The following is a 51288-nucleotide window of genomic DNA, read 5'->3' as shown; positions in this document are numbered from 1 at the left end:
GCAGGGGGGACCCTGTGGGAGAGTAGGACGCCGCCGAACAATCTTTGTGAAGAACCCCCATCCGGATTCCGGATGGGGGTTCTTCGCGTTTCCCGTAATTCGACCGGACGTCGGCCGGACAGCACCCTCGGAGCCGACCGGATCCCTGCTGAGTGACCCCCGCCGAGTGGCTGGTCCACCGTCAATATGCCGCTAAAACCGCCTGATCGGTGGACTGATCAGCGGAAAATCGCTGCTCACGCCGTAGTCTCGAAGGAAGGGGAACAGGTGTCCGGGGGTGGCTCCCGGGCACGGCCGGATAAAGAATGGTGCTCATGGGACGAGGCAGGCTGCGCATCTACCTCGGGGCGGCCCCCGGGGTCGGCAAGACGTACGCCATGCTCGCCGAGGCGCACCGGCGGCACGAGCGTGGCACGGACGTCGTGGTGGCGTTCGTGGAGGACCACGGCCGCCGGCGGACCGCGGACATGGTCGCCGGGCTGGAGGTCGTGCTGCGGCAGCAGGTGCTGCACCGGGGTGCCAGGTTCTCCGAGATGGACCTGGACGCCGTCCTCGCCCGCCGCCCGCAGGTGGCGCTGGTGGACGAGCTGGCCCACACCAACGTGCCCGGCTGCCGCAACGAGAAGCGCTGGCAGGACGTCGAGGAGCTGCTGGCGGCCGGGATCGACGTGATCTCCACCGTCAACGTGCAGCACCTGGAGTCGCTGGGGGACGCCGTCGCCGGCATCACGGGGGTGCGCCAGCGGGAGACCGTCCCCGACGAGGTGGTCCGGCGGGCGGATCAGATCGAGCTCGTGGACATGTCCCCGCAGGCGCTGCGACGGCGGCTGGCGCACGGCAACGTGTACGCGCCGGAGAAGGTCGACGCGGCGCTCGCCAACTACTTCCGCCCGGGCAACCTGACCGCGCTGCGCGAGCTGGCGCTGCTGTGGACCGCGGACCGGGTCGACGAGTACCTGCAGAAGTACCGGGCCGAGCAGGGCATCGAGCGCACCTGGCAGGCCCGGGAGCGGATCGTGGTCGGTCTGACCGGCGGCCCCGAGGGGGCGACGCTGATCCGCCGGGCGGCCAGGATCGCGGCCCGGGTCTCCGGCGGCGAGCTCCTCGCCGTCCACATCTCCCGGTCGGACGGGCTGGTGGGTTCCGGCTCGCCGCAGGCGCTGATCGAGCAGCGTGCGCTGGTCGAGAACCTCGGCGGCTCGTTCCACGCGGTGCTGGGCGACGATCCGGCGGTCGGTCTGCTGGACTTCGCGCGGGGGGTGAACGCCACGCAGATCGTGCTGGGCACCAGCCGCCGGCCGGGCTGGCAGTACCTGTACGGGCCGGGCGTCGGCACCACGGTCACCCGGGAGGCCGGGGACATCGACATCCACATGGTCACGCACGAGCACGCCGGGCACGGGCACGGCAGGACACCTGTCCGCCGGATCACCGACCTGGGCCGGACCAGGACGATCGCGGGGTGGCTGATCGGGCTGGCCGGTCCGCCGCTGATGGCGGTCGTGCTGACCGCGATCGGCGGGCTGGGGCTCTCCACCGACATGCTGCTGTTCCTGTCGCTGACGGTGTGCGCGGCGCTGGTGGGCGGGCTGCTGCCGGCGATCGGCTCGGCACTGGTGGCCTCCTCGGTGCTGAACTACTACTTCACGCCGCCGCTGCACACCTTCACCATCAGCGAGCCGCAGAACATCATGGCGGTGGCGATATTCACCATCGTCGGGATATCGGTGGCGTCGGTGGTGGACCTGGCGGCCCGGCGGACCCACCAGGCGGCCCGCAGCCAGACCGAGGCGCAGACGCTCAGCGCGCTCGCCGGCACGGTGCTGCGGGGCGCGCCGAACGGGGACGGCGTGCTGACGGCGTTGATGGAACAGGTCCGGGAGACCTTCGGGCAGGAGAGCACGGCGCTGCTGGAGCGTCCGGACCCGCTCGGCCCGTGGGTCCCGGTGGCCACCGCCGGGCCGCGGCCGCCGGAGCGGCCGGAGGAGGCCGACGTGGACGTCCAGGTCGGCGACAGCCTGGCGCTGGTGCTGCGCGGCCGGGTGCTGCCCGGCGCCGACCGGCGCCTGCTCGGCGCCTTCGCCGCGCAGGCCGCCGTGGTGCTGGAGCGTCGCCGGCTGGCCCGGGAGGCCGCCGCGGCCCGGCGGGAGGCCGAGGGCAACCGGATCCGGACCGCCCTGCTGGCCGCCGTCTCGCACGACCTGCGCACCCCGCTGGCGGGCATCAAGGCCTCGGTGAGCTCGTTGCGCTCGGCGGACGTCGACTGGGACCCGGAGGACGAGGCCGAGCTGCTGGCGGGGATCGAGGCCGGGGCCGACCGGCTGGACCACCTGATCAACAACCTGCTCGACATGAGCCGGCTGCAGACCGGGACCGTCACCCCGCTGATCCAGGAGACCGACCTGGACGAGGTGGTGCCCTGTGCGCTCGGCGGCGTGGCGCCGGAGTCCGTCCGCCTGGACGTCCCGGAGACGCTGCCGATGATCCGGGCCGACGGCGGACTGCTGGAGCGCTCGCTGGCCAACCTGGTCGAGAACGCCGTCAAGTACAGCCCGGAGGGCGTCAAGGTCCTGGTCAAGGCCGATGCGCTGGAGCAGCCGGGGATGCCCGGCCGGGTCGAGCTGAGGATCGTCGACCGCGGCCCGGGGGTGCCCGAGGAGGCCAAGGAGAGGATCTTCGCGCCGTTCCAGCGGTACGGGGACGCGCCGCGCGGCGCCGGCGTGGGCCTCGGGCTCGCGGTGGCGCGCGGCTTCGTCGAGGCGATGGACGGTAGCGTCACCGCCGAGGACACCCCCGGCGGCGGTCTCACGATGGTCGTCAGCCTGCCGGCCGTCGAACGGCCGCCCGACCCGGAGGAGCCGGGTGAGCCGACCGGCGACGGGAGCGATCCGGTCTCGGAACCGGTCCCGTGAGAACCGCCGGCGCACCCGTCGGGCCCGTTGCTCCCCGGCGCCGTGCGTCGTACCGCAAGCCAGTCCCACAGTCCTGGAACCAGACAGCCCCGAAAGGCGGAGCCCGCACATGACCCGGGTCCTCGTCGTGGACGACGAACCGCAGATCGTCCGCGCGTTGGTGATCAACCTCAAGGCCCGCAAGTACGAGGTGGACGCGGCCCACGACGGCGCGAGCGCCCTGGAACTGGCCGCGGCCCGCCATCCGGACGTCGTCGTCCTGGACCTGGGCCTGCCCGACATGGACGGGGTCGAGGTGATCCGGGGCCTGCGCGGCTGGACCCGGGTGCCGATCATCGTGCTGTCGGCCCGGCACGCCTCGGACGAGAAGGTCGAGGCCCTGGACGCCGGCGCCGACGACTACGTGACCAAGCCGTTCGGCATGGACGAACTGCTCGCCCGGATGCGGGCCGCCGTGCGGCGGGCCGAGCCGGTGGCGGGGGAGGCCGACTCGTTGGTCGTCACCGAGACCTTCACGGTCGACCTCGCGGCCAAGAAGGTCAACCGGGACGGCGTCGACGTACGCCTCACCCCGACCGAGTGGCACCTGCTGGAGGTGCTGGTCCGCAACGCCGGTCGGCTGGTCAGCCAGACCCAGCTGCTGCAGGAGGTGTGGGGCCCCGCCTACCGCACCGAGACCAACTATCTGCGGGTCTACCTCGCACAGCTGCGCCGCAAGCTGGAGCGGGACCCGTCGCACCCGCGCCACTTCATCACCGAACCGGGAATGGGATACCGGTTCGAGAGCTGACCGTCGTTGCCCCCGGTGGCCGAGCGCCCTGCCGCCGGGGGCCCGGAAACCGGTACCCTTCCGGCATGAGTGGTGACAACAGCAGCGGCCAGCCGCAGGGGCGGTTCCGCCGCATGCTCAGCCGGCTGACGTCCTCGGCCGAGGAGCTGCAGGCCGAGGACCTGCGCCAGGAGAGCGCCGCGGAGTCGGGGTGCACACCGATCGCGGGCTGCGCGGACCGCGCGCTGGTCACCGTCGCGGGCACCCTGCGCACGGTGACGCTCCGCCCGCGGGCCGGGGTGCCCGCCCTGGAGGCCGAACTCTTCGACGGCACCGAGGCGCTGGACGTGGTCTGGCTCGGCCGTCGCTCGATCGCGGGCATAGAGCCCGGCCGCAGGCTGGTCGCCAGCGGTCGGATCAGCCACGCACGCGGGCGCCGCGTGCTGTTCAACCCCCGCTACGAGCTGCGTCCGGTCGGACACGGGAGCGAATGAGCGTGAGCAACCAGCCCGGCGGCGACGCCGCCCAGCTCGACCTGACCCACGACGCGGCGGCCGAGGAGGCCGCCCGCAGGGCCGCCTCCAAGGAGGCCGCCGACACGGTCCTGAAGGCCTTCGGCGGCGTACGCGGCATGATCGACATGACGCTGCCCGGCCTGGTCTTCATCATCACCTACAACATCACCCACCAGGTCAGCACCTCGGCGTGGGCCGCGCTCGGCCTGAGCGCCCTGTTCGTGGTGGCCCGGCTGGCGAAGCGGGAGACCATCCAGCACGCCTTCAGCGGGGTGTTCGGCGTCGCGCTCGGCGCCTGGATCTCGATGAAGAGCGGCAAGGCCGAGGACTTCTACCTGCCCGGTCTGCTCTGGAACGTCGGCTACTGCATCGCGCTGGCGGCCTCCGCCCTGGCGCGCTGGCCGATGATCGGGGTGATGCTCGGCCCGATCACCGGCGAGATGTTCACCTGGCGCAAGGAGAACCCGGGTCGGCTGGCCGCCTACACCAAGGCGACCTGGGCCTGGGTGGCGATCATGGGCCTCAAGCCGGTGATCCTCTTCCCGCTGTACTTCACCCACAACGTCAACCTGCTGGGCTGGCTGAAGGTCGCGCTCGGCATCCCGCCGCTGCTGCTCGCGATGTACGTCACCTGGCAGATCCTGCTGAAGGCGCCGCCGCCGATCAAGGTGCCGCTGGACGATGAGGAGCCGGCGAAGTAGCCGCTCCCGCACGGCGGAGGGCCCGCACCCGAGTTCGGGGTGCGGGCCCTCCGCCGTTGCGGTCGGTCGCTACTGTGCGCCGGAGATGGGGGACAGCAGGTCCTCCAGCTCCTCCTCGCGCTCCTGCGCGGCGACGAAGAGCAGCTCGTCGCCGCCCTCCAGGGTGTCGTCCTTGCCCGGCACCAGGACCCGGCCCTCGCGGATGATGGTCACCAGCGCGGTGTCCTGCGGCCAGGCCACGTCGCCGACCCGGGTGCCGACCAGCTCGGTGTCGGAGGCCAGGGTCAGCTCGACCAGGTTGGCGTTGCCCTGGCTGAAGCGCATCAGGCGGACCAGGTCGCCGACGCTGACCGCCTCCTCGACCAGGGCGGACATCAGGCGCGGCGTGGACACGGCCACGTCCACGCCCCAGGACTCGTTGAAGAGCCACTCGTTCTTCGGGTTGTTCACCCGGGCGACCACTCGCGGCACCGCGTACTCGGTCTTGGCGAGCAGCGAGACGACCAGGTTGACCTTGTCGTCGCCGGTCGCGGCGATCACCACGTGGCAGCGCTGCAGGGCGGCCTCGTCCAGCGAGGTGATCTCGCAGGCGTCGGCCAGCAGCCACTCCGCCATCGGCACCCGCTCCACGGAGATGGAGTTGGGGTTCTTGTCTATCAGCAGGACCTCGTGGCCGTTCTCCAGCAGCTCGCCCGCGATCGAGCGGCCCACGGCACCGGCCCCGGCAATGGCGACCCGCATCAGTGACCCTCCTCCTTCGGCCCCTGCGCGAACGCGGCCTCGACGGCCGTCAGGTCGGCCCGGCGCAGCATCACGTGCACCAGGTCGCCCTCCTGCACCACCATCTGCGGCGTGGGCAGGACGCCCTCGCCGAGTCGGGTGACGAACGCCACCCGCGCGCCGGAGGCCTCCTCCAGCAGGCTGATCCGGTGGCCGACCCAGCGGGGGTCGTACGCGACCTCGGCCATCTGCACGCCGCCGCTGGGGTCCTGCCACAGCGGCTCGGCGCCGCTCGGCAGCAGCCGGCGCAGCATCTGGTCGGCCGTCCAGCGGACCGTCGCGACGGTCGGGATGCCCAGGCGCTGGTACACCTCGGCCCGGCGGGGGTCGTAGATCCGGGCCGCGACGTTCTCGACGCCGAAGTTCTCCCGGGCCACCCGCGCGGCGATGATGTTGGAGTTGTCGCCGCTGGAGACCGCGGCGAACGCGCCGGCCTCCTCGATGCCCGCCTCGCGCAGGGTGTCCTGGTCGAAGCCGACACCGGTCACGCGGCGCCCGTTGAACCCGGCGCCCAGCCGACGGAACGCGGTCGGGTCCTGGTCGACCACGGCCACCGAGTGGCCCTGTTTCTCCAGTGCTCTGGCGAGGGCTGAACCCACGCGGCCGCAGCCCATGATGACGATGTGCACCGGCGCTACCTCACCCGTCCCGTCAGGGTACTGACCTGCGCAAACACCGTTCATCTCCCTTTCCCGCCCGGTCGTCCGGGGCGAGCGTTCTCGTGGGGCGCCGGTCCCGGCAACACCCGACAATCCGAGTGTTGCCCACCGACTCGTATCCGACACGCTAGCCGGTCCGTAGAACGCAGTCGCGACGAAGGGGGGGACAAACGGCGGAGCCTTGTCCGGGGAGCCCCTACGATTCCTTAACGTGCCTATGCCGAAAGACCTTCCGAAACGCATCCTGATCGGGCGTGCCCTTCGCAGCGACAAGCTCGGGGAAACACTTCTCCCGAAGCGGATCGCGCTGCCCGTCTTCGCCTCGGACGCGCTCTCCTCGGTCGCGTACGCCCCCGAGGAGATCCTGCTCACCCTGTCCATCGCGGGCGCCTCGGCGATCCACTTCTCCTGGCAGATCGGCCTCGTCGTCGCGATCGTGATGCTCGCCGTGGTCGCCTCGTACCGGCAGAACGTGCACGCCTATCCCAGTGGTGGCGGCGACTACGAGGTCGCGACGGTCAACCACGGACCCAACGCGGGTCTGGTGGTGGCGAGTGCCCTGATGGTCGACTACGTCCTCACCGTGGCAGTGTCGACCACCTCGGGCGTCGCCAACGTGGTCTCCGCCGTTCCCGCGCTACGTGGCCACGAGCTGACCCTGTCGGTGATCCTGGTCATCCTGCTGATGGGGATGAACCTGCGCGGCGTGCGCGAATCCGGTACCGCCTTCGCCGTTCCCACCTACGCCTTCATGATCGGCGTGATCGGGATGGTCGGTTACGGCGTGTTCCGGCACTACGTGCTGGGCCAGGACATGCCCGCCGAGAGCTCCGGCTTCCACCTCATGCCGACGCCCGGCAACGAGTCGCTCGCCGGCTTCGCGATGGTCTTCCTGCTGCTGAAGTCCTTCTCCTCCGGCTGTGCCGCGCTCACCGGCGTGGAGGCGATCTCCAACGGCGTGCCGGCCTTCCGCAAGCCCAAGAGCAAGAACGCTGCCACCACGCTGCTGCTGATGGCGAGCATCGCCGTCGTGATGTTCATGGGCATCATCTGGCTGGCCCGGCTGACCGGCGTCCAGATGGCCGAGAACCCGGCCGAGCAGCTCGGCGGCGCCTCGGCCGACTACCACCAGAAGACCGCGCTGGCCCAGATCAGCGAGGCCGTGTTCAGCAACTTCACGCCCGGCTTCTACTTCGTCGCCGCCGTGACCGGCCTGATCCTGGTGCTGGCCGCCAACACCGCCTTCAACGGCTTCCCGGTGCTCGGCTCGATCCTGGCCCAGGACCGCTACCTGCCCCGCCAGCTGCACACCCGCGGCGACCGGCTGGCCTTCTCCAACGGCATCATCCTGCTGGCGATCGCCGCGATCCTGTTCGTCATCGCCTTCGACGCCGACCCGAACCGGCTGATCCAGCTCTACATCGTCGGCGTCTTCGTGTCCTTCAACATGAGCCAGTCCGGCATGATCCGGCACTGGACCCGGCTGCTGCGCACCGAGACCGACCCGACCAAGCGCCGCCACATGCAGCGCAGCCGGGCGATCAACACCTTCGGCCTGGTGATGACCATGGCCGTGCTGATCGTCGTCCTGGTCACCAAGATCAGCCACGCCTGGATCGCGATCGCGGCGATGGTCGTGCTGTTCGTGATGATGAAGGGCATCCGGCGCCACTACGACCGGGTCTCCGAGGAGCTCATCGCCGCCGAGGAGGCGGACGACGTCGTGCTGCCCACCCGGGTGCACGCCATCGTGCTGGTCTCCAAGCTGCACAAGCCGGCGCTGCGCGCCCTCGCGTACGCCAAGCTGGCCCGGGCCCACACCCTGGAGGCCGTCTCGGTCAACGTGGACCCGGCCGACACGGCGGCGCTGCGGCAGGAGTGGGACGAGCGCGGCATCGAGGTGCCGCTGAAGGTGCTGGACTCGCCGTTCCGCGAGATCACCGGGCCGGTCCTGGACTACGTGAAGAACCTGCGGCGCAGCAGCCCGCGCGACATCGTCTCGGTCTACATCCCCGAGTACGTGGTCGGCCACTGGTACGAGCACCTGCTGCACAACCAGAGTGCGCTGCGGCTCAAGGGCCGGCTGCTGTTCAAGCCCGGCGTGATGGTCACCTCGGTGCCCTGGCAGCTGGAGTCCTCCGAGCGGCGCAAGCCGCAGAAGGCCTGGTCGGCGCCGGGTGCCGTCCGGCGTGGCGAGCCCCGGGCGCCGAAGGCCGTAAAGTCGAAGGATTCCGTCTCCACCGGTGCGAGCACCGGTGACACCTCCGACCGCAGCAAGGACTCCGCCTCGTGACGCGCAACACTCCGCCCCGCTCCTCGGGCTCCTCCGGCAAGGGCTCCCGCCGGGGCGGCTCCAAGCCCGGGCAGGTCTCCCGGCCGCGCTGGGGCCGGCCGTCCCGTCCGGAGGCCACCGACCGCGACGGCCTGACCGCACGCACCGCGCCGGTCGTCCCGGGGGAGCAGCCGCCGGCCGAGGACCGCAAGCCGGTCCGGGGCGCGGCCGACAAGGGTGCCGGCAAGGGCACGGGCAGCGGGAAGGGCACGGGCGGCAAGGGCGCCGGTGCCGCCGGGAAGGGCACGGGCGGCAAGGGCGCCGGGAAGGGCGCTCCTGCCGACGCGGCCTCCGGTGGTGCCCGGAAGGCCCCGCGCAAGCAGGCGGTGCGTCCGCCGAAGGCGCTTCGCGGTGTCGCCGCGCGGGCGCCGCGGCCCGAGACGCCGTCCGGCGAGCCGCTGGCCGGACAGCGGTACGAGGTCGAGGTCGGCGCCGTCGCGCACGGCGGCGGGCACTGCGTGGCCCGGCACGAGGGGCGGGTGCTGTTCGTGCGGCACGCGCTGCCCGGCGAGAAGGTCGTCGCGCTGGTGACCGAGGGCACCACCACCTCGCGGTTCCTGCGGGCCGACGCGGTGGAGGTGCTGGAGCCGGCCAAGGACCGGATCGAGGCGCCGTGCCCGTTCGCCGGGCCCGGCAAGTGCGGCGGCTGCGACTGGCAGCACGTCACCCCCGGTGGGCAGCGCAAGCTCAAGGCGGCGGTGCTGACCGAGCAGCTGGCCAAGCTCGCCGGGCTCACCCCGGCCGAGGCGGGCTGGGACGGCAGCGTCGAGCCGGTCGGCGGCAAGCTCCCGGCCGGGCAGGTGCCGGCCTGGCGCACCCGGGTCCAGTACGCGGTGGACGCGGAGACCGGGAAGGTCGGCCTGCGCAAGCACCGCTCGCACGACGTGCAGCCGGTGGACCGCTGCCTGATCGCCGCCGAGGGCGTCACCGAGCTGGGCATCGAGTCCCGCGACTGGCCGGGCGTGGCGAGCGTCGAGGTGATCGCCGCGACCGGTTCCTCGGACCGCCAGGTGGTGCTGACCCCGCGGCCCGGCGCGCAGCTGCCGCTGGTCGAGCTGGACAAGCCGGTCTCCATCGCCCGGATCGACGAGCAGGGCGACGCGCACAAGGTGCACGGGCGGAGCTTCGTCCGCGAACGGGCGGCCGGGCGGACCTGGCGGATCAGCAACGGCGGCTTCTGGCAGATCCACCCGGAGGCGCCGGACACCCTGGTCGACGCCGTGCTGGACGGGCTGGACCCGCAGTGGGGCGAGAACGCGCTCGACCTGTACTGCGGTGTCGGCCTGTTCGCGGGCGCGCTGGCCGACCGCGTCGGCGAGGAGGGCGCGGTGCTCGGCATCGAGTCCGCCAAGCAGGCCGTGGTCGACGCCCGGCACAACCTGGCCGCGCTGGACAACGTGCAGATCGAGTGCGACCGGGTCGAGACGCTGCTGCCGCGCACCGGCATCACCGCCACCGACCTGATCGTCCTGGACCCGCCGCGCTCGGGCGCCGGTCGCGAGACCGTCGGGCACCTGGTCGGCCTGGAGGCGCGCCGGATCGCCTACGTGGCCTGCGACCCGGCGGCGCTCGCCCGGGACCTGGGGTTCTTCCGCGAGGGCGGCTACCGGCCGGTGTCGCTGCGGGCGTTCGACCTGTTCCCGATGACGCACCACTTCGAGTGCGTGGCGATCCTGGAGCCGATCGGGGAGTGACCCGGTCCGGCCGGTCGGCCGGTGCGTGCGGCTCGGCTGTCCGGTTTCCCGGCGGCCGGGCCGTTCGGTGTTCGGTGGAGGAGGCGGTACCCGCTCGGCGGGTGCCGCCTCCCTGTCGTTCGGGGCCGGGCCGGTCAGGGCTCGTTGTGTTCCTCCTCGTCGGCGCTGTGCGGAAGGTGGATGCCGTGCTGGGAGGCGAGTCGGAGGAGTGAGGCGATCCGGCCCTCGTACGCCTGGACGCCGTCGGCGTCCCCTTCGGCCCGTGCCGCCGCGAGGTCCTGCCGGGCCAGGGCGAGCTGCTCGCGCAGCTCCTGGTCGAACATGGCTGTCATTGCCGGCCTCCACACCGGTCGGTGCCGCTCAGTGGAACGCTCAGGGGAGTTCAGAGTCCCGGATGGTGAAGGACTCTTCAAGTCTCGCTCGTTCCGGCGGGGGTGGGGCGGCGGTGGACGGGTATGGGAGGTGGGCGGCCCGGGGCGGGGCGGGCGGCGGCCCCGGCGGGCCCCGGCCGGCTCGGACGGTGGGCGCCGCTGACATCCCGGGGACGGTTGCGGGGACGGTTTCGGTGACGGGGAGGTTGCGTGGGGGCGTGCGGCAGGTGTGCGGGCGGGGTGCATGCGCCCTTGTTGTGCTAGCACTTCAGCGCTAGCTTGAAGGACATGGCCAAGAAGCAGCTGAACGTCCGCGTGGACGCCACGACCGCGGAGATAGCCCGGGAACGGGCCGAGCAGCAGGGGATCAGCATGAACCAGTACATCGAGCGCCTGGTCCAGCAGGACATGGGCGAGTCCGGGCGGGCCTTCGTCGACGCGGCCGCGCAGTTCATGAAGGAGTACGAGACGGCGTTCCTCGCCGAGTTCGGGGAGCCGGGCGACCTCCAGGACGTGCGCCGTTGAACCTGGAGGTGGACCTCTCGTGGCTGCTCATGACCGCCGAGCAGTACACGCCCGGTGACCCGCAGGTCACCGACTACGGCTCGCTGCTCGCGGCCGTCACCCGGCACCAGGCCGAGATATTCGACATCTCCGTCTACCCCGAACCGCAGGACCGCGCCGCCGCACTGATGCACCAGCTGATCCGGGTGCCGGCCCTGGAGAAGACCAACGAACTGTTCGCGACCGCCGTCGCGTACGCCTACCTCGTCGCCAGCGGCTGCACCGTCGCCACCACCGCCCGCGAGGTGCGCAGCCTCTCCCGGGCCATCCGCGAGGGGCGGCTCGGGGTGTCCGGCGTCGCCGAGCGGCTGGCGGCGTGGGTGGTGGACGAGGCCGAGGGGGAGGGCGTCAGCGGCGGGGACGACGAGGACGAGGACGACGAGTGACCGTCGGTTCCGTCCTCCCTGTCCTTCCCGTACTCCCTGCCCCTGGCGTCGGAGCGCTCCGGACGCGCTCCGACGCGCTCGACGGGCCCTACGCCTCCGGGGCGGCGGGCTCCGCGATCAGGGCCGTCGCGAACGGGCGGAAGCCCGCCCGGCGGTAGATCCGGGCGACGTCCTCGTCGGCGGCGGACAGGAACACCGTCCGTACGCCGCCCGCCCGGGCGTGCGCGACCAGCGCCGCCGTGACCGCGAGGCCCAGGCCGCGCCGGCGGGCGGAGGGCAGGGTACCCACCCCGACCACCTCGCCGACCGGGCCCACCGGGTTGTACTGGCCCGCGCACAGGGCGTCGCCGCCGTCCAGTGCGGCGGCCAGCACGGTGGTGCCGTCGGTGATCCGCTGCGCGATCCGTGCCACCCCGCCGTCGGCCGTCAAGGTCGCCGCGCTCGCGGCCAGCTCGGTCGCTCCGGCCGGGCCGACAGCGGTGCCGGGTGCGCCGAAGGCCACGTGCGGGACGGCCGCCGCCGCCGCCAGCTCGGACGCGTCCGCGCCCAGCACCCGGACCTCGACGCGCTCCGGCAGCTCGGGCGCGGGCGCGGGCTCGTCCTGCGGGCCGAGCACCAGCAGCGGGTGCTCATGCACGGTCAGGCCCGCTGCCTCGACCGCCGCGCGCAGCTCGGGGTTCTGCTCGGCCACCCACTCGAAGGCCTCCGGCGCACCCAGCTCGCGCTGCCGGTCCAGCACACGGCGGACATCGTCGGCGGTGGCGGCCGGACCGGCGTGGCCGGGCGTCGGGCGCGCGTAGTAGTGCCAGCCGCTCTCGCCCTCGCGGACGAACAGGGTCAGAGGGCCGAAGTCCTCGGCGCGGGCGGCGCTGCGCGGTGCGGCGTCGTAGTAGCGCTCGATCTCGTCGAGCAGCGGGCGGTCAGGTGCATGATCGGCAGGAGTCACGGCGTGCATCCAAGCAGGGGGGCGGTCGGTGTGCCACCGATTTGCGCGCCGGTCCGGCCGGTCGGGCGCCGGTCCGGCCGGTCGGGGGCGGCCGCCGGGGTCGGGAGGCCGCGCTCCGGGCGCGGATTGTTGCCGAACGCTTACCGGTCCGCAGCGATCTTGTGCGGCCACAGAGTGCATGCTGATGCTTTTACAGCTCTGCCGAGGGGGACGGCGGACGTCTGCACTCGGCGAGGCAAGGGGGAAGACAGGCCCATGAGGCTCTGCTTTCTGGTGGAGGAACACTACCGGCACGACGGCATGCCGCTCGACGTGGCGCGGCAGCTCACCGCGTGGGGGCACCGCGTGGACGTGCTGCGCCCCGGGGACTCGCTGCTGGCGATCTCCGAGGAGGTCCGGGCCGGCAGCCACGACGCGTGGGTGCTCAAGACCGTCTCCGGCGGACCCGGGCTGACCCTGCTGGAGGCGGCCGCCGCCGTCGGACTCACCACGGTGAACGACGTGCGCTCGATCCGCGGCGTCCGGGACAAGGCGCTCGCCGCGGTGATCGGCCGCACCCGCGGGCTGCCTGTCCCGGTGACGTACGCGGCCGCGCGGTGGGAGCGGCTGGCGGAGATCCCGGCCGCCGAGTACCCGTTGGTGGTCAAGCCCGCCGACGGCAGCTCCGGGCGTGCCGTCCGGCTGGTGCGCAACCCGGACCACCTGATGGAGGTCGGGCCCGAGCTGGCCGGGGAGGGGCTGCTGATCGCGCAGCCGTACGTGCCGAACTCCGGTACCGACCTCAAGGTGTACTGCGTCGACGGCGAGCTCTTCGCGACGGAACGTTCCTCCCCGCTGCACCCCGGGCAGGGCGTGCGGGAGCGGCAGGTGCCGCTGCCGGGGAGCGTCGCACGGATCGTGGCGCAGGTCGGCGAGGTGTTCGGACTCGACCTGTTCGGGGTCGACGTGCTGCTCGGGCCGGACGGGCCGGTGGTGGTCGACATCAACGACTTCCCGAGCTTCCGGCAAGTGCCGGACGCGGTGGCGCGGGTCGCCCGGGCGGTCCTGCGGCTCGCGCGCAGCGGGACGGCCGTCTCGGTGCCCGGAGAGCCCGCCGCGCTGGTGTCCGCGGGTGGGGCGGCGTACGGACAGCTGGGCTTCGGTGACGGGGAGTTGCTGTGAGGGTAGGGCTGATCGCCGGCGACCCGGGACACCCGGTGCTGGCGGCGACCGCCGCGCTGTTGGTGGAGCGCGGGCACGAGGTGCGGGCCGTTGCGCCCACCGGGCCGGCGGGCGCGCTCGCGGACGTCTACCTGCTCAAGGCCCGTACGCCCGGAGCGCTGGCGCTGGCCCGCGACCTGGAGGGCCGCGGCGTGCCGGTGGTCAACTCGGCGGCGGCGACCGAGCTCTGCCAGGACCGGGTGCGGATGGCCGACCTCGCGCGCTCCGCCGGGCTGCCGTTCGCGGCGACGGTCGACGCCGGGCTGCTGGGCGAACTCACCGCCCCCGGCGATCCGTTCGTCGTCAAGAGCCGGCACAGCAGACGGCACGACCTGGTCGCGCGGGTCGACGGGCCGGCCCGGCTGCGCGAACTCGCCGAACACTGGGCCGAGGAACCCGTCGTCACCCAGCCGTTCGTCCCCGGGACCGGCTGGGACCAGAAGCTGTGGGTGATCGACGGGCAGGTGTTCGCCGCCCGGCGGCGGTCCGAACTCGCCACCGGGTCGGGGGAGCAGGGGCGGTCGGCAGACTGGGAGCCGTCCGCCGAGCGGGCCGGGCTCGCGCTGCGCGTCGGCGAGGTGTTCGGACTCGACGTGTACGGGGTCGACCTGCTGGACGGGCTGGCCGAGCCCGTCATCGTGGACGTCAACGCCTTCCCCGGGGTCCGCGGGCGGCCCGGCGCGCCCGAGGCGCTCGCCGCGCTCGCGCTGCGGGTCGCGGCGGAGCGGGGTGACGCGGAGCAGGGCGCGGCGGGCCGGGTGGCGGTGGGCCCGGTCGCGGTGGAGTAGCGGCGGCGGCCGTCGGGGCGGCGCGTCGGCCCGGCCCCGGGCCCGGGCGGTGGGTCGGGCGGGGTGCGGGTCGGTCGGCGCGGCCGGGCGGGGCGGGTCGTTAGGCTGACAGGCGCCCCGACCGGCCGGGGCGTACGGCGAGAGAAGACGGAACGTTGCTGCAGGACATCGAGCGCTACCTGGCCTGCCCCCTCTGCGCGCAGGCCCTCACCCGGCACGACCGCAGCCTGCGCTGCCCCGCCGGGCACAGCTTCGACCTCGCCAAGCAGGGCTACGTCAGCCTCCTCGCCGGCGACGCCCACACCGGCACCGGAGACACCGCCGAGATGGTCGCGGCCCGCGCGGACTTCCTCGCCGCCGGGCACTACCGGCCCATCGCGGACGCCCTCGCCGAAGCCGCCGCCGAAGCCGCCGCCGAGGCGCCCGCCGACGAGCCCGACGGACTGGTCGCCGACCTCGGCGCCGGCACCGGGCACTACCTGGCCCACGTCCTCGACGCCCTGCCCGACCGGGTCGGCGCCGCCCTGGACATCTCCAAGTACGCGCTGCGGCGCGCCGCCAAGGCGCACCCGCGGATCGGGGCCGTCGTCTGCGACGCCTGGCGTCCGCTGCCGCTGCGCGACGCCTCCGCCGAGCTGATGCTCAACGTCTTCGCCCCGCGCAACGGGCCCGAGATCCGCCGGGTGCTGCGCCCCGGCGGCACCCTGCTGCTGGTCTCCCCCACCGCCCGGCACCTGCGCGAACTGGTGGACGCGCTGGGGCTGCTGTCGGTGGACGAGGAGAAGCAGCGGCGGATCGACGAGAAGCTCGGGCCGTACCTGACGCCGGCCGGGCGGCGGGAGGTCGAGTTCACCCTGCGGCTCGGTGCCCAGGACGTGCGGACCGTCGTCGGCATGGGGCCCAGCGCCTGGCACACCGACCCGGAGCGGCTCGGCGCCGCGCTCGCGAGGCTGCCGGACCCGGTCGAGGTGACCGCCTCGGTGACGTTGGCCGCGTACCGGCGCTGATCGCGCGGGGTGACCCGGGGCACTTCAGGGTGCGCGCGGGTGTTCGGGGGTACTCGGGGGTGCTCCGGGCGCCGGTGGAGGGCCGGTCAGCGGGTCGGGGTGGGGCGCCACGTTGGGATGAATCTGCCGTGCAGGCACGTTTCTGCCGGTCGGTCGGAGGCTAACGTCCGACGGGTGAACCGCGACGCCACCAGGCCCGCAGGGCCGGCCCCCCTCCGACCGGGCGCCCCGGAGCCCGACCGGTCGCCCGTGCCACGCCCCACCGTCGAGGAGCTCCGGCTCACCTCGTTCAAGTCCTACCGGCGCGCGGTCCTGCCGCTCGCGCCCCTCACGGTGCTGCACGGGCCCGCCGGGGTCGGCAAGTCCAACGCCCTCGACGCGCTGGCGGTGCTGTCCCGGCTCGCGCTCGGCGAGGAGATCACCGACTCGCTGGACGGGCTGCCCGACCGCGCCGGTCCGCTCGCCCAGCCCGTCCGGGGCGGCCTCGACGGCTGCGTCCCGCACGGCCGGGACGCGATCATTCTCGGCTGCACCGTCCGCTCTCCGCACGGCCGGATCCGGCTCGACGTGGTGATCCGCACCGACGGCCCGGTCCGGATCGCCCGGGAATCGCTCACCCTTGACGGCCGGACCCTGGTGGACACCGGCGAGCAGGACCTCCGCAGCCGGCGGGTCAACGTCTGCTGGCACAACGACACCCGGCAGGGCGACATCCGGGCGCCCTTCCCCAGCGGCACCATGATCACCGCGCAGCTGCCGCTGCGGGTCGCCGGCTCGTCGGCCGGCGAGTGCCTGGTCCTGGCGGCCGCCGAGGACCTGCTCACCGCCCTGCGCGAGGTCTTCCCGCTGCACCCCGTCCCCGCCCTGATGCGCGGCTGGGCCCCGGCCGACCCGCAGGCCCGGCTGCGCGGCAACGCCGCCAACATCTCCGCCGTCATCGCCCGTCTGGGCAACGAGTGCCCGCGCCGGTACGGGCAGCTCCTGCGGGTCGTCCAGTCCGCGGCGCCGTACCCGCTGCTCGGGCTCGCGGTGGCCGAGCGTGGGAGCGACGCGGGCACGCGGCGCGTCCTGGCCGTCTTCGACGAGGGCGTTCTCGGGCGCACCGGGGCCGACCAGGCCTCCGACGGCATGCTGCGTCACCTCGCCTTCGCCGCGGTGCTGCTGACCGGGGCCGGGGTGCTCGACCTCGACGTGGCCGCCGAGGTGCCGTGGGCGCACCGACAGCTCATCGTGCTGGCCGAGGACCTGGGGGCCGGGCTCTCCACCGAGCAGACCGCCTCGCTGCTGCGGCTGGCCCGGGAGATGGCGGAGCGCAGCCAGCTGCGGGTGGTGGCGGCGCTGCAGGAGCCGGCGGCGGTGCGGGAGGTGCTGGGCGGCGCGGGCGACGGGCGGTCGGCCGAGGGGTGGCCGGGCGGGGAGCGGCCGGGTGAGGGGCCGTCGGGAGCGGGGCCGTCGGGCGGTGAGCGGCCGGGCGAGGGGCCGTCGGGTGGCCCGAGGCCGGCTGGGGTGGTGGTGGTCGAGTGTCGGCGCGACCCGGATTCGGGGTTCACGGTGCTGCGGCCGGAGACGGCCAGGGTGCCGGCCCAGGGCGGGCGGGGGGAGGGCGCCGACGGGACCGCGGAGGGGGAACGGCCGGGGGCGGAGGCGTCGGTGACGGAGGGGGCCGGGCCCGCGGCGGGCGGCGATGGGGTAGACCTGGAGGGGTGAGCGAACGAGTGACGGGACCGGGGGAGCCGACCCTGGAGGCCCTGCAGCAGCGACTGGTGGTCTTCGCGGCAGCCCGGCGGTGGGAGCCCTTCCACACGCCGAAGAACCTGGCGGCGGCGCTGAGCGTGGAGGCCGGGGAGCTGCTGGAGATCTTCCAGTGGCTGACGCCCGAACAAGCGGCCGAGGTGATGTCCGAGCCGGAGCGCGCGCACCGGGTGCGGGACGAGGTGGCCGACGTGCTGGCGTACCTGCTGCAGTTCTGCACAGCGGTCGGGGTGGACCCGCTGGAGGCGCTCGCGGCCAAGATCGAGCGGAACGAGCACCGCTTCCCGGTGCCGGACGGGTCGGTCGACGTCAACCCGGACGTGGACGACCAACCCTTGTGAGGGATGGAAGTTATCCACAACCCCGGGGTTTTCCACAGCTCCTGACAAGCCGGATGCGGGTACCCGCGCTTTCTCGCACGCTGTCGCCGTGACCACCCGGCCGCCCCTCCCGGCGGCCGGAGCGACGGCGACAGCGAGCGAGAGGAGCGGTGGCCATGGAGGCGCTGCGACTGATCAGGACGGCCCGGCACGCCCTGGCCGAGGCCAGGCACGTACCCGATGTGCTGGCCGAGGCGCGGCAGGCCGCGCTGCTCACCGAGGCGATGGGCGCCCGGTTGGCGGAGTCCGAGGACGAGGAGTTCACCGGGCTGGGCCAGCAGCTCTCCGAGGCCGGGGCGCACGCGGCGGTCTGCCTGGACCGCTCCCTCGCCCGGGCCGCCCTGGTCGGCGGCGGCCGGGCCGCGCGCCTCACCGGACTCGGGGAGCTGGCGCCGGCTCTGGGGGCGCTGGACGGGTTGTTGCAGGAGGTCGGGGAGACGCTCGTGGTGCTGGCCTGCGGTGCCGACACTGAGAGCCTCTACTGGACGTGCATCGACGGCGTCGACGCGGTGTCGGAGTGCAAGGACCTGGCCGGGCGGCTGTGGGCCGCGGCGGGCCGGGCCGGGGGAGAGGGGAGCACGGCGCCGGCCTCGAGCGGCGCGGAGACCGAACGGGCGGTCTGCGGTTCGCCGTTACTCGTCCGGCTCGACCCACCGGGCGGCGAAGGGGCGTCGGGCGGCGGCCGTCCGCCGGGCGAAGCCGGACTGCCGGATGCCGTCGGCCCGCCGGACGTCGCCGGGCCGCCGGGTGAGGGTGGGCCGACGGGTCGGGAGCGGGCGGACCACTACCGGGTGCCCGGTGCGGCCGGGGCGCCGGAGCTGTCCGTGCCGGTCGGGTAGGCGGTGGCGCCGGCGTCCAGGGCGCCGGAGGACTGCAACGCGGCGAGATCCGCGGTGACCGAGGCGAGCAGTTCCTGCATCTGTTCCAGCAGGCGCCTGGAGGCGCCGGGCCCGGCTCAGGCACCGTTGCCCGAGCCCGTGGGGCTGCTCCGGAGTTGTGGCGTGGCGGATGGTTCGGACATGGCGGGACCTCGTCGGATCGGTGGTGCGGCGTGAAGCGGCCGACGGTGGCTCGGCCCGTGCGGCGGTGGCGGTGGCTGCCCGCCCACCGGGGTGCACGCCCGCCTCGGCACCCAACGAACCATCCCGGCGGCCGTCACCTGGCACCACCCGATGCGGTCCGGCTCCGGTGCGGCGTAAGCCTCCCGGGTGAGCCGGGGTTGCCATTGCGGCGCGGGCTGGGCCAGGCGCGGACGGCCGACTGCTGACTGGAGACCGCCGACTGGGGCTGCTGACCGGGGACCGCCGGCTGGGGCTGCCGACCCCGCCGCCCGGGCCGCCGGAGCAGGAGGCGCCGAGGACGAACGGAGCGGGCACTTCGACACGGCGCAACGGCGCCGGAGGGCACGGAACGGCGCCGTGCGGGCGACGGAAGGAGATCCGGAAGAGAGCGGAGAAGGGGGAGTACCCACCCCTTGCCACTCTCAACGTATAGCGCACGGGGGGTCTTGCGGCAAGGCCCCCGCGGTGGCGCACAATCGCAGGCCTCAGATCGGAGCTGATGCCATGACCCCCCTGACCACCAGCGCGTTCGACCTTCCCGACCGCCTCGCCGCCAAGGCCGACCCGGCGCTGATCGGCGCCGACGAGCGGCACTTCGAGGCCGTCGCGGGGAGCCTCGAACAGTCGATCGCCGAGCTGTCCGACGGTCTCGACACCCTGCGCCGGGCGCCGGGCGGCCTCGGCCGGGAGGCGATGGACCGGGACATCGAGGTCCACCGGCTGACCGGCCGCCTGCGCGCCCTGCGCCGCTTCGGACTGGACCTCTGCCTCGGACACGTCGTCGCCGCCGACGACCCCGAGCCGGTGTACATCGGGCGGCTCGGGCTCACCGACAGCGAGGGGCGCCGGTTGCTGGTCGACTGGCGATCCCCGGCGGCCGAGCCGTTCTTCGCGGCGACCCACGCCGACCCGATGGGGCTGGTGAGCCGCCGCAGGTACCGCTGGACCGGCGGGCGGATCAGCGACTACTGGGACGAGGTGTTCACCGCCGAGGCCCTGGAGGGGCACGCCGCACTGGACGACCAGTCCGCGTTCATCGCCGGCCTGAGCGGCAACCGCTCGGCCCGGATGCGGGACGTGCTGGCCACCATCCAGTCCGACCAGGACGCCATCATCCGGGCCGGGTCCCGCGGTGCCCTCGTGGTCGACGGCGGCCCGGGCACCGGCAAGACCGTCGTCGCGCTGCACCGCTCCGCCTACCTGCTGTACTCCGATCCGCGGCTCGGCCACCGGCGCGGCGGCGTGCTGTTCGTCGGCCCGCACCAGCCGTATCTGGCCTACGTCGCCGACGTCCTGCCCAGCCTCGGCGAGGAGGGCGTGCGGACCTGCACCGTGCGGGACCTCGTCGCAGAAGGGGCAGGCGCGCGGGCCGAGGCCGATCCGGAGGTGGCCCGGCTGAAATCCTCGGTCGCCATGGTGGAGGCGGTCGAGAAGGCCGTCCGGTTCTACGAGGAGCCGCCCACCGAGGGGATGGCTGTCACCACGCACTGGTCCGACCTCTGGCTGAGCGCCTCGGACTGGTCCGACGCGTTCGCCGCACCGGACCCGGGCACCCCGCACAACGAGGCGCGCGAGCAGATCTGGGAGGAGCTCGCCACGATCCTGCTGGAGAAGCTGGAGGCGGACGAGGACGAGGACGGGGTGTCGCCCGAGCTGTTCCTCCGCTCGCTGCGGCAGGACCGGGAACTGGTGGAGACCCTCAACCGCGCGTGGCCGCTGCTCGAAGCCGCCGACCTGGTCGGCGATCTCTGGTCGGTGCCCGCCTACCTGCGGATGTGCGCGCCCGGGCTCGACCCCGAGGAGGTCCGCAAGCTGCAGCGAAGGGACGCGCCGCAGGACTGGACGGTGTCCGACCTGCCGCTCCTGGACGCCGCCCGGCAGCGGCTCGGCGACCCGGAGGCGGCCCGGCGGCAGCGCCGGCGCGAGGCCGCGGTCGCCGCCGAACGCGCCCGCATGGCCGATGTCATCGGCGACCTGCTCCAGGCCGATGACGACGGGGAGGGCGCGGTGACGATGCTGCGCGGACGGGACCTCCAGGACACCCTGGTCGACGAGACCGCCCTGCCCGTCGCCGACCCCGAGCCGCTGGCCGGCCCGTTCGCGCACATCGTCGTGGACGAGGCCCAGGAACTGACCGACGCGGAGTGGCAGATGCTGCTCCTGCGCTGCCCGTCCCGGAGCTTCACCATCGTCGGGGACCGCGCGCAGGCCAGGCACGGCTTCACGGAGTCCTGGCAGGAGCGGCTGGAGCGGATCGGGCTCGACCGGGCGGCGGTGGCCTCGCTGAGCATCAACTACCGGACGCCGGAGGAGGTCATGGCGGAGGCCGAGCCCACCATCCGGGCCGCGCTGCCGGACGCCAACGTGCCGACTTCCGTCCGCAGCAGCGGCATCCCCGTCGCACACGGGTCCGTGACGGAGCTGGACGCGGTCCTGGACGGCTGGCTCGCCGAGCACGCCGAGGGGGTCGCCTGCGTGATCGGCGCACCGGACTTCCGGGCCCGGCCCCGGGTCCGGTCACTGACTCCGGAGCTGTCGAAGGGCCTCGAGTTCGACCTGGTCGTCCTGGTCGATCCGGACGCGTTCGGCGAGGGCGTCGAGGGAGCCGTCGACCGCTACGTCGCGATGACCCGGGCGACCCAGCGGCTCGTGGTCCTCAGGAGTTCGTGACGAGGAAGGAAGGGAGGAAGCGGGGCCGGATGGGGAGAGGCACGGGAGCGGCCAGGAGGCCACGATGGCAGGGCCGGAACGCTCGTCCCCCGGTCGAGTGACGCGGGTGTCCGCCGACGGCGCCCGGAGGCCAGACTGGGGCGATGGACGAGGAGGAACCGCTGGCGTCGTGGGCGGACAGGCGGGAGCAACGGCTACGGCCGGTCGGGCAGTTGAGGGCCGTGCCGCTCGCGCACGGGCAGCAGTGCGGTGCTCATGTGGCGCCGGGCGAGCCGAGGCTCATCCTGCGCTGGGACGGCTACCAGTGGCTGCCGGAGACGGTGGCCGAGGACTACGCCGCCGCACAGCGGATCCTGCACGGGATCGAGGGTGACGGCCTGCTGCGCCCGGCTCACCGGGGGCAGCGGCCGAGGAAGGCACCGGGACGCCACCGCAAGCCCCGGGAGGTGTGAGGAGGCGCCACGCGAGTGGGGCCCGGCGCCACCCGGCGCCGGACCCCGACCGTCGCTGCCCGCAGGTCAGTTGTGGGCGTGCAGGTCCGCGTTCAGACCGCCCCAGGAGCCGGAGCGGGCGATGACCTCGACCGCGCCGGTCTGCGAGTTGCGGCGGAACAGCAGGTTGTCCTGGCCGGACAGCTCGACGGCCTTGGCCACCGTGCCGTCCGGGGTGGTGACCCGGGTGCCGGCGGTGACGTAGAGGCCGGCCTCGACCACGCAGTCGCTGCCGAGCGAGATGCCGATGCCCGCGTTGGCGCCGAGCAGGCAGCGCTCGCCGACCGAGACGACCTGCTTGCCGCCGCCGGACAGGGTGCCCATGATCGAGGCGCCGCCGCCGATGTCGCTGTGGTCGCCGACGACGACGCCCGCGCTGATCCGGCCCTCGACCATGGAGGTGCCCAGCGTGCCGGCGTTGAAGTTGACGAAGCCCTCGTGCATCACGGTGGTGCCGGCGGCCAGGTGGGCGCCGAGCCGGACGCGGTCGGCGTGGGCGATGCGCACACCGGTCGGGGCGACGTAGTCGGTCATCCGCGGGAACTTGTCGACGCCGTACACGGCCAGCTGGCCGCCCTGGGCGCGCACCGCGAGGCGGGCCTGCTCGACCTTGTCCACCGGGACAGGGCCGATGCTGGTCCACGCGACGTTGGCCAGCAGGCCGAAGATGCCGTCCAGGTTCTGGCCGTGCGGCTTGACCAGACGGTGGCTCAGCAGGTGCAGGCGCAGGTACACGTCGTGGGTGTCGAGCGGCTTCTCGTCCAGCGAGGCGATGGTGGTGCGCACGGCGACCACCTCGACGCCGCGGCGCGCGTCGGCGCGCAGCGCCTCGGCCGCGCCGGTGCCGAGCTCGGCCTCGGCCTGCTCGGCGGTCAGGCGGACGGTGCCGGCCGGGCCGGGTTCGGCGGCCAGGACGGGGGCGGGGAACCAGGTGTCGAGAACGGTGCCGTCGGCGGCGATGGTGGCCAGGCCGGTGGCCACGGCGCCGTTCGCCGAGGAGGTGGATTCGAGCGAGGTGGATTCAGCAGTCACATCGTGCACGTTAACCAATGCGGGGCCCCGCTGCCGAACACGCCCACCGTGCGGACGCGCCCGGCGGACGTCCCGGCGACCGGGGCGCGGGGTGGGAAAACCCGGTGCTCAGGGCTCCGCCGCTGGGCAATACTTCGGCGGGTGTTCATGTCGATCTCCACCACCGGCAGCGCCGAGGACCCGGCCACGGATCTCGGGTTCCTGCTGCACAAGCACCCCGGCAAGGTCCAGCGGTTCACGACGTCGCACGGCGAGGCCCACGTCTTCTACCCCGAGGCGGGGGACGAGGCCTGCACGGCGGCGCTGCTGCTGGACATCGACCCGGTCGCGCTGGTCCGCAAGGGCCGGGGCGACGGCAGGGGCCGCGGCGGCTCGCCCGACTTCGCGCTCGCCCAGTACGTCAACGACCGGCCGTACGCCGCGTCCTCGCTGCTCGCGGTGGCGCTGCGGACGGTGTTCCGGTCCGCGATGAAGGGCGCCTGCCCGGCCCGGCCCGAACTGCCGGGGCGGGCCCGCCCGCTGCGGATCGAGCTGCCCGCCGTGCCCGCGAACGGTGCGGGCGAGGGCGGCGGCCTGGCGATGGTGGCCCGGCTGTTCGAGCCGCTGGGCTGGGGGGTCGAGGCGACGACGATCCCGCTGGACGAGGCGTTCCCGGAGTGGGGCGACTCCCGGTACGTGCGGATCGTGCTCGCCTCCGACACCGTCCGGCTCGCCGACGCGCTCCAGCAGCTGTACGTGCTGCTGCCGGTGCTGGACGGCGCCAAGCACTACTGGGTTGCCCCGGACGAGGTGGACAAGCTGCTCGCCGCGGGCGAGGGCTGGCTGGCCGCCCACCCGGAGCGCGGCCTGATCACCCGTCGCTACCTCGCCCGGCGCTGGTCGCTGACCCGGGCCGCGATGGAACGCCTGGAGCTGGCCCGGTTGGCGGAGGCGGACGACCGCGAGGTCGAGGAGATCGACAACGCGGTCGACGACCGGCCCGCAGAGGAGTTCGGGCAGGAGCCGGGGCAGGTGCCCGGGCGGGAGTCCGGCGAGCCGGACGGCGGCGGGAGCAGCGAGGGGGACGGCGGTGCGCTCGCGGAGCCGGAGCTGCCCCGCGTGCCGCCCCTGGCCGAGCAGCGCCGCACCGCGATCCTCGACGCCCTGCGCGAGACCGGCGCCGCCCGCGTCGCCGACCTCGGCTGCGGTCAGGGCGAGCTGATCGGCGTCCTGCTGAAGGACGCCCGGTTCACCGAGATCCTCGGCGTGGACGTGTCCGTGCGGGCCCTGCGGGCGGCGAACCGCAAACTGCGCCTGGAGCGCCTGCCGGAGCGGCAGGCGGCCCGGGTGACGCTGGCGCAGGGTGCGCTGACGTACACCGACGCCCGGTTGAAGGGCTACGACGCGGCGGTGCTGTGCGAGGTGATCGAGCACCTGGACCTACCGCGGCTGCCCGCCCTGGAGTACGCCGTGTTCGGGGCCGCCCGGCCGCAGGCCGTCGTGGTCACCACGCCGAACGCCGAGTACAACGTCCGCTGGGAGACCCTGCCGGCGGGCAGCGTCCGGCACGCCGACCACCGCTTCGAGTGGTCCCGCGCGGAGTTCCGTGCCTGGGCCGGGAAGGTCGCGGCGGCCTACGGTTACACGGTGGTGCTGCGCCCGGTCGGCCCGTACGACGAGGAGGTCGGGGCACCGACCCAGCTCGCCCTGTTCACCACTGTCACCGAGCCGGCGCCCGTCGCCCAGCCGACCACCGCCACCGAACCGCCCGTCACCGAACCCGAGCCGACCGCCACCGACCCGACCCCCGCCACCGACCCGACCCCCGCCACCGACCCGACGACGCCCGAAGGAGGCGAACCCCGATGACCGACGCCGCAGCCGACGAGAGCACCGAGAGCACAGCCCCGCGCCGCCTTCCCGTCACCGACGTCTCCCTCGTCGTCCTGATCGGCACCAGCGGCTCGGGCAAGTCCACCTTCGCCCGCCGCCACTTCCTGCCGACCCAGGTCGTCTCCTCCGACTTCTGCCGCGGTCTGGTCGCCGACGACGAGAACGACCAGTCCGCCTCCGCCGAGGCCTTCGACCTCCTGCACTACATCGTCGGCAAGCGACTGGCAGCCGGGCGGCTGACCGTCGTGGACGCCACCAACGTCCAGCCGGAGGCGCGCCGCCAGCTGGTCAGGATCGCCCGCGAGCACGACGTGCTGCCGATCGCGATCGTCCTGGACGTCCCGCCGGGGGTGTGCGCCGAGCGCAACCGCACCCGTCCGGACCGCCAGTTGCCCGCCCACGTCGTCCCGCGGCAGAACCGCGAGCTGCGCCGCTCCCTGCGCGGCCTGGAGCGCGAGGGCTTCCGCAAGGTGCACGTCCTGCGCGGCGAGGCCGAGGTGGTGTCGGCCGAGATCGAGACGGAGAAGCGCTACAACGACCTGCGTCACCTCACCGGCCCGTTCGACATCGTGGGTGACATCCACGGCTGCCGCTCGGAGCTGGAGACCCTGCTGACCCGCCTCGGCTACGCCCTCACCCGGGACGCCGAGGGCCGTCCGGTGGACGCCGAGCACCCGGCGGGCCGCACCGCCGTCTTCGTCGGCGACCTGGTCGACCGCGGCCCCGACACCCCGGGCGTGCTGCGCCTGGTGATGGGCATGGTGGCGGCGGGCCACGCGATCTGCGTGCCCGGGAACCACGAGAACAAGCTCGGCCGCGCGATGGACGGCAAGAAGGTCACCGTCTCGCACGGCCTGCAGGAGTCGCTGGACCAGCTGGCGGGGGAGTCCGAGGAGTTCAGGGCCGAGGTGCGCGCCTTCATGCGCGGCCTGGTCAGCCACTACCTGCTGGACGGCGGCGCGCTGGTGGTCTGCCACGCCGGTCTGCCGGAGAAGTACCACGGCCGGAACTCGGGCCGGGTCCGCTCGCACGCGCTGTACGGGGAGACCACCGGTGAGACCGACGAGTACGGCCTGCCGGTGCGCTACCCGTGGGCCGAGGAGTACCGCGGCCGGGCACTGGTGGTCTACGGCCACACCCCGGTGCCGAACGCGAGCTTCGTCAACAACACCATCTGCCTGGACACCGGCTGCGTCTTCGGCGGCAGCCTGACCGCGCTGCGCTACCCGGAGCGCGAGCTGGTGGGCGTCGAGGCCGAGCGCGAGTGGTACGCCCCGGTGCGTCCGATGATCACGGACGCGCCGGGCGCCCGCGAGGGCCGTCCGCTGGACCTCGCCGACGTCGCCGGGCGCCGGATCGTCGAGACCGGCCTGCACGGGCGGGTCGCCGTCCGGGAGGAGAACGCGGCGGCCGCACTGGAGGTGATGAGCCGCTTCGCGCTGGACCCGCGGCTGCTCGCCTACCTGCCGCCGACCATGGCGCCGAGTGCGACCTCCCGCCGGGACGGCTACCTGGAGCACCCGGAGGAGGCCTTCCTGGCCTACCGCGCGGACGGCGTGCGGCACCTGGTGTGCGAGGAGAAGCACATGGGTTCGCGCGCGGTGCTGCTGGTCGCCCGGGACGGTGCCGCGCTGGAGCGCCGCTTCGGTGTGGCGGGTCCGGGCGCGATCTGGACCCGCACCGGCCGCGCGTTCCTCAACGACGACGGGCTGACCGCCGCGGTGCTCGACCGGGTGCGGGCGGCCGCCGAGCGCGCCGGCCTCTTCGACGAGCTGGCCAGCGACTGGCTGCTGGTGGACGCCGAGCTGATGCCGTGGTCGCTGAAGGCGGTGGAGCTGCTGCGCCGTCAGTACGCGGCGGTCGGCGCGGCGGCGGGTGCGGCTCTGCCGGAGGTGCTGTCCGCCCTGGAGCGGGCGGCCGGGCGCGGCCTGGACCTGGCCGGGCTGACCGCCCGCCAGCGGCAGCGTTCCGCCGATGCGCGGGCGTTCACCGAGGCGTACCGGCGCTACTGCTGGCCGACCGAGGGCCTGTCGGGCATCCGGCTGGCGCCGTTCCAGCTGCTGGCCGCCGAGGGGGCGAACCTGGCGGTGCGCCCGCACGACGAGCACCTGGCCCGGATCGACCGCCTGGTGGCCGCCGACGACGCGGAGGAGCCCGTGCTGCACCGCACCGGCCGGGTCCTGCTGGACACCGAGGACGAGGCCTCGACGGCCGCCGCCACCGCCTGGTGGGAGGAGCTGACCGGGGCGGGCGGCGAGGGCATGGTGGTGAAGCCGCTGGCCTCGCTGGTGCGGACCTCGCGCGGCGAGGGCCGTCCGGGCGGGCTGGTGCAGCCCGGGGTGAAGGTGCGCGGCCGGGAGTACCTGCGGATCATCTACGGTCCGGACTACACCGAGCACCTGGACCGGCTGCGGCAGCGCGCGTTGGGCCACAAGCGCTCGCTGGCGTTGCGCGAGTACGCGCTGGGGCTGGAGGCGCTGGACCGGCTGGCGGCGGGGGAGCCGCTGTGGCGGGTGCACGAACCGGTGTTCGCGGTGCTGGCGCTGGAGTCCGAGCCGGTCGACCCGCGCTTGTAGCGTCGACCCGCGCGGCCTGTAGCACCGACCCGCGCGGCCCGTGGCGTCGACCCGCGCCCGTTGGCGGCGGGCGGTGTCCTGCGGAGCCGGCCGGTGGAGGGGGAGTCCCGTCCGGGGCTCCCCTTCACTCGACTCACTTCTGTATAGAAATTCCAAGTATCGTATACGCTTGCTAACCTTCCCCTCTCGTCCCGTCACCCCAGGAGCCCGGTATGGCCTTCAACCTCCGGAACAGGCACTTCCTCAAGGAGCTCGACTTCACGCCCCAGGAGTTCCGCTTCCTGGTGGACCTCGCCGCCGGGCTCAAGGCAGCGAAGTACGCGGGCACCGAGCAGCCCCGGCTGCGCGGCAAGAACATCGCGCTGATCTTCGAGAAGACCTCCACCCGCACCCGCTGCGCCTTCGAGGTCGCCGCCCACGACCAGGGGGCCACCACGACCTACCTGGACCCGTCGGCCTCGCAGATCGGACACAAGGAGTCCATCAAGGACACCGCCCGGGTGCTCGGCCGGATGTTCGACGGCATCGAGTACCGCGGCCACGGCCAGGAGGTCGTCGAGGAGCTCGCGACGCACGCGGGTGTCCCGGTCTGGAACGGCCTCACCGACGAGTGGCACCCCACCCAGATGCTGGCCGACGTCCTCACCGTCACCGAGCACACCGTCAAGCCGCTGACCGACGTCGCGCTCGCCTACCTCGGCGACGCCCGGTCCAACATGGGCAACTCGCTGCTGGTGACCGGTGCGCTGCTCGGCATGGACGTCCGCATCGTTGCCCCCCGCGCGCTCTGGCCGACCGAGGACGTGCAGAAGTCGGCGCGGGCCCTGGCCGAGTCGACCGGTGCCCGGATCACCCTGACCGAGGATGTCGCCGGGGGCGTGGCCGGCGCGGACTTCCTCTACACCGACGTCTGGGTCTCGATGGGCGAGCCCAAGGAGGTCTGGGCCGAGCGGATCGAGATGCTCAAGCCGTACCAGGTCTCCATGGAGACCGTCCGGGCCACCGGCAACCCGGCCGTGAAGTTCCTGCACTGCCTGCCCGCGTTCCACGACCTCGGCACGGTGGTCGGGCGGCAGATGTACGAGGCGACCGGCATGACCGAGCTGGAGTGCACCGACGAGCTGTTCGAGTCGCCGCACTCCATCGTCTTCGACCAGGCCGAGAACCGCCTGCACACCATCAAGGCGGTCCTGGTCGCGACCCTCGGCTCCTGACGGGACCGCCGACGATCCGACGATCCGCAGGACACGCAGGACACGCAGGACACGCAGGACACGCAGGACCCCGGGTCCCCGGAGGCCCCAGGGGCTCAGCGCTCCAGCTTGACGCAGGCCACCCGGTCGCCCGCCCCGTGCGGTCCGGCCGGGGTACCGGCGTGCAGCACCAGCGAGCGCGCCCCGCCCGGCCGCGGCTGCCAGGCCACTGCCGTCGTGGCGGTGCCGTCGCCGTGTCCGTCGGTGCGCAGCACCAGGCGCAGTTCGTTGCGCTCGTTGGCGTACGCCGGGTCGGTGGACGGCTGCACCGGGTCGACCGTGTCCTGGTAGTGCGGCCCGGAGGACGCCGGGTCGGCCCCGCAGCCGCCGGTGTGCAGGTGCGCCGGGAACTCGTGGTCGGGGGCGAGCCCGGACACCGTCAGGGTGAGCGCCGTCTGCCCGGGCACCGAGCGGTCGGTGACGACCCGGGCGTGCGAGCCGTACGGCACCAGGTCCTGCGCGTAGCTGACGGCGGCCGGTGGGACGAAGGCGGTGGCCGGGTCGAAGGCGGCCTCGACGACGGAGACCGGCGGGGCGGCGGGGGCGAGCAGGGCCAGCGGCAGCAGGGCGGTGGCGAGCGGAGCGGTCATCGGTCGGGCCTTCCACGGGCAGGGCGACGGTCACCCTGCTAACGGCGCCGGCCGGGGAAGGACACCGCCGCCGGTGAGCGCCGACCCGGGCTCAGGGGGCCGGTTCGCGCCGGATCCCGCGGATCTCGCAGCGCGGTCCGCTGGCCCGCATCAGCCGCAGGTCGGCGGTGACCAGCGGTGCCCCGTACCGCTCGGCGACGGCGACGTAGGCGGCGTCGTCCGGGGTCAGGTTGTCCTTGAGTTCCCAGATCCGTCCGAGCAGCGGCGCCACCTCGACCTTGCGGATCGCCACGGCGGCCAGTTCGCGGGTGAGTTCGGCGACCCGGTCGGCGGTCAGCTCCTTGGCCAGGTAGAGGCCGCGCAGCGACTGCATCACCTCGACCACGATGTGTTCGGGCGCCGCCCAGTCGCCGTCGGCGGCGAGTTCGGCCCGGGCCGCGGCGCCGCGCGGGCCCTCGTCGGCCAGCGCCAGCACCAGTGCGGACGCGTCCACCACGATCATCGGAGGCCCCCTCTGCCTGTCACGTCACGGGCCACCGTACCCGGGAGCCGGACCGGGTGACGGCGGGGCGCCGGCGGCGGCTCAGCGTCCGAGCAGGAGCCCGGCGAGCACCGAGGCGGCGTTGGCGGTGGCGGAGGCGGCCCAGGGGAGCGCGGTGCGCGCCGACAGCCCGGTGAGCGGGGCGAGCAGGGCGCCCTCGGCGAGGCAGACGGCGGCCTCGCCGAGCCCGAAGGCGGTCCAGTACGCTGCGGCGGGCCCGGCGGCGTACGGTCGCAGGGTCCACCAGAGCAGCGGGTGCGTCGCCAGGTTGACGAGGACGGCGGCACCGGCCGCCCGGGACGGCCGCACGCCGCCGGCCCGGGTGAGCGCGACGGTGTAGACGGGGACCTCGACCAGCAGGGTCAGGGTCAGGGCGAGGGCGTAGGGCACGGCGGGGATCGTGCCACGGGGAGGGGACCATGGCCACCGAGCTCGCACCCGTACCGGTGCCGGCAGCCGCGCGGGTGTGGCCGGCGCCCGGTCCGGCGGCCCGGCTCGGCGCCGCGCCGTTCGCGGGCTTCGTGCTGTCGGCCGTCCTGGCGCTGGCGCTGGCGCTGCGGGCGCCGACCGGTCTGGCGGTGCTGGGTCTGGCCGGGTTCGGCCTGCTGCACAACGTGCTGGAGCTGCGCTACGTGGCCGGCCGTTTCGCCGTCGTGCTGGCCGGTCCGCTGTTGCGGCTGCTGCTGGCGCTGGTGACCGGCATCGTGCTGTGCCGTCTGCTGCCGCCCTCCAGGGCGTCCCAGGCGGCGGAGATCCTGCTCGCGTACGGCCTGCTGGCGGCGGCCTGCCGGTACGGGCTGCGCGGGCGGCCGCGGCTGCTGGCGGGGAGCGCGGTGCTGCTGGCCGGGGCGGGCGCGGCTTCGCTGGCCTTTCCCGCGTACCACTTCGTGGTGCTGGCGCACCTGCACAACGTGGTGCCGCTGCTGTTCCTGGCCGAGTGGTCGCGTCGGCTGCGGCGCGGGCGGGCGGCGTTCCTGGTGCTGCAGTCCGGCTGGGTGCTGTTGGTGCCGGCCCTGCTGCTGAGTGGCCTGCTGGACGGTCTGCTGGTGCAGCGTCCGGGCGGCTGGACGGACCGGCTGGCGGCGGCCTACACCCCGCCGGCGTGGTTGACGCCGACGGCGGGCCTGCGCTTCCTGGCGGTGTTCGCCTTCCTGCAGACGATGCACTACGTCGTCTGGGTCTGGTTCCTCCCCCGGTACGCCCCGGAGGCGGCGGAGCGCTTCGAGGCCCGGGTACCGGCGCTGCGCGGCGGGCGGGCGTGGGCGCTGGGGGCGGGGGCCGGCGCGCTGCTGGCGTTGTTGTTCGCGGTGGACTACGCCCGGGGCCGCTCGTTGTACGCGGCGCTGGCGAGTTACCACGCGTACCTGGAGTTCCCGGTGCTGCTGATGCTGGTGCTCGGCCTGGGCGCGGCCCGGGGCGGGGCCGGGGGGTCGGCGGGTGGACCGGAAGTGGACCGACGTGGAGCGGAGGTGAAGAGATGAGGACGATCCTGCTGGCGGACGTCGCCCCCTCGCCGACCGGCGGTTCCGGTGGTGAGCTTGTGGTGGTGTTGCTGATGGCGGCCGGGCTGGTCGCGGGAGCGGTCTGGCTGATCAGGCTGGAGCGCAAGCGGCGCGGCCCGGACGACGAGTGAGTCACGGCATGCACTATGGTTTATCTCGACATCGAGATAACTGCCCCTTACGATATATCTCGACATCAAGATACTTGCCGAGAGGCGCGCACCGGCGATGCGGGCAAGGCGAGCCTAAGTAAGGCTGACCTTACCACCGTGTGGCGGCCGGATATCGCACGAAGCACCCAGAAGGAGTCAGTCGTGTCCGCGAACAGCTTCGACGCCCGCAGCCCGCTGCAGGTGGGCGACGAGTCGTACGAGATCTTCAAGCTCTCCGCCGTCGAGGGTTCCGAGCGGCTGCCGTACAGCCTCAAGGTGCTGCTGGAGAACCTGCTCCGCACGGAGGACGGCGCGAACATCACCGCCGACCACATCCGCGCCCTCGGCAACTGGGACGCCGACGCCCAGCCGAGCCAGGAGATCCAGTTCACGCCGGCCCGCGTGATCATGCAGGACTTCACCGGTGTGCCGTGCGTCGTCGACCTCGCCACCATGCGCGAGGCCGTCAAGGAGCTGGGCGGCGACCCGGCCAAGATCAACCCGCTGGCCCCGGCCGAGCTGGTCATCGACCACTCGGTCATCGCCGACAAGTTCGGCACCAAGGACGCGTTCACCCAGAACGTCGAGATCGAGTACGGCCGCAACAAGGAGCGCTACCAGTTCCTGCGCTGGGGCCAGACCGCGTTCGACGAGTTCAAGGTCGTCCCGCCGGGCACCGGCATCGTCCACCAGGTGAACATCGAGCACCTGGCCCGCACCGTCATGGTCCGCGGCGGCCAGGCCTACCCGGACACCTGCGTCGGCACCGACTCGCACACCACCATGGTCAACGGCCTGGGCGTGCTGGGCTGGGGCGTCGGCGGCATCGAGGCCGAGGCGGCCATGCTCGGCCAGCCGGTCTCCATGCTGATCCCGCGCGTCGTCGGCTTCAAGCTGACCGGCGAGCTCCCGGCCGGCACCACCGCCACCGACCTGGTCCTCACCATCACCGAGATGCTGCGCAAGCACGGTGTGGTCGGCAAGTTCGTCGAGTTCTACGGCGACGGCATCGGGGCCATCCCGCTGGCCAACCGCGCCACCATCGGCAACATGTCGCCGGAGTTCGGCTCGACCTGTGCGATCTTCCCGATCGACGCCGAGACCATCAACTACCTGCGCCTGACCGGCCGCGACGAGCAGCAGCTCGCCCTGGTCGAGGCGTACGCCAAGGAGCAGGGCCTCTGGCACGACCCGTCGGTCGAGCCGGTCTACTCCGAGTACCTGGAGCTGGACGTCTCCACCGTCGTCCCGTCGATCTCCGGCCCGAAGCGCCCGCAGGACCGCGTGGTCCTCGCCGAGGCCGCCCAGAAGTTCGCCGAGGCGCTGCCGACCTACTCCGCCGAGGCCTCGAAGCCGACCGCCGTCACCGCCCCCGACGGCTCGACCTACGAGATCGACAACGGCGCGGTCGTGATCGCCTCGATCACCTCCTGCACCAACACCTCCAACCCCTCCGTGATGCTGGGTGCCGCCCTGCTCGCGAAGAAGGCCGTGGAGAAGGGCCTGCGCGTCAAGCCCTGGGTCAAGACCACCCTGGCGCCCGGCTCCAAGGTCGTCATGGACTACTACGAGAAGGCCGGCCTGCTCCCGTACATGGAGAAGCTGGGCTTCAACCTGGTCGGCTACGGCTGCGTCACCTGCATCGGCAACTCGGGCCCGCTGCCCGAGGAGGTCTCGGCCGCCGTCAACGAGTCCGACCTCGCGGTCGTCTCGGTGCTCTCCGGCAACCGCAACTTCGAGGGCCGGATCAACCCCGACGTCAAGATGAACTACCTGGCCTCCCCGCCGCTGGTGGTCGCCTACGCCCTCGCCGGCAACATGAACGTCGACATCGCCAAGGACGCCCTGGGCCAGGACGCCGACGGCAACGACGTCTTCCTCGCCGACATCTGGCCGACCGAGCAGGAGGTCGCCGACACCGTCGCCGGCTCCATCGACGAGGCCATGTTCGACAAGGGCTACCAGGACGTCTTCGCCGGTGACCACCGCTGGCAGTCGCTCCCGGTGCCGACCGGCAACACCTTCGAGTGGGACGCCGAGTCCACCTACGTCCGCAAGCCCCCGTACTTCGAGGGCATGGCCAAGACCCCGAGCCCGGTGACCGACATCGCCGACGCCCGCGTCCTGGCCAAGCTGGGCGACTCGGTCACCACCGACCACATCTCCCCGGCCGGCAACATCAAGCCGGGCACCCCGGCGGCGCAGTACCTGACCGCCAACGGTGTCGAGAAGCGCGACTTCAACTCCTACGGTTCCCGTCGTGGCAACCACGAGGTGATGATCCGCGGCACCTTCGCCAACATCCGCCTGCGCAACCAGATCGCGCCGGGCACCGAGGGCGGCTACACCCGCGACTTCACCCAGGCCGACGCGCCGGTGTCGTTCATCTACGACGCCTCGCAGAACTACCAGGCCGCCGGCACCCCGCTGGTCGTCCTGGCCGGCAAGGAGTACGGCTCCGGCTCGTCCCGTGACTGGGCCGCCAAGGGCACCGCGCTGCTCGGCGTCAAGGCCGTCATCGCCGAGTCCTACGAGCGCATCCACCGCTCGAACCTGATCGGCATGGGCGTCCTGCCGCTACAGTTCCCGGAGGGCGAGAACGCCGACTCCCTCGGCCTGACCGGCGAGGAGACCTTCTCCTTCACCGGCGTGACCGAGCTCAACGAGGGCCGCACCCCGAAGACCGTCAAGGTCAAGGCGGGCGACAAGGAGTTCGACGCGGTCGTCCGCATCGACACCCCCGGTGAGGCGGACTACTACCGCAACGGCGGCATCCTGCAGTACGTGCTGCGCTCGCTCATCGGCTGAGCCACGCCAGTCCCCGAAGGGGCCGGACCGCACCACGCGGTCCGGCCCCTTCCGCGTGCCGGGCCGGCTTCCGTGCGCCGCGCCGGTCCTCCGCACGGTGGGCCGGTTTCCGCGGGCCGGGCCCGTTCCTGCATCGTGGGCCGGCTTCCGAGTGCGCCGCGGGCTTTTGCATGCTGCACCGACCCGGCCCGTCCCCTTGCGCGGTGAACGGCAGATGGACTAAGGCAAACCTCTACCCCGACCCGGCCGACCCGGACCCCCGCCGGCGCAGCGCCGACACGGCGGTCACGCACTACCAGGAGCGCGGCCTGCCCTCCGAGCAGCTCGTCCTCGGCGCCCCGCTCTACGGCCACGGCTGGACCGGCGTCGCCCCCGGCAGGCGCGGCGGCCTCTTCCAGAGCGCCACCGCCGCCGCGCCCGACCACTCGTACCAGGAGATCAACGCACTGCCCGGCACGGTCCACGTGGACCGCGACCACGGCGCGTCCTGGAAGTACGACGGCACCACCTTCTACAGCTACGACACCGCCGAGGTGCTCACCCTGAAGGCGCGGTACGCGCGCTGGAACGACCTGGGCGGCGTGATGGTCTGGTCGCTGGACGGCGACGACGCCCGGGGCAGCGCGATCGCCGCCCTGGACCGCGGCCTGCGCCGCGACTGACGCCCGCACGCCCGTCACGGCCGGGCCGAGCCCCCCGGGGGTGCGGCCCGGCCGCCGCCGTAGTACCACGGAACCATGGCGACGACACCGGACCCGTGGGGGACGATCCACCGCGAGCGGCGCGCCCTGCTCGCCGACGTGGAGGGCCTCACCCCGGGGCAGTGGGCGACGCCCTCGCTCTGCGTCGGGCGGACCGTGCAGGACACCCTGGCGCACATGGCGGCGACGGCCCGGATGACCCCGGCAGGCTTCTTCCTGAAGCTGGCCCGGTCCGGCTTCCGCTTCGAGGCGATGACCGCCCGTGAGATCGCCGAGCTGACCGCCGGGACGCCCGCCGACACCCTCGACGCCTTCCGGGCGCGGCTGGACTCGGTCAGCCACCCGCCGGGCCCGGTCGACAGCTGGCTGGGCGAGACCGTGGTGCACGCCGAGGACATCCGGCGCCCGCTCGGCATCGTCCGCGCGTACCCGACGGAGGCCCTGACCCGGCTCGCGGACTTCTACCGGCGCTCCAACCTGATCGTCGGCGGCAAGCGGCGGGCGGCCGGGCTGACCCTGCGGGCCACCGACGCCGACTGGACGGCGGGCACCGGCCCCGAGGTGAGGGGTCCGATCCTCGCGCTCCTGCTGGCCGTCACCGGGCGCCGGATCGCGCACGGCGAACTGGAGGGCGAGGGGACGCCGACGCTGACCGGGCGCGGCTGACCGCCGCCGCGGTCCACGCCGAAGGGGCCCGCCGTGACGCGCACGGCGGGCCCCTTCAGCACGGCAGGAGGGCGCTCAGACCCGGTCGCAGGCCTGCGCCCGCAGCGCACGGGCCAGGTCGTCCCGGCGCTCCAGCACCAGACGGCGCAGCGCCGGCGCGGCCTGCGGGTGCCCGTCCAGCCAGGCGTCGGCCTCGGCGAGGGTCGGCTCGCCGGTCTGGGCGCTCGGGAAGAAGCCGCTGACGAAGCGGATCGCGATCTCGATGGTCCGCTCGGCCCAGATCCTCTCCAGCAGCTTGAAGTACGGCGCCGCGTAGAGGGCGGTCAGGTCGCGGTGGGCGGGCAGCGCGAAGCCCGCGATGTTGGCCTCGACCAGGGCGTTCGGCAGCTCGTCCGAGTCGACCACGGCCGACCAGGCGGCGGCCTTGGCCTCCGGGGTGGGCCGGGCGGCCAGGCAGTGGGTGTACTGCCGCTTGCCGCCGGCGGTGTTGTCGGCGGCCAGCTCGGCGGCCAGCTCCTCGTCGGAGGCCTGGCCGGCGGCGGCCAGGGCCAGCCACAGCGACCAGCGCAGCTCCTGGTCGACGTCCAGGCCGTCGATCCGGGCGCTGCCGGCCAGCAGGCCGCGGACCAGGCCGAGGTGCTCGGCGCCGCCCGCGGTCTGGGCGAGGAAGCGGGCCCAGGCCAGCTGGTGGTCGCTGCCGGGGACGGCGTCGCGCAGCTCGCGCAGGGCGCCGTCGGCGAGCAGCCGGCCGCCCTCGCCGCGCCAGGCCGGGTCGGCGTACAGGTCGACGGCGGTCTTGGCCTGCTGGTGCAGCGACTGCAGGACGCCGATGTTGCCCTCCTGGCCCGCGAAGCGCAGCACCAGGGCGACGTAGTCGCGGGCCGGCATCAGACCGTCCCGGGTGAGGTTCCAGACGGCGGACCAGGCCAGGGCGCGGGCCAGCTCGTCGTGGATGTCGCCGAGGCCGGTGCGCAGGGTCTCCAACGAGTCCCCGTCGAAGCGGATCTTGCAGTAGGTGAGGTCGTCGTCGTTGAGCAGGACGAGCGCGGGGCGGGGGAGGCCGGCCGCCCCGGTGACGACGGTGCGGGCGCCGGTGACGTCCAGCTCGATCCGGCCGGTGCGCACCAGGGCGCCGTCGGCGTCCCGGTCGTACAGGCCGACCGCGATCCGGTGCGGGCGCAGCACGCCACGGGACGGAGTCGCCGGATCGTCCGCCGTGTCCTGCAGCACGGCGAGTTCGGTGATCCGGCCCTCGGCGTCGGTGGTGACCTGCGGGGTGAGCGCGTTGACGCCGGCGGTCTGCAGCCAGGCGGCGGCCCAGGAGGTGAGGTCGCGGCCGCTGGTCTCCTCCAGGATGTCCAGCAGGTCGGTGAGTTCGGTGTTGCCGAACGCGTGGCGCTTGAAGTAGCGGCGGGCGCCCTCGAAGAAGGCCTCCGAACCGGCGTACGCCACCAGCTGCTTGAGGACGGAGGCGCCCTTGGCGTAGGTGATGCCGTCGAAGTTGAGCTTGGCGTCCTCCAGGTCGCGGATGTCCGCGGTGATCGGGTGCGTGGTGGGGAACTGGTCCTGCCGGTAGGCCCACGCCTTGCGCTGGTTGGCGAAGGTGACCCAGGCGGAGGAGTAGCGGGTGCGGGCGCCGATCAGGCCGTAGGAGCCCATGAAGTCGGCGAAGGACTCCTTCAGCCACAGGTCGTCCCACCAGCGCATGGTGACCAGGTCGCCGAACCACATGTGCGCCATCTCGTGCAGGATGACGTTGGCCCGGCCCTCGTAGGCGGCGTCGGTGACCTTCGAGCGGAAGACGAACTCCTCGCGGAAGGTGACGCAGCCCGGGTTCTCCATCGCACCGATGTTGTACTCGGGGACGAACGCCTGGTCGTACTTGCCGAAGGGGTACGGGTAGTCGAACTCCTCGTGGAAGAAGTCGAGTCCGAGCTTGGTGACGCCGAGGATCTCGTCCGCGTCGAAGTGCGGGGCCAGGGACCTGCGGCACATCGCGGAGAGCGGGATCTCCAGGGTGGTGCCGTCGGCGAGCTCGCGGCTGTAGTGGTCACGGGCGACGTGGTAGGGGCCGGCGACGACCGCGGTGAGGTAGGTGGAGATCGGCTTGGTCGGCGCGAACTCCCAGGTGCGGGCGCCGTCCTCGGCGGTGACGTCCTCGTGCGGGGCGTTGGACCACACGTCCCAGGCGGCCGGCGCGGTCACCGTGAAGGTGAACGGGGCCTTCAGGTCGGGCTGTTCGAAGGTCGCGAACACCCGGCGGGCGTCGGCCGGCTCGTAGTGGGTGTAGAGGTAGGTCTCGCCGTCCGCGGGGTCGACGAAGCGGTGCAGGCCCTCGCCGGTGCGGCTGTAGGCGCAGTCCGCCTCGACGGTCAGCACGTTCTCGGCGGCCAGGCCCTCGACGTGCACCCGGGCGCCGTCGTAGGCGGCGGCCGGGTCGACGGCGCGCCCGTTGAGGGTGACCGAGCGGACGGCCGGGGCGAGCAGGTCGAGGAAGGTGTCCGCGCCGGGCTCGGAGCAGCGGAAGGCCACCGTGGTGGTGGAGCGGAAGGTGGTGGCCGCCGGGTTCGGCGCCGAGGTGACGTCCAGCCGGACGCGGTAGCCGTCCACGGCCAGGATGCTGGCCCGCTGCTGGGCTTCGTCGCGGCTGAGGTTCTTGCCCGGCACGGCGGTACTCCTTTGTCCGGCTCGCACGGTGGTGCGCGTGTGGGTGGTGCGGTCTCGGTGCCCGGCGTCGTCCGTGCACGCGGCACCATCCTGTCACGCCCCCCGCCGTCGGTACCATTGCACAGACCGACGCGTCCGGAGCGGAATCAGCGGCGTCGGGCGGGTGTTGGGCCACCAGGGGAGTTCACCCCTGCCCGGATCACCTCACGAAGGACGACACGCAGTGACGACTGCCGCTGAGCGCAAGACCGCCGACTTCTGGTTCGACCCGGCCTGCCCGTGGGCGTGGATGACCTCCCGCTGGCTGGTCGAGGTCCAGCAGCTGCGCCCGGTCGACGTGCGCTGGCACGTGATGAGCCTGTCGGTGCTGAACGAGCACCGTGACCTCCCCGACAACTACCGCGAGCTCCTGAACAACGCCTGGGGCGCGGTGCGGGTGTGCATCGCCGCCGCCGAGAAGCACGGCGAGGAGGTGCTCGGCCGGCTCTACACCGAACTCGGCGTGCGCTTCCACAACCAGGGCCTGCCGCAGGACCGGGAGACCATAACCGCGGCCCTGGTGGCCGCGGGCCTGCCCGCCGAACTGGCCGACGCCGCCGGCACGGACATCCACGACGAGGCCCTGCGCGCCTCCCACCAGGAGGGCATCACCCTGGTCGGCGAGGACGTCGGCACCCCGGTGATCGCGGTCGAGGGCGTGGACGGCGAGCGGGTCGCCTTCTTCGGCCCGGTGGTCACCCCCGCCCCGAAGGGCGAGGCCGCGGCCCGCCTGTGGGACGGCACCCTGCTGGTGGCCTCCACTCCCGGCTTCTACGAGATCAAGCGCACCCGGACGGCCGGCCCGTCCTTCGAGTAGCGCCGGCGACGCGACGGGGCCCGGTACCGGATCGGTACCGGGCCCCGTCGTCGTGCGGGCGGCGGCTCAGCGGGCGGCGGCGTCCCGGCGCTGCTTGAGCAGGCCGGCGGCGCTCAGCAGCACGACCAGCACCCCGGCCGCGTACAGCTGCTGCCGGTTGCCCTCGGTGGTGGTCATCAGCGCGAGGATGCCGGCCACCCCGGCCATCGCGACCCAGGTCAGGTACGGGTAGCCCCACATCTTCACGGTGAGCAGCTCGGGCGACTCGCGCTCCAGCCGGCGGCGCATCCGCAGCTGGACCACGCAGATGAACAGCCAGACCACCAGGATCGCCACACCGGTGGTGTTCATCAGCCAGGTGAACACGGTGTCCGGCCAGAACTTGGCGGCCAGCACGGCGCCGAAGCCGAACAGGCAGGAGGCCAGCACGGCCCGGCGCGGCACCCCGCCGCTGACCTTGGCCAGCGCCTTGGGGCCCTGGCCGCGGCCGACCAGCGAGTACGCCATCCGGGAGGCGCCGTAGATGTTGGCGTTCATCGCGGACAGCAGCGCGACCAGCACCACGACCTGCATGATCGTCCCGGCGCCGGGCACCCCGAGGTGGCGCAGCACGGTGACGTACGGGCCGTCGGCGACGACTGCCGGGTCCTTCCAGGACACCAGGGTGACCACCAGGGCCATCGAGCCGATGTAGAAGATCGCGATCCGCCACACCGCGGTGCGCACGGCGTTGGCGACGTTCTTCTTGGGGTCGTCGGACTCGGCGGCGGCGATGGTGACGGTCTCCAGACCGCCGTACGCGAAGACCGAGGCGAGCAGGCCGACGATCAGTCCGCTGACGCCGGTGGGCAGGAAGCCGCCGTGGCCGGTCAGGTTGGCCGTGCCGGGGGCGCCGGGGCCGAGGACCCCGGCGATGCCGAGGCCGCCGAGGACCAGGAAGGCGATGATCGCGGCGACCTTGATCGTGGCGAACCAGAACTCGAACTCGCCGAAGTTCTTCACCGCGGTGAGGTTGCTCGCGCAGAAGAAGACCATGAACAGGGCGACCCAGACCCAGGCGGAGACACCCGGGACCCAGCCGTTGACGATCTTCCCGGCGGCGGTGGCCTCGGCGGCGACGCCGCAGCAGAGCATCACCCAGTACATCCAGCCGGCCGTGATCCCGGCCCACGGGCCGATCTCCTTCTCGGCGTGCACCGAGAACGAGCCGGAGGCGGGGCGGGCCGCCGACATCTCGCCGAGCATCCGCATGATCAGCATGACCAGCAGGCCGGAGAGCACGAAGGCCAGGATGATCGCCGGGCCCGCGGCGGCGATGCCCGCGCCGGAGCCGACGAAGAGGCCCGCGCCGATCACGCCGCCGAGGGCGATCATCGACAGGTGGCGCTGCTTCAGCCCGTGGGTGAGCTGCTGGCCGTTCGACGCCGGGCCCGCGGCAGGGTGGGCGCCGTCGGTGGTCCCGGGCGCCGTGGGCGCGGAGGTGGGGGCCATAGGGGTGGTTCCAGACTGTGCGGTATGCGGCATGAGCTGTCCAATATCCGGGGAACCGCGAGCCATGCCAAGAATGTCCGACCGGGGCTCACATGGCGGACCAGGAGGACGCACAGGGTCGCGACGCGGTGACGTTGCGTGATTCCGGGCCGGTTCCGACAATCGCCGAGGGCGGGGCTTTGTCCGAAACCGTGCAGGTCGCGCAGTGGATCACCGCGTAGGTTCACAGGTGTTCACTCATCCGGACCCCCACGGAGGATCCCCCGATGGCCACCGCCACCACCCCGATACCGCGCCGCGCCGTCCTCGCCGACCTGCTGCCCGCCGCCTCCACCCGCCTCGGCGGCCAGGTCCGCGACCTGGCGCTGGTGGCCGGCGGCGCCGCGCTGACCGGCGTGGCCGCCCAGCTCTCGGTGAACGTCCCCGGCTCGCCGGTGCCGGTCACCGGTCAGACCTTCGCCGCCCTGCTGGTCGGCACCGCGCTCGGCACCCGCCGCGGCGTCGCCTCGCTCGCCCTCTACCTGCTCGCCGGCATGGCCGGCCTGCCCTGGTTCGCCGAGGGCACCTCCGGATGGGCGATGCCCTCCCTCGGCTACGTGATCGGCTTCGTCCTCGCCGCCGCCCTGACCGGCGCGCTGGCCCGCCGCGGCGCCGACCGCACCCCGGTGAACACCGCCGTCACCATGGCCCTCGGGAGCCTCGCCGTCTACGCGGTCGGCGTCCCGTATCTCGCCCTCTCGCTGCACGTGCCGCTCGCCCGCGCCGCCGAGCTCGGCCTCTACCCGTACCTGGTCGGCGACGCCCTCAAGGCCGTCCTCGCCGCCGGCGCCCTGCCGCTCGCCTGGAAGCTCCTCGGCCGGCGCTGACGCCCCCGTTGTCGGGCCCGAGCGCACGCGCATGCCACACTCATGGCATGCGCGTGTACCTGGGCTCCGACCATGCCGGATACGAACTGAAGAACCACCTCGTGGAGTGGCTCAAGGGGGCCGGCCACGAGCCGGTCGACTGCGGGCCGCACATCTACGACGCCGAGGACGACTACCCGCCGTTCTGCCTGCGCGCCGCCGAGCGCACCGCCGCCGACCCCGAGGCGCTGGGCATCGTCATCGGCGGCTCGGGCAACGGCGAGGCGATCGCCGCCAACAAGGTCAAGGGCGTCCGGGCCGCGCTGGCCTGGAGCAAGCAGACCGCCGAACTCGGCCGTCAGCACAACAACGCCAACGTGATCTCCATCGGCGGCCGCATGCACACGCAGGAGGAGGCCACCCAGTTCGTCGAGGTCTTCCTCGGTACCCCCTACAGCGGCGAGCCGCGGCACACCCGCCGGATCGAGATGCTGAGCGAGTACGAGACCACCGGCGAACTCCCGCCGATCCCGGCCCACCACCCCCAGGGCTGATCCCCCCCCACCCCGTCCTCCCACGGCCGGCCGCACACTCCCGTGCGGCCGGCCGCCGCCGTTCCCGGGGCGGCCGCGACGGCCTCCCGACCTGTGGGATCGGCCACAGGCCCCGGCGCGCGAACGGCGCCGCGCGCGGGGCACACACGTCACCCGCTCGTTTCGTACGCCCAACCGGCGTACGCCTCCTGACGGCGCGACCGCGACCCTCCCGATCGGCCGAAACCCACTGAGCGCCTCGCGCTCCGGCGCACCCGCCCGCGTCCGAGCCGTCGACGCCGGGCCGTGCCCGTGGATAGGGTCGGTCCCCATGGCTGGCAGACCGCCGGGCGCACCGCCCCAGACGACTGCGACGAGGCCCGGCGCCACCCCGGCGTCCGAGCCCGTGACGGCCCGGTTGCGCAAGAGGCTCCGCCGGGTCCGCCGAAGGCTGCGCACGGCCGGTGTGGACTACTTCCGCGGCGGCGCCGCCGACTGGCCGGTGCTCTGCGCGCTCGCCCTGCTCGTCCCGCTGCTGATCCTGCTCAACATCTGGATCCCCGACTGGGCCCCGCCCACCTCCCTGGTCCTGCCGATCCTGGCCGGCGCGCTGCTGCTGCGCCCCGGCAGCCTGGTGGTGCTCTACGCGCTGGCCGCGCTGGGGCTGTCCGCCGAGTCCGTGATCCACACCGGCCAGCGGGTCGCCAGCGACAACCCGGAGGCGTACACCTACGGCGTGACCCCGGGCGCCGCCCTGGTGGTCGGCGCCGCCGGGGTGGGCGGCCTGCTGCTGGCCCAGTTCCGGGCCCGGGTCGGCGTGCCCTGGTGGGGCGGCTCCACCATGCTGTTCGACCTGCGCGAGCGGCTGCGGGTGCAGAGCCGGGTGCCCGCGCTCCCGGCCGGCTGGCACGCGGACATGGCGCTGCGACCGGCCGGCGGCCAGTCCTTCTCCGGGGACTTCGTGGTCGCCGCCCGGACCGGCCCGGGCCGGCGGCTGCTGGAGGTGGTCCTCGCGGACGTCTCCGGCAAGGGCATGGACGCCGGGTCCCGCGCGCTGCTGCTCTCCGGCGCCTTCGGCGGCCTGGTCGGCTCGCTGCCCGCGCACGACTTCCTGCCCGCCGCCAACGGCTACCTGCTGCGCCAGTCCTGGGAGGAGGGCTTCGCGACCGCCGTCCACCTGGTGCTCGACCTGGACACCGGCGAGTACGAGCTGCTGTCGGCCGGGCACCTGCCGGGCATGCAGCGTCTCGCGGGTGCCGGCCGCTGGGAGGTCAAGGAGGCCGAGGGTCCGCTGCTCGGCATCTACGACGGCGCCAAGTTCGAGGGCGTGCGCGGCCGGCTGAACCGGGGCGACGTCCTGATGCTGTGCACCGACGGCATGGTGGAGGCACCCGGCCGGGACCTCACGGAGGGCATGGACCGGCTGATGGGGGAGGCGGACCGGCTGGTGCCCGGCGGCGGGCCGGGTGCCGGCGCGGGCGCCGCGGCCGCGCTGATCGAGACCGTCGCCCGGGACATCAACGACGACCGCGCGGTGCTGCTGCTCTGGCGCGACTGAGCGGAACGCGGCGCGACCGGGCGGGTGTGTCCGGCACATGCCGTGGGCAGCAACTGTCAAGCCTGGCAGCTGATCTTCGGCCAAATCGGACGGCCCGTCGGCGGACCGGACCAGCGGCTTCCGTTAACCGCCCCCGACCGCTTCCCGGCCGCTCAGCACGGCCCCGCCGACGATTCGTCAGGGCCGCTCGGCTATCGTCCCGGTCGGCGGAAACTCGTCTCGCATCGCAGGATATCGGGGTCGGGCCGACGGACAGACCTTTACGCAATCGGCACGGTCGACCACACTGAGTCCGGGCGGGACTGTTCAGGATTCGGGGGATAGGGGGCGTCACGTGCGGCACGACAGACAGCGGTCGACCGTGGGCTCCCTCACCGGCGGTGTGTCGGACGGTCCGCGATTCCGCCTCGGGACCGTGGGACATGCCGGGGTCCGGCTTTCGCTGGTGTCGCCGGGTGGTGGCACCCCGCTATGAAAACGAGGAAGTGAGTCCGGGTGGCACTCTCCGTCTCCGCGCTGGTCCTGTTCGCGATCCTGAGCATCATCTTCATCCGCAACAAGCAGATGAAGATCCCGCACGCGATCGTCGCCGCCCTGTTCGGCTTCATGCTGCACGAGACCACGGTCGCGACCTCGATCAACTCCCTGCTGGCCAACCTCGCCCACAGCATCTCCAGCATCACCGGAGGCTGATCCCGGCGCAGCGCCCGCCCCGGCCGCTCACCGGGGCGAGTCGGCGGGCAGCCGTCACCGGCCGGCCCGTCTCGCCTCCCGCCAACGAGCGAACAAACCCCGGGGGCGCGCCGCCGCCGGGGTCCGGACGCGCATCGGTGCGGGTGCTGCGGCACCCGTCGGCGCGGCCTGCTCGGGCACTTCCCGTTCGGCCATCAGCAGGACGAACAGCCGTGCCCAGCACAGCCGTTCACCCCGCGGCCAGTCCAGCGCGCGCAGCGTCGCCGACGCCGCCTCGGACACCTCGCCGCCCACCCGGACCTCGGCGACGTCGTCCCCCGCCTTCCCGCCCAGGAAGAGCTTGACGCCGACCGGTCCCGACCCGGTCAACTCCGGCCGCAGCGCGGGCGCCAGCGCCGGGAGCACCCGGTTCTCGGCGAGCCAGCCCGCCAGGTGCTCGTTGCCGAAGCCGAACACCGCCGCCGGCCCCTGGACCGCGCGCCAGCCCGGGAGTTCGGGAAGGTCGGGGTGGTCGGCGTGCACCCCGCGCCCCTCCGCCAGCTCGACCAGCACCGAGGCGGTGGTGGTCGCCCACATCCGCACCGCGTTGGCGAGCTTCTCCTCCTCGGTCTTGCCCAGGCCGGCCGCGCAGTCCCACACCACCGGCGCGTCCGCCCGGCCGAGTTGCAGCACGAAGCCGAGGTCCACGTGCCCGGCGCCGTCGTCCCCGGGGTGCTCGCGCACCGCCACCGCTGTGGTGCCCGGGCCCCGCACGACCTCGCCGTCCAGGCGGAACACCTGGCCCAGTCGCGCCATCTCCCGCACCACGCAGTGCTGTATGACGGCCAGTCGCTCCTGCGGACCCACCGGGACTCCTCCACCTCGGGAGCGCGGCTCGGGCTCGCGCTCGGACTGAGCTCGCGCTCGAACCTGCGCTCGAACGCCGCCGAGGCTATCGGCCCGGAACCCAACCGGGAAACCGTTCGGACGGCGGGCCCCTCCGGTCGCGGAAATGTCCCTGATGCCCCACTTTGGGCAGCGGAAACCGAAAGCCGTCCGCCCGGAGAACCCGAATGCCCCGCACCGCCCGCCCGACGAACCCGACACCCCTGACGAACCCGACACCCCCGACGGCCCGGCCCCGGCCGCTCCTGCTCCACCCGGACGGCTCCGGCCTGGTCGCCGAGATCGAGGCGTACCTCGCCTCGCTGCCCGCCCCCGCCCGCATCCACGCGCCGTACACCTGCCCCCACGGCAGCACCCCGCAGCCCTGGCACGCCGGCCACCCGATCCCCAGGGCCACCCTGCTCGACCGGGCGCTGCGCCGCCCCGCCCGCCCCGTCCCGGTCACCGCCGCCGGCCACCTCCGGCTCGCCTCCCGCTACATCGGCGCCCACGGCTGGCTCCAGGGCGCGATGTGGGACGCGACGGGCCGGGTCTGCCTGCTCGGCGCCCAGGCCGCCGTCCTGGCGTACGGCTACGGCACCCCGGCCACCGTCCGTACGGCCCGGGTCCAGCTGATGGAGGTGCTGCACGGCACCGGCCGCCCGGCGCGCTCCCCGGACGAGTTCAACGACCGCCCCACCACCCGGGAGGGTGACATCCACCGGCTCCTCGACCGGGCCGCCGCCCGGGCCGCCCGCCTGGGGCTCTGAGCCGCACCGGGCCCGGTCCGCCGTGCGGGGGCCCCGGAAACGCAGCCGGCCCCGGTGCGCTGAGCGCGCACCGGGGCCGGGCGAAGAGCGGGCGACGAGAATCGAACTCGCGTGACTAGTTTGGAAGACTAGGGCTCTACCATTGAGCTACGCCCGCGTGACCCCCCAGCCGTCACCGGCCGGAAGTCCGGGCAACAGAGTACCTGGTCCGGCGGCCCGCGTGCACACCCCGTTTTCGCACTCCCCCCGCGCGGTCGGTGCCGCCGTCGCGCCCGCGCGGAAATAGTCGGCGAGCCGAACAGGCCTGCCGTGTACGCTTCCTCTCGGCACCACGGGGTGTGGCGCAGTTTGGTAGCGCGTCCGCTTTGGGAGCGGAAGGCCGTCGGTTCGAATCCGGCCACCCCGACAGTGCGGCAGGGTCTCGTCCACGGGGGCGGGGCCCTGTTCTGTTCGGCCGCTACGGTGCCGCCTGGCGTCCGCCTTTCGTGGTACCGGTAGGATGGGACGCTGGCGGTAGTCCCTGTGGCGGAAACCCAGGTCAACCGCACGAGGGCGAGGAGTCAAGCTCACCGTCCACCCCACGGGAGATGCAGCTCCAACCGCCCATCGCCCGTCTCGTCCGACCCACCCGTACGGCTCAGGCCGGGCGGTCGGGCCGGGCGGAGACAACCTGACCGCAAGCCCATAGGAGACCAAACCGTGAAGAGCGCCGTCGAGACTCTGAACCCGACCCGGGTTCGACTCACCGTCGAGGTGCCCTTCGAGGAGCTCAAGCCCAGCCTCGACGCGGCGTACAAGAAGATCAACCAGCAGGTCACGGTTCCGGGCTTCCGCAAGGGCAAGATCCCGGCTCGCGTCATCGACCAGCGCTTCGGCCGTGGTGCCGTGCTGGAGGAGGCCGTCAACGACGCCCTGCCGCGCTTCTACACGCAGGCCGTCGACGAGGGCAAGATCGAGGTCCTCGGACAGCCCGACATCACCAACATCGAGGGTGTCGAGAAGATCGCCGACGGCGGTGACCTGAAGTTCACCGCCGAGGTGGACATCCGCCCGGAGATCACCCTCCCGGAGTTCTCCTCCATCGAGGTGGCCGTCGACCCGATCGCCGTCTCCGACGAGGACATCGAGAAGTCGCTGGAGCAGCTGCGCGAGCGCTTCTCCTCGGTCAAGGACGTCGAGCGCGCCGCGGCCGCCGGTGACATCGTGGTCGTCGACCTCGTCGCCAAGGTCGACGGCGAGGTGCCGGACGACGGCACCGCCGCCGGCGTCAGCTACGAGATCGGCTCGGGTCGCCTGATCGACGGCATCGACGAGGCCGTCGTCGGCCTGTCCGCCGGCGAGGAGAAGACCTTCGAGACCGAGCTCAAGGGCGGCACCCAGGCGGGCAAGACCTCCGAGGTCACCGTCACCGTCACGGCCGTCCAGGAGAAGGAGCTGCCGGAGCTGGACGACGAGTTCGCCCAGCTGGCCAGCGAGTTCGACACCCTGGAGGAGCTGCGCGCCGACTCCCGCAAGCGCCTGGAGCGCATGAAGGAGTACGACCAGGCCACCCAGGCCCAGGAGAAGGTGCTGGACGCCCTGCTGGCGCTGGTCGAGATCGAGTACCCCGAGAAGCTCCTCGCGGACGAGATCCAGACCCGCAAGCACAACGTCGAGCACCACCAGCTGGAGCCGATGGGCCTGAACCTCGACACCTACCTGGAGACCCAGGGCAAGACCCTCGAGGAGTGGGAGGCGGAGATCGAGGAGCAGGCGAAGAAGGGCATCAAGACCCAGTTCGTCCTGGACCAGATCGTCGCCGACGAGGAGCTGGGTGTTAACCAGGAGGAGCTGACCGAGCACCTCATCCGCCGCGCCGCCGGTTCGGGCCTCACCCCCGACCAGTTCGCGCAGCAGGTCGTCCAGGGTGGCCAGGTGCCGCTGCTGGTCGGCGAGGTCGCCCGCGGCAAGGCGCTGGCCACCGTGGTCGAGGCCGCCAAGGTCGTCGACACCGAGGGCAACGAGATCAACTTCGACGATGACGAGGCCGACGAGTCGCAGTCGGGCGAGACCGTCGAGGCCGCCGCCGAGGAGAAGACCGAGGCCTGAGCCCCGGCAGCCCACTGAGGCGCACAGCGGGCCCGGACGCCGTCATGGTGTCCGGGCCCGCCGTCTTCCCTCCCGCGGGCCACCGCGACCCTGCGCTCACAGCGAACAGTTCTGCGTGAGGGATTCTGCGGCCGGGGCCGCGCGTTAGGGTCCTTGGACAGCAACAATCACGACGTGATACCCGGAAGCTGTGCGACATCGTGACGGCCGTGGAACGGCCCTCCAAAACGACTGAGCAGGTGGCTAAGTGACGTTCCCGCAGATGCAGATGCCTGGCCCGCTGGCACCGCACGCCGCCGCTGGTGACGTGCTCGGCGGCCTTGGCGACCAGGTCTACAACCGGCTGCTCAACGAGCGGATCATCTTCCTCGGCCAGCAGGTCGACGACGACATCGCCAACAAGATCACCGCCCAGCTGCTGCTGCTGGCCGCGGACCCGGAAAAGGACATCTTCCTCTACATCAACTCCCCGGGCGGCTCGATCTCGGCCGGCATGGCGATCTACGACACCATGCAGTACATCAAGAACGACGTCGTCACCATCGCGATGGGCATGGCCGCCTCCATGGGCCAGTTCCTGCTGACCGCGGGCGCCAAGGGCAAGCGCTTCTCGCTGCCGAACGCCAACATCCTGATGCACCAGCCCTCCGCGGGCCTCGGCGGCTCCGCCACCGACATCCGCATCCAGGCCGAGCAGCTCCTCCGCACCAAGAAGCGGATGTCCGAGCTGATCGCCTTCCACAGCGGCCAGTCCTTCGAGCAGATCACCAGGGACTCCGACCGCGACCGCTGGTTCACGCCGGAGGAGGCCCTGGAGTACGGCCTGATCGACGCGATCATGCACAGCGCCGCGGACGTCCCCGGCGGCGGCGGCACGGGCGCCTGAGCCTCGGCCCGGCCCACGAGACCACAGCCCCAACGCCCCGGAGGACCAGAATCCCCATGAACATCCCCAGCCTGTCGGCCGCCCAGGCCCGCGTCGAGGACATGCGCGCCGAGGGCCGCTACATCGTCCCGCGCTTCGTCGAGCGCACCACCCAGGGCATCCGCGAGTACGACCCGTACGCCAAGCTGTTCGAGGAGCGCATCATCTTCCTCGGCTCGCAGGTCGACGACGTCTCGGCGAACGACATCATGGCGCAGCTGCTGTGCCTGGAGTCGATGGACCCGGACCGCGAGATCCAGATGTACATCAACTCGCCCGGCGGCTCGTTCACGGCCCTCACGGCCATCTACGACACCATGCAGTACGTGAAGCCGGACATCACCACGGTCTGCATGGGCCAGGCGGCCTCCGCCGCGGCCGTGCTGCTCGCCGCCGGCACCCCCGGCAAGCGGATGGCGCTGCCGAACGCCCGGATCCTGATCCACCAGCCGTACACCGAGACCGGCCGCGGCCAGGTGTCCGACCTGGAGATCCAGGCCAAGGAGATCTTCCGGATGCGCGAGCAGCTGGAGCAGATGCTTTCCAAGCACTCCAACAAGTCGGTGGAGCAGGTGCGCGAGGACATCGAGCGCGACAAGATCCTGACCGCCGAGGAGGCCGCCGAGTACGGCCTGGTCGACCAGATCATCTCCACCCGCAAGACCTCGCTGACCTCCTGAGGCCGGCTCCCCCCGGGCCCGGGAACGGGGCGGAGGGACACGTCGGGGCGGGGCGCGCACTCCTGGTGCGCGCCCCGCCCCCACCCGTCGGCGGGCCGGTTCCACGGCATCTGTTCGGTATCAATTCGCCCAGGGCGTAGGGCAGACCCGGCGAAGAGGACGGAATCACGGGCCCGGCAGAGTACCGTCGGATAGCGAGACCGAGCGCCGTCGGCGTTGACGGTCCACAGCACCAGGCCCCGGAACCCCTGCGGGGCCCCTGGCGAAGGGGAAGCACCTCGTGGCACGCATCGGAGACGGTGGCGACCTGCTCAAGTGCTCGTTCTGCGGCAAGTCGCAGAAGCAGGTGAAGAAGCTGATCGCCGGCCCAGGCGTGTACATCTGCGACGAGTGCATCGACCTGTGCAACGAGATCATCGAGGAGGAACTCGCCGAGACCTCCGAGGTGCGCTTCGAGGAGCTCCCGAAGCCGCGCGAGATCTACGAGTTCCTGGACCAGTACGTGGTCGGCCAGGACCTCGCCAAGAAGGCGCTGTCGGTCGCCGTCTACAACCACTACAAGCGCGTCCAGGCCGGTGAGGCGGGCCGCAGCGGCGGCAACGGCCGCGAGGACGCCATCGAGCTGGCCAAGTCCAACATCCTGCTGCTGGGCCCCACCGGCTCCGGCAAGACGCTGCTGGCGCAGACCCTGGCCCGGATGCTCAACGTGCCGTTCGCGATCGCTGACGCCACCGCGCTGACCGAGGCCGGCTACGTCGGCGAGGACGTCGAGAACATCCTGCTCAAGCTGATCCAGGCGGCCGACTACGACGTCAAGAAGGCCGAGACCGGGATCATCTACATCGACGAGATCGACAAGGTCGCGCGCAAGAGCGAGAACCCGTCGATCACCCGGGACGTCTCCGGCGAGGGCGTGCAGCAGGCCCTGCTGAAGATCCTGGAGGGCACCACCGCGTCGGTGCCGCCGCAGGGCGGACGCAAGCACCCGCACCAGGAGTTCATCCAGATCGACACCACCAACGTGCTGTTCATCGTCGGCGGCGCGTTCGCCGGCCTGGAGCGGATCATCGAGGGCCGCGCGGGTGCCAAGGGCATCGGCTTCGGCGCCAACATCCGCTCCAAGCGGGAGTCGGACGCCAGCGACCACTTCCGCCAGGTGATGCCCGAGGACCTGGTGAAGTTCGGCATGATCCCCGAGTTCATCGGCCGTCTGCCGGTGATCACCAGCGTGCACAACCTGGACCGCGAGGCGCTGCTGCAGATCCTCACCGAGCCGCGCAACGCCTTGGTCAAGCAGTACCGCAAGCTGTTCGAACTGGACGGTGTGGAGCTGGAGTTCTCCCGGGACGCACTGGAGGCGATCGCCGACCAGGCGATCCTGCGCGGCACCGGCGCGCGCGGGCTGCGGGCCATCATGGAGGAGGTGCTGATGTCCGTGATGTACGAGGTCCCCTCGCGTCAGGACGTCGCCCGCGTGGTGGTCACCGGGGACGTGGTCTCCAAGCACGCCATCCCCACCCTCGTCCCGCGCGACATGATCAAGCGCGAGCGCCGCGAGAAGAGCGCCTGACCGACGCCCGTCACGCGCAGGGGCCCCGCACCGGATCCGGTGCGGGTGATCCTGGAGGGCCACTGCTGGCTCCTACC

Annotated in this window: 45 protein-coding genes and 2 tRNA genes; 35 read left to right on the top strand and 12 right to left on the bottom strand. The window is 73.0% G+C overall.

From position 1 onward, the window contains the following. Positions 1-314: 314 nt before the first annotated feature. The 4 genes from AB0D10_RS39070 (at position 315) to AB0D10_RS39055 (ending at position 4897) form a co-directional block, all read left to right on the top strand. On the top strand, positions 315-2912 hold the full coding sequence (locus tag AB0D10_RS39070) for a sensor histidine kinase KdpD (RefSeq protein WP_360265463.1): 2598 nt from the start codon (positions 315-317) through the stop codon (positions 2910-2912). A 109-nt stretch (positions 2913-3021) separates the two neighbouring features. Further along, positions 3022-3702: a response regulator gene (locus AB0D10_RS39065; RefSeq protein WP_360265460.1), complete on the top strand. Its 681-nt coding sequence runs from the start codon at positions 3022-3024 to the stop codon at positions 3700-3702. 65 nt (positions 3703-3767) lie between these two features. Further along, on the top strand, positions 3768-4175 hold the full coding sequence (locus tag AB0D10_RS39060; protein ID WP_360265457.1) for an OB-fold nucleic acid binding domain-containing protein: 408 nt from the start codon (positions 3768-3770) through the stop codon (positions 4173-4175). Between the two features lie 2 nt (positions 4176-4177). Next, positions 4178-4897 carry a DUF3159 domain-containing protein gene (locus tag AB0D10_RS39055; RefSeq protein WP_360265454.1) on the top strand — a complete coding sequence of 240 codons (720 nt, stop codon included), beginning with the start codon at positions 4178-4180 and terminating at the stop codon, positions 4895-4897. Between the two features lie 69 nt (positions 4898-4966). On the opposite strand, the gene AB0D10_RS39050 is transcribed toward AB0D10_RS39055, so the two are convergent. Next, on the bottom strand, positions 4967-5638 hold the full coding sequence (locus tag AB0D10_RS39050; protein WP_360265451.1) for a TrkA family potassium uptake protein: 672 nt from the start codon (positions 5636-5638) through the stop codon (positions 4967-4969). After that, complete coding sequence (locus AB0D10_RS39045) at positions 5638-6306, bottom strand: TrkA family potassium uptake protein (protein ID WP_360265448.1); 669 nt, start codon at positions 6304-6306, stop codon at positions 5638-5640. The genes AB0D10_RS39050 and AB0D10_RS39045 overlap by 1 nt, the downstream gene beginning before the upstream one ends. Before the next feature lie 247 nt (positions 6307-6553). Between AB0D10_RS39045 and AB0D10_RS39040 the strand changes: the two genes are divergently transcribed. Then, the gene (locus AB0D10_RS39040; RefSeq protein ID WP_360265477.1) at positions 6554-8629 is read left to right on the top strand and encodes an APC family permease; all 2076 of its coding nucleotides are present in this window, start codon (positions 6554-6556) and stop codon (positions 8627-8629) included. A 437-nt stretch (positions 8630-9066) separates the two neighbouring features. Continuing rightward, positions 9067-10362 carry a class I SAM-dependent RNA methyltransferase gene (locus tag AB0D10_RS39035; protein ID WP_360265475.1) on the top strand — a complete coding sequence of 432 codons (1296 nt, stop codon included), beginning with the start codon at positions 9067-9069 and terminating at the stop codon, positions 10360-10362. Positions 10363-10496: 134 nt separating this feature from the next. Here the strand turns inward: AB0D10_RS39035 and AB0D10_RS39030 are convergent, their stop codons facing one another. Next, complete coding sequence (locus AB0D10_RS39030; protein ID WP_360265445.1) at positions 10497-10694, bottom strand: hypothetical protein; 198 nt, start codon at positions 10692-10694, stop codon at positions 10497-10499. Between the two features lie 327 nt (positions 10695-11021). Here AB0D10_RS39030 and AB0D10_RS39025 point away from each other — a divergent pair, with 327 nt between their 5' ends. Together AB0D10_RS39025 and AB0D10_RS39020 are read left to right on the top strand one after the other, a co-directional pair. Beyond that, positions 11022-11258 carry a toxin-antitoxin system HicB family antitoxin gene (locus tag AB0D10_RS39025; RefSeq protein ID WP_360265442.1) on the top strand — a complete coding sequence of 79 codons (237 nt, stop codon included), beginning with the start codon at positions 11022-11024 and terminating at the stop codon, positions 11256-11258. Next, positions 11255-11683, top strand: coding sequence for a fic family toxin-antitoxin system, toxin component (locus tag AB0D10_RS39020; protein ID WP_360265439.1), 429 nt, complete (start codon positions 11255-11257; stop codon positions 11681-11683). Before AB0D10_RS39025 ends, AB0D10_RS39020 begins: the two co-directional genes overlap by 4 nt. 88 nt (positions 11684-11771) lie before the next feature. Here AB0D10_RS39020 and AB0D10_RS39015 read toward each other — a convergent pair whose 3' ends face one another. Further along, positions 11772-12629, bottom strand: coding sequence for a GNAT family N-acetyltransferase (locus tag AB0D10_RS39015; RefSeq protein WP_360265436.1), 858 nt, complete (start codon positions 12627-12629; stop codon positions 11772-11774). Between the two features lie 255 nt (positions 12630-12884). On the opposite strand from AB0D10_RS39015, the gene AB0D10_RS39010 reads away from it, so the two are divergent. The 8 genes from AB0D10_RS39010 (at position 12885) to AB0D10_RS38975 (ending at position 21939) form a co-directional block, all read left to right on the top strand. Further along, positions 12885-13790, top strand: a complete 906-nt coding sequence (locus tag AB0D10_RS39010) for an ATP-grasp domain-containing protein (protein WP_360265434.1) — start codon at positions 12885-12887, stop codon at positions 13788-13790. After that, positions 13787-14617, top strand: a complete 831-nt coding sequence (locus tag AB0D10_RS39005) for an alpha-L-glutamate ligase (RefSeq protein ID WP_360265431.1) — start codon at positions 13787-13789, stop codon at positions 14615-14617. The genes AB0D10_RS39010 and AB0D10_RS39005 overlap by 4 nt, the downstream gene beginning before the upstream one ends. A 155-nt stretch (positions 14618-14772) precedes the next feature. After that, positions 14773-15624: a putative RNA methyltransferase gene (locus AB0D10_RS39000; protein ID WP_360265428.1), complete on the top strand. Its 852-nt coding sequence runs from the start codon at positions 14773-14775 to the stop codon at positions 15622-15624. A 249-nt stretch (positions 15625-15873) separates the two neighbouring features. After that, positions 15874-17331 carry an ATP-binding protein gene (locus AB0D10_RS38995; protein WP_360265426.1) on the top strand — a complete coding sequence of 486 codons (1458 nt, stop codon included), beginning with the start codon at positions 15874-15876 and terminating at the stop codon, positions 17329-17331. Beyond that, positions 17328-17717, top strand: a complete 390-nt coding sequence (locus tag AB0D10_RS38990) for a nucleotide pyrophosphohydrolase (RefSeq protein ID WP_360265423.1) — start codon at positions 17328-17330, stop codon at positions 17715-17717. Before AB0D10_RS38995 ends, AB0D10_RS38990 begins: the two co-directional genes overlap by 4 nt. Before the next feature lie 155 nt (positions 17718-17872). After that, the gene (locus AB0D10_RS38985) at positions 17873-18595 is read left to right on the top strand and encodes a DUF6099 family protein (RefSeq protein ID WP_360265420.1); all 723 of its coding nucleotides are present in this window, start codon (positions 17873-17875) and stop codon (positions 18593-18595) included. A 726-nt stretch (positions 18596-19321) separates the two neighbouring features. Beyond that, entirely contained in the window at positions 19322-21487 is a 2166-nt protein-coding gene (gene helR / locus AB0D10_RS38980; RefSeq protein ID WP_360265417.1) for an RNA polymerase recycling motor ATPase HelR, read from the top strand. 143 nt (positions 21488-21630) lie between these two features. After that, positions 21631-21939 (top strand): DUF6087 family protein, encoded by a 309-nt coding sequence (locus AB0D10_RS38975; protein ID WP_360265414.1) that lies wholly within the window; start codon positions 21631-21633, stop codon positions 21937-21939. 66 nt (positions 21940-22005) lie between these two features. On the opposite strand, the gene dapD is transcribed toward AB0D10_RS38975, so the two are convergent. After that, positions 22006-23010, bottom strand: coding sequence for a 2,3,4,5-tetrahydropyridine-2,6-dicarboxylate N-succinyltransferase (gene dapD, locus AB0D10_RS38970; protein WP_360265411.1), 1005 nt, complete (start codon positions 23008-23010; stop codon positions 22006-22008). 141 nt (positions 23011-23151) lie between these two features. Between dapD and AB0D10_RS38965 the strand changes: the two genes are divergently transcribed. From AB0D10_RS38965 to argF, 3 genes are all read left to right on the top strand, one after another. Further along, entirely contained in the window at positions 23152-24858 is a 1707-nt protein-coding gene (locus AB0D10_RS38965) for a 3' terminal RNA ribose 2'-O-methyltransferase Hen1 (RefSeq protein WP_360265408.1), read from the top strand. Continuing rightward, complete coding sequence (locus tag AB0D10_RS38960) at positions 24855-27458, top strand: polynucleotide kinase-phosphatase (protein WP_360265406.1); 2604 nt, start codon at positions 24855-24857, stop codon at positions 27456-27458. Before AB0D10_RS38965 ends, AB0D10_RS38960 begins: the two co-directional genes overlap by 4 nt. A 212-nt stretch (positions 27459-27670) precedes the next feature. Continuing rightward, positions 27671-28672 (top strand): ornithine carbamoyltransferase, encoded by a 1002-nt coding sequence (gene argF, locus AB0D10_RS38955; RefSeq protein ID WP_360265404.1) that lies wholly within the window; start codon positions 27671-27673, stop codon positions 28670-28672. Positions 28673-28767: 95 nt separating this feature from the next. On the opposite strand, the gene AB0D10_RS38950 is transcribed toward argF, so the two are convergent. The 3 genes from AB0D10_RS38950 to AB0D10_RS38940 all read right to left on the bottom strand — a co-directional run bounded on the left by AB0D10_RS38950 (position 28768) and on the right by AB0D10_RS38940 (position 30232). Next, positions 28768-29301, bottom strand: coding sequence for a superoxide dismutase family protein (locus AB0D10_RS38950; protein WP_360265401.1), 534 nt, complete (start codon positions 29299-29301; stop codon positions 28768-28770). Between the two features lie 91 nt (positions 29302-29392). Further along, positions 29393-29803: a type II toxin-antitoxin system VapC family toxin gene (locus AB0D10_RS38945; protein ID WP_360265399.1), complete on the bottom strand. Its 411-nt coding sequence runs from the start codon at positions 29801-29803 to the stop codon at positions 29393-29395. A gap of 81 nt (positions 29804-29884) precedes the next feature. After that, on the bottom strand, positions 29885-30232 hold the full coding sequence (locus AB0D10_RS38940) for a hypothetical protein (protein ID WP_360265396.1): 348 nt from the start codon (positions 30230-30232) through the stop codon (positions 29885-29887). Between the two features lie 29 nt (positions 30233-30261). On the opposite strand from AB0D10_RS38940, the gene AB0D10_RS38935 reads away from it, so the two are divergent. The 5 genes from AB0D10_RS38935 to AB0D10_RS38915 all read left to right on the top strand — a co-directional run bounded on the left by AB0D10_RS38935 (position 30262) and on the right by AB0D10_RS38915 (position 35671). After that, positions 30262-31323 (top strand): hypothetical protein, encoded by a 1062-nt coding sequence (locus tag AB0D10_RS38935; RefSeq protein WP_360265393.1) that lies wholly within the window; start codon positions 30262-30264, stop codon positions 31321-31323. Next, on the top strand, positions 31320-31475 hold the full coding sequence (locus AB0D10_RS38930; RefSeq protein ID WP_360265391.1) for a hypothetical protein: 156 nt from the start codon (positions 31320-31322) through the stop codon (positions 31473-31475). Before AB0D10_RS38935 ends, AB0D10_RS38930 begins: the two co-directional genes overlap by 4 nt. 183 nt (positions 31476-31658) lie before the next feature. Beyond that, positions 31659-34304: an aconitate hydratase AcnA gene (gene acnA / locus AB0D10_RS38925; protein WP_360265388.1), complete on the top strand. Its 2646-nt coding sequence runs from the start codon at positions 31659-31661 to the stop codon at positions 34302-34304. A gap of 203 nt (positions 34305-34507) precedes the next feature. Beyond that, positions 34508-34966, top strand: a complete 459-nt coding sequence (locus tag AB0D10_RS38920) for a glycoside hydrolase family 18 protein (RefSeq protein ID WP_360265385.1) — start codon at positions 34508-34510, stop codon at positions 34964-34966. Positions 34967-35041: 75 nt separating this feature from the next. Beyond that, positions 35042-35671, top strand: coding sequence for a maleylpyruvate isomerase family mycothiol-dependent enzyme (locus AB0D10_RS38915; protein WP_360265382.1), 630 nt, complete (start codon positions 35042-35044; stop codon positions 35669-35671). 75 nt (positions 35672-35746) lie between these two features. Here AB0D10_RS38915 and pepN read toward each other — a convergent pair whose 3' ends face one another. After that, positions 35747-38338, bottom strand: a complete 2592-nt coding sequence (pepN, locus tag AB0D10_RS38910; RefSeq protein WP_360265379.1) for an aminopeptidase N — start codon at positions 38336-38338, stop codon at positions 35747-35749. 289 nt (positions 38339-38627) lie between these two features. On the opposite strand from pepN, the gene AB0D10_RS38905 reads away from it, so the two are divergent. Then, positions 38628-39194, top strand: a complete 567-nt coding sequence (locus tag AB0D10_RS38905) for a disulfide bond formation protein DsbA (RefSeq protein WP_360265472.1) — start codon at positions 38628-38630, stop codon at positions 39192-39194. A 66-nt stretch (positions 39195-39260) separates the two neighbouring features. Here the strand turns inward: AB0D10_RS38905 and AB0D10_RS38900 are convergent, their stop codons facing one another. Continuing rightward, on the bottom strand, positions 39261-40568 hold the full coding sequence (locus tag AB0D10_RS38900; protein WP_360265469.1) for an amino acid permease: 1308 nt from the start codon (positions 40566-40568) through the stop codon (positions 39261-39263). Between the two features lie 383 nt (positions 40569-40951). On the opposite strand from AB0D10_RS38900, the gene AB0D10_RS38895 reads away from it, so the two are divergent. The 4 genes from AB0D10_RS38895 to AB0D10_RS38880 all read left to right on the top strand — a co-directional run bounded on the left by AB0D10_RS38895 (position 40952) and on the right by AB0D10_RS38880 (position 44314). Then, complete coding sequence (locus tag AB0D10_RS38895) at positions 40952-41551, top strand: biotin transporter BioY (protein WP_360265377.1); 600 nt, start codon at positions 40952-40954, stop codon at positions 41549-41551. Between the two features lie 47 nt (positions 41552-41598). Beyond that, positions 41599-42084: a ribose-5-phosphate isomerase gene (locus AB0D10_RS38890; protein ID WP_360265374.1), complete on the top strand. Its 486-nt coding sequence runs from the start codon at positions 41599-41601 to the stop codon at positions 42082-42084. Between the two features lie 310 nt (positions 42085-42394). Further along, complete coding sequence (locus tag AB0D10_RS38885) at positions 42395-43621, top strand: PP2C family protein-serine/threonine phosphatase (RefSeq protein ID WP_360265371.1); 1227 nt, start codon at positions 42395-42397, stop codon at positions 43619-43621. Between the two features lie 495 nt (positions 43622-44116). Then, positions 44117-44314: a hypothetical protein gene (locus AB0D10_RS38880; protein ID WP_030058274.1), complete on the top strand. Its 198-nt coding sequence runs from the start codon at positions 44117-44119 to the stop codon at positions 44312-44314. A 54-nt stretch (positions 44315-44368) separates the two neighbouring features. Here AB0D10_RS38880 and AB0D10_RS38875 read toward each other — a convergent pair whose 3' ends face one another. Further along, on the bottom strand, positions 44369-45160 hold the full coding sequence (locus AB0D10_RS38875) for a DUF6348 family protein (protein ID WP_360265367.1): 792 nt from the start codon (positions 45158-45160) through the stop codon (positions 44369-44371). 206 nt (positions 45161-45366) lie between these two features. Here AB0D10_RS38875 and AB0D10_RS38870 point away from each other — a divergent pair, with 206 nt between their 5' ends. Next, positions 45367-45948, top strand: a complete 582-nt coding sequence (locus AB0D10_RS38870; RefSeq protein WP_360265364.1) for a hypothetical protein — start codon at positions 45367-45369, stop codon at positions 45946-45948. Between the two features lie 86 nt (positions 45949-46034). Here AB0D10_RS38870 and AB0D10_RS38865 read toward each other — a convergent pair. Further along, a tRNA-Gly gene (locus AB0D10_RS38865) sits at positions 46035-46105 on the bottom strand. A gap of 175 nt (positions 46106-46280) precedes the next feature. Between AB0D10_RS38865 and AB0D10_RS38860 the strand changes: the two genes are divergently transcribed. The 5 genes from AB0D10_RS38860 to clpX all read left to right on the top strand — a co-directional run bounded on the left by AB0D10_RS38860 (position 46281) and on the right by clpX (position 51211). Next, positions 46281-46354: transfer RNA gene (locus AB0D10_RS38860), tRNA-Pro, on the top strand. Positions 46355-46647: 293 nt separating this feature from the next. Then, the gene (gene tig / locus AB0D10_RS38855; RefSeq protein WP_360265361.1) at positions 46648-48036 is read left to right on the top strand and encodes a trigger factor; all 1389 of its coding nucleotides are present in this window, start codon (positions 46648-46650) and stop codon (positions 48034-48036) included. 268 nt (positions 48037-48304) lie between these two features. Next, the gene (locus AB0D10_RS38850) at positions 48305-48922 is read left to right on the top strand and encodes an ATP-dependent Clp protease proteolytic subunit (RefSeq protein WP_360265466.1); all 618 of its coding nucleotides are present in this window, start codon (positions 48305-48307) and stop codon (positions 48920-48922) included. A 56-nt stretch (positions 48923-48978) separates the two neighbouring features. Further along, positions 48979-49641 (top strand): ATP-dependent Clp protease proteolytic subunit, encoded by a 663-nt coding sequence (locus AB0D10_RS38845; RefSeq protein ID WP_329931164.1) that lies wholly within the window; start codon positions 48979-48981, stop codon positions 49639-49641. A gap of 280 nt (positions 49642-49921) precedes the next feature. Beyond that, on the top strand, positions 49922-51211 hold the full coding sequence (gene clpX / locus AB0D10_RS38840; RefSeq protein ID WP_045696864.1) for an ATP-dependent Clp protease ATP-binding subunit ClpX: 1290 nt from the start codon (positions 49922-49924) through the stop codon (positions 51209-51211). Positions 51212-51288 lie beyond the last annotated feature (77 nt).

Source organism: Kitasatospora sp. NPDC048545 (assembly GCF_040651155.1).
Taxonomy (GTDB): domain Bacteria; phylum Actinomycetota; class Actinomycetes; order Streptomycetales; family Streptomycetaceae; genus Kitasatospora.
Note: the sequence above shows the minus strand (reverse complement) of the source record. Positions and strands in the feature narration are given on the sequence as shown.

Coding starts and splice junctions, on each gene's coding strand:
- AB0D10_RS39070 (WP_360265463.1), top strand. CDS start 315: ATGGGACGAGGCAGGCTGCGCATCTACCTCGGGGCGGCCCCCGGGGTC.
- AB0D10_RS39065 (WP_360265460.1), top strand. CDS start 3,022: ATGACCCGGGTCCTCGTCGTGGACGACGAACCGCAGATCGTCCGCGCG.
- AB0D10_RS39060 (WP_360265457.1), top strand. CDS start 3,768: ATGAGTGGTGACAACAGCAGCGGCCAGCCGCAGGGGCGGTTCCGCCGC.
- AB0D10_RS39050 (WP_360265451.1), bottom strand. CDS start 5,638: ATGCGGGTCGCCATTGCCGGGGCCGGTGCCGTGGGCCGCTCGATCGCG.
- AB0D10_RS39040 (WP_360265477.1), top strand. CDS start 6,554: ATGCCGAAAGACCTTCCGAAACGCATCCTGATCGGGCGTGCCCTTCGC.
- AB0D10_RS39030 (WP_360265445.1), bottom strand. CDS start 10,694: ATGACAGCCATGTTCGACCAGGAGCTGCGCGAGCAGCTCGCCCTGGCC.
- AB0D10_RS39025 (WP_360265442.1), top strand. CDS start 11,022: ATGGCCAAGAAGCAGCTGAACGTCCGCGTGGACGCCACGACCGCGGAG.
- AB0D10_RS39010 (WP_360265434.1), top strand. CDS start 12,885: ATGAGGCTCTGCTTTCTGGTGGAGGAACACTACCGGCACGACGGCATG.
- AB0D10_RS38985 (WP_360265420.1), top strand. CDS start 17,873: ATGGAGGCGCTGCGACTGATCAGGACGGCCCGGCACGCCCTGGCCGAG.
- helR (WP_360265417.1), top strand. CDS start 19,322: ATGACCCCCCTGACCACCAGCGCGTTCGACCTTCCCGACCGCCTCGCC.
- AB0D10_RS38975 (WP_360265414.1), top strand. CDS start 21,631: ATGGACGAGGAGGAACCGCTGGCGTCGTGGGCGGACAGGCGGGAGCAA.
- AB0D10_RS38960 (WP_360265406.1), top strand. CDS start 24,855: ATGACCGACGCCGCAGCCGACGAGAGCACCGAGAGCACAGCCCCGCGC.
- argF (WP_360265404.1), top strand. CDS start 27,671: ATGGCCTTCAACCTCCGGAACAGGCACTTCCTCAAGGAGCTCGACTTC.
- AB0D10_RS38950 (WP_360265401.1), bottom strand. CDS start 29,301: ATGACCGCTCCGCTCGCCACCGCCCTGCTGCCGCTGGCCCTGCTCGCC.
- AB0D10_RS38945 (WP_360265399.1), bottom strand. CDS start 29,803: ATGATCGTGGTGGACGCGTCCGCACTGGTGCTGGCGCTGGCCGACGAG.
- AB0D10_RS38935 (WP_360265393.1), top strand. CDS start 30,262: ATGGCCACCGAGCTCGCACCCGTACCGGTGCCGGCAGCCGCGCGGGTG.
- AB0D10_RS38930 (WP_360265391.1), top strand. CDS start 31,320: ATGAGGACGATCCTGCTGGCGGACGTCGCCCCCTCGCCGACCGGCGGT.
- AB0D10_RS38915 (WP_360265382.1), top strand. CDS start 35,042: ATGGCGACGACACCGGACCCGTGGGGGACGATCCACCGCGAGCGGCGC.
- AB0D10_RS38905 (WP_360265472.1), top strand. CDS start 38,628: ATGACCTCCCGCTGGCTGGTCGAGGTCCAGCAGCTGCGCCCGGTCGAC.
- AB0D10_RS38900 (WP_360265469.1), bottom strand. CDS start 40,568: ATGATCGCCCTCGGCGGCGTGATCGGCGCGGGCCTCTTCGTCGGCTCC.
- AB0D10_RS38895 (WP_360265377.1), top strand. CDS start 40,952: ATGGCCACCGCCACCACCCCGATACCGCGCCGCGCCGTCCTCGCCGAC.
- AB0D10_RS38890 (WP_360265374.1), top strand. CDS start 41,599: ATGCGCGTGTACCTGGGCTCCGACCATGCCGGATACGAACTGAAGAAC.
- AB0D10_RS38885 (WP_360265371.1), top strand. CDS start 42,395: ATGGCTGGCAGACCGCCGGGCGCACCGCCCCAGACGACTGCGACGAGG.
- AB0D10_RS38870 (WP_360265364.1), top strand. CDS start 45,367: ATGCCCCGCACCGCCCGCCCGACGAACCCGACACCCCTGACGAACCCG.
- AB0D10_RS38850 (WP_360265466.1), top strand. CDS start 48,305: ATGCCTGGCCCGCTGGCACCGCACGCCGCCGCTGGTGACGTGCTCGGC.
- AB0D10_RS38845 (WP_329931164.1), top strand. CDS start 48,979: ATGAACATCCCCAGCCTGTCGGCCGCCCAGGCCCGCGTCGAGGACATG.